Below are 57,671 nucleotides of genomic sequence, written 5' to 3' on the forward strand. Positions count from 1 at the left end.
CGGTGATCGGCCCGAATGAGATTCATTTGCCGGTTAGCAAAGAACACCACGGCAACTGGCTGGAAAGTATCGTCAGCCGCAAGGAGCCCATTGCCCCCGCCGAGGTGGGTCACCGGTCGTGTTCGGCCTGTCTGCTTCACCACGCGGCCATGAAACTGGATCGGAAACTGTATTGGGACCCGAAAAAAGAGCAGTTTAAGAACGATGCGGAGGCCAATAAACTCTTGTCCCGTACGCAGCGGTCGCCCTATGCCATTCAGGTTGTTGCCTCCACCAAATCAAAATAATCAGTGCGTTTAACCGAAATACTTCGAATGAAAGTAGCCCCCGTTGCCGGCAGTCTGTTGATGGCTGCCTTACTCACCGCTTGTCAGTCTGATCAAAAAAAGGATGACATGATTCATCTCATTACCCTCGATCCCGGTCATTTTCATGCGGCCCTGGTGCAGAAAACCATGTTTGATGGCGTCGATTCGACGGTGCATGTCTATGCCCCGGATGGCCCGGATGTGCAGCTTCATCTGGATAAAATAAAGGGTTACAACGCCCGTCCGGAAGACCCCACGAACTGGCATGAAGACGTCTACCTGGGTACGGATTTTCTCGATAAAATGCTAACCGACAAAGCCGGAAATGTGGTGGTCATGGCGGGCAATAACCGCCTGAAAACCGACTACATCCAGAAAACTGTGGGGGCCGGATTCAACGTTCTGGCCGACAAACCGATGGTGATCAGCGCGGCCAACTTCGACCAGTTGAAAGAGGCATTTGCGACCGCCGAAAAGAACAAGGTGCTGTTGTATGACATCATGACCGAACGCTACGAGATCAGCACGATGCTGCAACGGGCCTTCTCACAGCAGGCCGATTTGTTCGGAACGCTGGAAAAAGGAACACCCGAAAATCCGGCGGTTACCAAGGAAAGTGTTCACCATTTTTACAAAAACGTCTCCGGCAGCATCCTGACCCGGCCGTCCTGGTTTATGGATGTGGCCCAGCAGGGCGAAGGCATCGTGGACGTAACCACCCACCTCGTCGATCTGGTGCAGTGGGAATGTTTCCCGGAACAAACGATTGATTACCAAAAGGATATCAGCCTGACGTCGGCCCGTCGCTGGACGACCGACATGACGCTGAGTCAGTTCAAAGCCATCACCAAGCAGGACGCTTTTCCGGACTATCTCAAGAAAGATGTAGTGAAAGACAGCGTGTTGAAGGTGTATAGCAATGGCGAAATCAACTACCAGCTTCGCGGGGTTCACGCCAAGGTATCGGTGATCTGGAAATACAAAGCACCGGAAGGCACGGGCGATACCCACTATTCGATCATGCGGGGAACGAAAGCCAATCTGATCATTCGTCAGGGGGCCGAGCAGCAATACAAACCGACGCTCTACATCGAAGCGGTTGACAAAAACACGGATCTGGAAGCTGCGCTGAAAACGGTTTTGCCGAATATCCAGAAAGAATTCCCGGGCGTCGAGGTGAAGAAAATTGCCAAAGGCTATGAAGTGGTCATCCCGGAAAAATACAAGGAAGGACACGAAGCCCACTTTGGCCGCGTGGCACAGAAATACCTCGATTACCTGAAAGCTGGTGCCTTGCCCGCCTGGGAAGTGCCGAACATGATTTCGAAGTACTACACGACCACGCAGGCACTTGAACTGGCCAAGAAATCCAAAAGTGAACTCGCGACAAAGTGAAACGACCATGAACAAATCACAAGCCAACCGGCGACGGTTTATCAAAGAATCCGTTACCACCGCGGCCGGGCTCGCCGGTCTGACGGCCCTTCCCAAAGAACTTCTGGCCGCTCCCGGAATCCCGTATTCGGTTCCCGTGGTGGGCAGCAGCCGTCCGAAAGGCGCGGCCCGCATCCGGTTTTCGGCCATTGGTCTGAATCACGGCCATATTTACGGGCAGGTCGAAGCCGTCATTCGCGGGGGCGGGCAGCTTGTTTCGTTTTACGCCAAAGAACCGGATCTGGCGGCTGCCTTCACGAAGCGCTACCCTGATGCCAAACTCGCCAAAAGCGAAAAGGAAATTCTGGACGACAGCTCGATTCAACTGGTGGTGAGTGCCGGCATTCCCGACGAACGCGCCCCGCTCGGCATTCGGGTGATGAAGGCGGGCAAGGATTACATGGCCGACAAACCCGGCATCACGACGCTCGAACAACTGGCCGAGGTTCGCAAGGTTCAGCAGGCCACCAAACGGATTTACTCGATCATGTACAGCGAGCGGTTTGAGAACAAGGCGACGGTGAAGGCGGGGGAACTGGTGAAAGCCGGAGCGATCGGCAAAGTCATTCAGACCATCGGTTTGGGTCCCCACCGCATGAATGCCAAAACGCGCCCCGAGTGGTTTTTCGACAAGCAGCGGTTTGGTGGGATCATTTGCGACATTGCCTCTCACCAGTTCGACCAGTTTCTGTTTTTCACGGGTTCCACCCAGGCTGAAGTCGTTGCGTCACAGGTTGGCAATACGAACCATCCGCAATACCCGAAATTTGAAGATTTTGGTGATGCGATGGTGCGCGGCAACGGCGGAACCGGCTACATCCGCGTCGACTGGTTCACGCCCGACGGCCTGAAATCCTGGGGAGACGGGCGGCTGACCATTCTCGGCACCGACGGTTTTATCGAACTGCGGAAGAACGTCGACATTGCCGGACGCGACGGCGGCAACCACCTGATTCTGGTCGATAATAAGGAAACGAAGTACATCGACTGCAGCAAGGAAACGACGCCTTACGGCACCCAGCTTATCGACGATATTCTGAACCGGACCGAAACCGCCATGACCCAGGCGCATTGTTTCCTGGCGACGGAACTGGCGTTGAAAGCCCAGAAACAGGCCCAGCAGGTCAAACTAAAAGTTTAATTTTTTATCGAACTATTCATGAATCGATTGGCTACGGGAATGCGCTTTGGTTTGTTTTTGCTGCTGCTGACTTCGTCCATTGGCTGGAGTCAAAACGACAAGGTGAACTGGAAGAAAGTCAAGGTGTTGGTGTATACCAAAAACGGGAAAGGATACGTCCACGACAACATTCCGTTTGCCGCAAAGAGTATTCAGAAGCTGGGCGAAGAACACGGTTTTAAGGTGGACGTCACGGATCAGCCGTCGGTTTTTACGGAAGACAACCTGAAACAATACACGCTCCTGGTTTTTCCCAGCACCAACAACGATGTCTTCGACACCGACGCCCAGCGGCTTTCGTTCCGGCGGTACATCGAAGCCGGGGGCGGTTTTGTGGGTGTGCATTCGGTGACGGGGACCGAGCGGAACTGGACCTGGTTCAAGCGCATGATTGGCGGCACCTTCGCCTGGCATCCCAAATTTCAGAAGTTCAAAACCGTCGTGATCGACACCAAACATCCGTCGATGCAGGGCATTCCGAAAGTCTGGGAGAAGGAAGATGAATTCTATTTTACCAAGGAAATGTCACCGGGACCCACCGTGGTGATGGCCCACGACCTGACCTCCCTCAACGGCGAGGAACCCGAAAAAGTAAAGATGTTCGGCGGTTCTTTTACGAACCTGTATCCGGCTGCCTGGTACTACCATTTCGACGGCGGTTACACCTGGTGTACGACACTCGGCCACGACAAAAAGGATTATTCGGAACCGCTGTTCATGAAACACATTTTTCAGGGCATTCAGTACGTAGCCAGTCAGGTGAAGAAAATCGATTTCGGTAAAGCCTATGCCGATTCGCGGGACACGCCGATCCGGGATAATTAAAACCGGTCAGTTCTCCAGCAGTTTCACAATGTCCTCATAAATGGCATCGGCTGTGCTGGGGCGTTTGGCATTCAGGTCGGCCATCTGGCCTTTTTTGTCGATCAGGATGTAACGCGGAATGCTCTGAACCCCAAAGTATTGTACAATTCGCGAGCGCCAGCCGCCCCTCGACCAGCCTTGGTCGCCGGGTAGCTGGTGTTTTTGTAAGGCCGTCTTCCAATTCGATTCCGAATCGTCAATGGAGATGTAGAGGAACGCGACTTTTTCCAACTGCTTCTTTGTCAGGCGCTCATAGAGTTTTTTGGAGTGCGGCACCTCGCCGATGCACGGTCCGCACCAACTCGCCCAGATGTCCAGATACACCACCTTGCCCTTAAAATCGTCCAGCGTGACGGGTTCGCCGTTCTGGTTCAGAAACGAAAATACATTCGGATCGACCGGTTTTTTCTTCGCAGCGGCTGCGGCCGGTTTGGGTTCGTCTTTCCGGCTCATCACGTCTCCACAGCGTGTTTTTACCAGTTCCGTATAGGCCGTTGCGTTTGGAGTGGCTGTGAGGGCCGCAAACACTTCGCGCACCGAAGAAGGTGTTGCTTTTTCACAATTATCAAGCAACAGCCGGGCCAGGGAATATTGGTACGGTTTTCCGGTCAGGTGCTGGCGGGCATAACCGGCTTTTTCCGGAAGCATTTTGTGCATATCATCCGGCGTATATTTGGCAAAATTCCGGGACTTTGAATTGAAATACGTCACGTAATAAAACAGAAAATTTCGATAGGGTTCGGCAATCATTGCTGTTTCATCGTTCGTTTTCGACTCATCAAAACCTTCCAGCATGACGGCGGGCAGCGATGGCACAGTTTGCTGCGTAGCCTGCGCGTTGGTCCGGACGATGGGCCAGGCCATGAGCAGATGCCAGTAATTCCAGCGGATGCAGTTCTCGATGTATTTTTTGAATGGTTCGGAAAACTGGCTCATCTGCGGATGCGATTGATAGAACACCAGTTGTGCTTTTCGGGCCGAAAACAGCGCCATTTCCCAGCCGTCGACACCAGTTGTCTGCGCTTTGGTATATTGCGTCGGGGCATCGAAGTCGGTTTTGAATTTCTCATTAAATTCTTTCAGAAAACCCAGTTCGGAGCTTGCGGAAAAGACGGTTTCGGGCCTGGGTCCCTGATACATATCCTGCGAGAACCCGTCTGGTAAAAAGCGGGCGATGAAGAGAAAGAGGAGGAAGATTTTTTTCATGATACTTTATTGATTTTACAAGCAAATATTAGTCCAAACCAGCGTTAAAACGCCGGAGTTGGGTTCTTATTGGTAGAAATATTGATAAATCATACCGGAAACCGTCGCCAGGGACTCGACCACGGCGGCATCACTTTTGATTTCTTTGGAGAACAGCACCAGAACGTACTGTCGGCCATCGGGTAGAAAAACGATGCCTGAATCATGCCGAACGGTGGCAAAGGAGCCGGTTTTATGCGCCACTTTGACGGTTTTTGGTAATTTTGCGGGGATGACGGAGTTAAACCGCTGATCGAGCAGAATCCGGATCATGTCTTGCGAGGCTTCCGGGCTCACGGCTTTTCCGGTGGCAATTTTTTCGAACAGGAGCATTAAATCGTAAGCCGTAGTCGTATTGTTCAGCCCTTTCTGGAACGCTTTGGTGTCTTCCACGCCCCGCCGAACCTGCATGTCCCGGATACCCATGTCGCGCATAGTTTGCGTGACTTTTTTGGCGTCGACCAGGTCGATGATCAGGTTGGTGGCCAGGTTGCTGCTCAGGATAATCATGTCGTACATGACCGCCGAAAGGGGGAGCTTCGTGCCGACTTTGGTATAAATCAGCGTGTCGCTGTCGTCGGTCGCTTTCAGGCTGTACGGACTGCCATCGACGATGCTTTTGAATTCGTTTTTGATCAGAATGGAGTCGGACAGAGAAAACCGCTTTTGGGCGGCTTGTTTGTAGACCTCGATCATCACCGGCGTTTTCATGGTGCTGGCGGCATGAAATTCTTCCCGTTCGTGAATCAAAAGCTCTTGTCCGGTGGTTAAATCCTTGAACGCGACGGCGTATCGGCCCGGCTCTTTAGCCAACTGGGTTTCAATTTGCTGCCGGAATTGTTCCAGCGTAGGTTTCGATTGCCCGAATGAGAAAAGGGAGATGAGTGAAAAAAAGAAAAAAGAAATAACCCGGCGAATCGCCATGTCGAATTGAAAACCCATACCTTAATTCGGTTGTAGTAGCTGGATGATTTAGCGTTCTAAAGTAAGCATTTTCTGTAACAGAAACCGTCTCGATGACCAATCTTGAAATCGTTTTAGTGTTAATGGCCATCCTGGCCGCCCTGGCATCCGTTACCCAAAAACTGAAAATTCCGTATCCCATCCTGCTGGTGATTGCCGGTCTGGTGCTGGGCTTTTTGCCCATTGTGCCGGACATTCACCTGGAGTCGGAGGTGGTTTTTCTGATTTTTCTGCCGCCGTTGTTATACGAAGCCGCCGGCAACATCTCCTGGCACGAATTCAAAGCCTACCGTCGGCCCATCGGTTTGCTGGCGGTCTGGCTGGTTTTCTTCACCACCGTGACCGTCGCCGTGGTCGCCCATTATTTTATCCCCGGTTTTAGCTGGCCGCTGGCGTTTGTGCTGGGGGCCATCACCTCCCCGCCGGATGCGGTGGCGGCCACGAGTGCCACCCGGGGGCTGGGACTTCCCAACCGGCTCATTACCATTCTGGAAGGTGAAAGTCTGGTGAACGATGCGTCGGCGCTGATTGCCTACCGGTATGCGGTGGCGGCTGTCACCAGCGGGAGTTTCATTTTCTGGCAGGCTGGTTTGCAATTTCTTGTGGTGGCCGCCGGGGGCGTCGCCATCGGACTCGCCATCGGCTACCTCTTTCGGCATATTCACAACAAGCTCGAAAACCCGACGGTGGCCACGACCATTACCTTGCTTTTGCCGTTTGTAGCGTATTTGCTGGCCGAACACCTGGGCGTTTCGGGGGTGTTGGCGGTGGTGTCGACGGGCCTGTATCTGGCCTGGAATTCCTACGAAATTTATTCGTTTCAAACCCGGATGCAGATCAACGGTTTTTGGAATATTCTGATTTTTCTGCTGAACGGTTTTGTTTTCATTCTGATCGGGTCGCAGATGCCGGTGATCCTGAAAAACATTGAAGACCATTCCGTGGGACGGCTCATCGGTTTTGGTCTGCTGATTAGTTTTGTGGCCATCGTCACCCGGATTGTCTGGATTTTTCCACTGGCCTACATCAATTCTTTGCTGGATCGGGGGAAGAAAAAGCGTATCCTGTTCAGACCGAACGAGCTGTTCATCACCTCCTGGGCCGGGATGCGCGGGGTGGTGTCGCTGGCCACGGCGCTGGCCTTGCCGTTGACCCTGAGCAATGGAAAGGCTTTTCCGATGCGGAATGAGATTCTGTTCATCTCGTTCATGGTCATTTTTGTTACGCTGGTGCTCCAGGGGCTAACGCTGCCGTTTTTTATCCGCTGGCTCAACGTGCAGGAACCGCCGGGAAAGGCCGTGCAGGAAGAAAAGAAAATCCGCCTGGCCATCACCACCAGTTCGATCACCTACATCGAAGGCGAACTGTCCATGAACCTGCACGACGAGGTGCTGAGTGAATTAAAAACCCGGTTTGAGCAACAGACCAACTACCTGAACGGGGTGTTGCGAATGGACGAAAAACCCAAAAAAGGAGCACCACCCACGGCTGCGAATTTCTTTCGGGAGTTTGTCGAGAGTGAACTCGCCGTCATCAACCACCAGCGGGATCTGATCATTCAATGGCACAAGCAAGGGACCTTCAGCGAAGAGTCCATCCGCCGGATCGAGCAGGAACTGGACATTCGCAGCCTCGGTTTGCAAACCCAGTTGCGCAGGCTGGACCCGGTTTAATGGGAAAATCTACTGGTTTTCGGTCGAAAACGAATAAGGAAATGCATCTGGTTTCGTGCCGCGTTGCTGGTTCGGCGTAGCTTTCATCGTAAAACCGACGGTTCCGCCCTGCATCAGCACCCGGTGGCTCAGCCAGTTGGCCGGATGCGGTTTTCCGTTCAGCGTCACGGCGTCGACGTAGCGGTTTGGGCCGCTGTTGGTGGGGGCGTTGATGACCAGTTTTTTGCCGTTTTCCAGGTGCAGTGTGGCTTTTTTAAACAGCGGAGCGCCCAGAACATACTGATCCGTGGCGGGGCAAACCGGGTAAAAACCGAGCGCGGAGAAAACGTACCAGGCCGAGGTCTGGCCGTTGTCTTCGTCCCCGCAATAGCCGTCGGGCGTGGGCAGATACAGTCGGTTCATGACTTCGCGCACCCAATATTGCGTTTTCCAGGGCGCCCCCGCGTAATTATACAGATAAATCATGTGCTGAATCGGCTGGTTGCCGTGGGCGTACTGACCCATGTCGGCGATCTGCATTTCCCGGATTTCGTGGATCACGCTGCCGTAGTAGCTTTCGTCGTAAACCGGGGGCAGGGTAAACACCGAATCCAGTTTGGCGACGAACTTTTGGGGGCCGCCCATCAATCCAACCAGTCCCTGCACGTCGTGGAAAACCGACCAGGTGTAGTGCCAGCTATTGCCTTCCGTAAACGCATCGCCCCATTTGAACGGATTGAACGGTTTCTGAAACGACCCGTCCTCGTTTTTGCCCCGCATCAAACCCGTCGCCGGATCGAAGAGATTGCGGTAATGCTGGCTGCGTTTGGCAAACCGGTCGATTTCGGCCTGCGGGCGTTTCAGAGCCTTCGCCAGTTGATAGATCGTAAAATCGGCATAGGCGTATTCCAGCGTTCGGGCGGCATTTTCGTTGATTTTAACATCATACGGCACATACCCCAGTTTGTTGTAATACGAAACACCCCGGCGACCGACGGCATCCAGCGGGCCTTCGTTTTCGGAATTTTTCAAAACCGCTTCGTAGAGGGCATTGATGTCGTACCCGCGCAAGCCTTTCAAATAGGCATCGGCCACAATCGATGCTGAGTTCGATCCGATCATCGTGTTCCGCAAACCGGGACTGGCCCACTCGGGAAGCCAGCCGCCTTCCTTGTACGCATTCGCCAGCCCTTCCTGCATCTGTGCGTTGAGCGACGGATACATCAGGTTCAGAAACGGAAACATCGACCGGAACGTGTCCCAGAAACCGGTATCCGTAAACAGATAACCCGGCAAAACCTGGCCGTTGTAGGGGCTGTAATGCACCACTTTTTTACTGGCGTCGATTTCGTAAAACTTCCGGGGAAACAGCAGCGAGCGGTACAGGCAGGAATAAAACGTGCGGGTTTGGTCGACCGAACCACCTTCCACGGCAATCCGGCCCAGCTCTTTGTTCCAGGCAGCTTTGGCTTTCTGCTTGACAGTTTCAAAACCGTCTGAGCCGATTTCTTTCAGGTTCAGTTCCGCCTGTTCGGGGCTGATGAACGACGACGCGACGCGCACGTTGACCGTTTCGCCCTTCCGGGTTTTGAAACCAACGACGGCTCCGACGTGGTCGGCCTGAAATTCGAGGGCCTGCTGGTCGGCTTTTTTGTCGTGAAAAACCGTCCGAAAGGTGAAGGGTTTGTCGAAAATCAGGACGAAATAGTTCTTGAAATTGGCCGGAACACCCCCGCTGTTTTTGGTTGTATAACCGATAATTTTATTCTCTCCGGGAATGATTTTGATGAACGAGCCTTTGTCCAGCGCGTCGATCACGACGGAAGCACTGTCGGTTTGCGGGAAGGTAAACCGAAACCGGGCGGCCCGTTCAGTGGGCGCGATTTCGGTCGTAATGTTGTGATCGGCGAGGTACACCCGGTAATAATACGGTTTGGCCACCTCGGATTTGTGCGAATACCAGCTCGCCCGTTCGTTTTCGTCAAAGCGGACTTTTCCCGTCACCGGCATGATGGTAAACTGGCCGTAGTCGTTCATCCAGGGCGAGGGCTGGTGCGTCTGTTTGAAACCCCGGATTCGGTCGGCTGCGTAGGTATACGCCCAGCCGTCGCCCATTCGGCCGGTTTGCGGCATCCAGAAATTCATGCCCCAGGGCAGCGCGATGGCGGGGTACGTATTGCCGTTCGACAGGCTCGGTTTGGAATCCGTTCCCATCAACACATTGACCAGTTCTACCGGATCGGAAACGGGTTTGGCGGTTTGGGCCGTGGCGGTCTGGAACAGAACAAGGCAGAATACGAGGGAGAAAAGAGCGGTACGCATCCGGTTTGGTTTTACGGGGATTCGGTGAATTCGCGCGCAAAGGTAAAGCAGAATGGCCGGGAATGAATGCAGAATTTTACTTCGCCGTCGCTTTGACCGGATCGCCCTTGGCATCCGTCGTGGTCGACTGGGACGAAAACCGGATGGCAATGGCTTTCAAACTTCCCGAATCGAGAATAATCCCGCCATCCTGCCAGGGCGCGTTCAGGACATCGTTCGGCGAATAAAAACCCTGATTCTGGTGGACGTAGTGGATTTCATAGAAGCCGTTCGGCAGTTTGAAGGGGTTCGTAGACGAGCCAGGTTGCCAGTGGGCACCCCAGACGTAAATCCGGGTGGGTGATTTTTTGGAAACGCTGACCAGACCGCCCAGGTAAGCCTTTCGATCGACCTTGAAATCCGCGTACGAATCGCCCGTGCGCAGATAATCAAGTGCTCCAGAGAAGCTGGTTTTATCCAGTTTATAAAAACCCTCTTTTGCCGAGCTAAACCGCTGGAAGCCCGGAATTTTCCGAACCCGTTCGTTCTCCGCCATTGCTAAAACAGGCGTATCCGACGACTTGCCGTACGACGTATTCGGCTGATTGCCAATGCGTACCTGATAATAGTCTCCATTGGCAGCGATGAGCAAAAACAGGTTGTTACTGACCATCCGGGTTTCCCGAACCTCGCCCACCAGCACCCCGTAATCGCCCGGAATTCCGCGCTGGACGACCGTCGGCTGGGGTTCCTGTTTCACGTCGGCATTGGCGGTGTTGTCGATGGGCGAGACAGCCGCCGGTTCGGGATCAGGCGATGAGGTTGCGGGCCGTTCGTCCGTGGCCGGTTTGGTTTGCGTGGGATAGGGTGTGGATTTCGATGGACTTTTGGTGCGAACCGGCGGGGCTTTCTTTTTCGGAACGGATTTCTTCCGCGGGTTCGTAATTGTTGAAACAGGTGACGTTCGTGTAGCCTCAGGGATGTCACTTGGATAATTTCTAAAATACAAGTTAATCCGGGAGGCATCAATTCGGGCCAGTGAGTCTAGTTTTTGTTCCGAAAGATTCAGTCGGGGTAGCCGTACCCTAAGGACATTTTCTTTGCCAGTGTTTGGCAAATATAAATTGATCCAATTGAATTGAGCAGCCTTTCTGGCCCGAGTGATTTCTCGTTCGAACTGGTCTTTTATTTTCTCGTAATCCGTTGCTGTTTTAATCAGATTAGCTTCGTGTTTTTCAAGTATTTCCACTTGTTTTCGGACTGAATCAATCGGGATATCTCGATTTAATAGTTTGATGTATTGAATTATATGGGTATACTGTGGTATAAAACCGCTGGTTGAATACCAGGACACTGGAGACAAAATTTCATTCACTTCTCCTAAGGGGCTGAGCCAAAGAGACGTATTTGGTGTGGACTTGAGCCAGGATAAGGAATCGACGGCTATCGCGCGATCATACCGCAAAGCGTGTAAATTATAGGTAGCCTCGAATGTGTTTCGTTGACGGAGTGAATGTATTAATAAAGTAAGCTGTAAGCGGTACAATTTAGTATTAAGCTGATACGCTAGTTCATCACGTTTTTCAAGTAAATTATCTCGATTCCTGATTTCGCTTTGATTATATAAATTAGGTCGAATTCCTGCGGAACTGTAAAATTTTGCGACGCTACCCCTATGTTCATTTATCTCTTTTTCCAGATTTAAAATGTAGTCCATGATCGGAATACTGCGATTGGTGGGCGTAACTACAACTAATCCAAAAAGTTCGCATACATCACGTAAGTCGGATAAGATGGCTTGATCGCGAAACTTATCCTGAGAAACCAAAACTGCCAGATTGTTATACATCACGGCACTATCGGCCCGAAGCGAATCGGACGCGGTGTAGAAAAACTGTTTCAAACCCGCCTGGGGTGTGCCGCTGGTTTTGGGGAAAATGAAATACCCGGCGGCTAATCCGAAAACCGCCAGGATCGCCAGCGTCAGGCCATAGGCCACGACTTTCCGGCGTTCGTGAGCGGTCACCTGTCGGTCGACGGCCGGGCTGGTGATGAGTCCGGCTTTCTGAAACGGAGCCAGTTTTCGCAAGGCTTCCGCTCGGTGTTTCTCATCGGTGAGCATCACCTCGTAGGTGTGCCGTTCCCGTTCTTCTTCGGCCAGGCTACCCGGACTGGTCCTGACTGATTTGAGCAACTGCAGGACATCCTGGTGAATGGCCGTTTTCAAGGCAATTGGCAGTTCGTCAAAGCGGGCGAGCAGCTCCTGCCGCAGCGGTTCCGGGATGCTGCTTTGCTGCAACCACGGCAAGGCGGTTATTTTCAGGAGATTCGTAGTGGTGACAAAGGCATCGGTTCCGGCGTAGTGTTCAATGGTTTTGCCGATTGCCAGCGTCATTTCCCAGGTTGGCGTCGGGTAAACGGCGGTGGCGTAGGCCCACTGTTTCAGTCGGCTGGTTTCTTCCTCGGTCGGTTTTTCGGTGTCAAACGGATTTTCGAGAAACTGGTCGATTTCAACGATGGTCAGTTTGCTGGCCGGTTTCCCGAAAAAGCCCCGGTCAGCGGCCGCAGCGGTGTTGACCTGCAACTGGCGACGCAGTTCCTGAAACGTCGGATGCTCCCCCGCCTGAAAATACGTCCGGAGCAGCAACTGCCCGTCGGGCGTGGCCGGTAGTACGATGAAAAACCGGGCGAGAATGGCTTCGATGGACGTCCAGTTTTCGGGATACACCGGCGTCAGAATGGCCCGTTTTTCCCAGCCATCGAACCCGTTCGTAACCCAGGGTGTCACGGTTCCCCGGTCGTAGTCGATCAGGCGAATGCCTTCCGTTATCAGCACCAGGTACGAATGGCGGTGAAGCCGGTAAAGATCGCTAAGGGCAATCCCCTTTGGGTATTTTTCGCTCCGGCAGATCCGCGGGTCACTGTTGAAAAAAAACGTTTCCAGCTCAACCTCGCTTTCGGTCAGCACCGACCCCAGATAAGCATACAGCCGGGCCTGCTGGTGGAACGTCGAGCGCTGATCGATCAGCACCAGATACCGGGGGCGCAGTTTGATTTGCTGGTAATAAATCGAGGGATAACCGCCCCGACTGGCCGTGGCCCGTATGGTGCGCGAAACATCCATCATCCGCCTTTGGCCTTCATCTCGCTGGTTCAATTGACGCGCCCAGACGTCCATCGACTCGGCGACTGTGATCGTTTTCTCCTGATCCGGAAAGGTCAGGAAGTAGGGCGGGCCGTCGCCCGGAATGCGTTTTCGGTTCGGAAAAAAATACCGAAAGAGGACCGCGGCTACTGCGCCCGTGGCCAGCAAAACCGCCAGCAGGAGATACCCGGTCTGTCGCGTGTACATGGTGATTCGTGTGGGATTCGCCTGAATGAGCGGAAAAGAGGGGTACGAAGACGGCCTGACAATGGGACTTGGCTCGATGCTTCTGGTGGTGTCGGCAACCAGCGGCTGGGTCGAGTCGGGTGGTGAATGTGAAGGGTCTTTTTCAGGGATGACAATTTGCTGGGAGTGATAAACCGCCAGGCCGATGAGAATCAGGATAATAACGGACAGGAATGCCACCCAGATCAGTCGGTTGGGCTTCGGCGGTTTTCGCGAATCCGCTGGTTTCTCGGCAGTTTCGGCCTCTTTCACTGCCTGATCGGAGAACCGGACGACCTGATCAAAGATCGCTCCGAACTTTTCCTGCTCAAGGTCCGACCGCACCACCACCGGGCCGAGCAATTCCTTCAATTCCCGGCGTTGCCCGGCGGTGGTCAGTCCGTCCGGAAACCAGGTGTCGGCAATTCGAAAACAGCGGTCGTAGACCTCCGGCGTCACCACAAAGCCTTCCAGCCGAAGTTGCTCGAGTAACTCACCCAGGGGAAGCGGTCGATGGGAAGAAACGGGCGTCATGGCCGTCGGGAAAAACCGTTACAGGGTTTTGAGGAGTGCAAAATCGTCGGCGTGTTTGGCCAGAATGCTGTAGCTCGCCAGCCGTTTGGGTTCATCCACCTCCTGCAGCGGGCGGGGGTGGAGAATGTCGTCACGCAGGAAATACATCCAGCTAATGAGCTCGGCAGTGGCCGGTTTTTTCTTCAGATTGGCATTTTTTACGGTCACGAAATAGGCAATGTAGTCTGCAATCGTCTGTTCAACAGCGTGCCGTTTCGATGCGGTTTCGGTTCGATCCAATTCTTTGTTAAAGATTTGATTCAGAACGATCTCCATGAGCTGATCTTCCTTCGGAAACTCAATGTGGTAAAAGATGCACCGGCGCAGAAAGGCATCGGGCAGGTTTTTTTCCGAATTGCTGGTCAGAATCACGAAGATGTTTTTAGACCCGATTTCGTATTCTGCGTTGCCGTCTTCCCGAACCTGAAACCGGAAACGATCCAGTTCATTCAGCAGGTCGTTCGTAAAATCGCGGGGGGCTTTGTCTACTTCGTCGATCAGCACCACCGAGCTGCGGGGTTTGGAAGCATCTACGTCGTTCATGGGCAGATACGGGCATTTATCGAGCATCACCGGATTGCTCAGCACAATGGCCTGCCCGAGCGCCTGGAGCCGGATGTGCCGGGCCACCTCGGGAACGGGCGGTTTTTCAGGAATCGACAAAACCGTTCCGGCAGCGGCTCCGTTGGCGGAAACCTCCGGTTTTTCCGGTTCAAAATGGGTCGCGTGGAAATGGCCAAGGGCGTCGTACAGGTAAAACAAATCTGTGGATGTCGATACGGTTTTGGTGTTGAAAACCAGCGGTTTGCTCAGGTACTCGTTCGGGTATCGGGCGTGCAGATCGGCGGCTAGTTTTTCGGCCAGCCGGGTTTTTCCGGTTCCCGGTTCCCCGGTCAGTAGCAATGGTTGCTTGAGCAGAATCGCCACCCGAACGGCGTTGTAGAGGGCCGAGTCGAGGATGTAATCCGAAGGGTTTTTCGCCATCCGTGGAACATTCAGTTCCGTTTGCTCGTCAAATTCAAATTTTTCGACCAGGGCCATCTTTCAGGGAGTTTGAGGGGTATTGAAGCGTTCGATCAGCGTCAGGAGTTTGTCTTCCAGCGCCGGGACGTCTATTTTTCCGGGATGATCCGGCTGAAAAATACTGGTAATCACGCGTTCTTTGTCCGCATCCGGCGCGTGCCGGAGGTAGTTCCGGAACCATTCTTCGAGGTATTTCCGCTGATCGGGAACAGCCAGCAGTTCGTCATCCTGATTCAGAATAATGAGCGGACTCCGGGCGGGGTCGTCGGGATCGACCAGGCCGGAGTTTCGGAACGGTTTCAGGATTTTTTTGATGGAATGACCCGGCATAAAAGCTGAAAACCAGCTTTGTTTCGGCGTAAAAATAATGTTCCAGAAAAAGAGCAGATACGGATGGGCGGGCGAATTCGCCCCGGTTTCGGGTGGGCGAAATTCCGTCATGAACTGCCGGATCGACGCCAGCACTTTTTCATTCAGATCGTCGGCATTGATCTGGAGGGCGACAATCGTATACTGGCTGTTTTTGATCGCCGGAATGCCCAGAAACTCATCAAACGACAGGCTGGTGCTGTCGTCCTGGCCTTTGACGATTTTATAAAGTTCGCGCCGGATCTTGAGGGGCGTGTCGTAGGCCCGGTTGAGTTTGACGAGCATGTCGTCGGCGTCGCGTCGGCGGTCGTTGGGATCGAACGGGTAATTATAAATCCGGTTGGGGTTTTTCGTGATTTTCTCGTAGACCAGCTTTCGCGCCAGGCCCAGCGGAGACTGGTAATCTTCGCCCACGATCAGGTAATGCTGCACCGGTCGGTACAACACGTCGAGTCCCTGGCTGAGGTTGAAGCTGGGATCGAACACGTTGCGGTATTGATCCCGGTCACACAAAAACGCCTTCTGCCGGTCGATCAGGGGGACTTTTTCAGACGGTTTTTGTTTGGATACCAGCGTCCATTTCAACACCTCGGGCTGGTTGTAATACAGCCCCCAGGCACAGGGCACCTCGGGGTTTTCGGTCGGGAAACCGCCCCGCGTAAATAAGGTAGATTTTTTTTCGGACAGCAGGGGGGATTTTGAAACGGCTTCGTCAAATGCCTGCTGGAGGGTTTTGTGCGGGCGGGTAAAGGAATAATAAAAGTTTTTAGCCAGTTCGCTGGCCTGACCGTCGGGCACGGCGGTCGATGTGGCGATGATGGCTTCCACGCCGTGGGCGAGGAGCGTATCGACGTACCCGTAGGTGGAGCAGCCGTTCAAAAAAATCAATTTCGGTTTCTTTCCACTCAATAATTTAACGAGCTGGTTCTGGTTGTAAATGCCATCGGACAGCACAAAGTGGGTTTGACTGGCGTGACCACAATAATGAAAAATGGTTAGTTCCTGACCGATTTTTACCAGGGCCCGATGAATACTGTCCGCATCGGTTTTGGTGGAGGGCGTCGGATAGACAATGTCCTGGTTTATTTCCAGATCATACAGCAGTTCGTCGATGTATTTGATTTCGTCGTCAACCGCATTTAAATACTGAAGATCGTTCAGAGTAGACGGGTTGGCGCTGGCGATAAAAATAACGGGCTTGCTCATAGACCTTCCAAATCCGGTAGACGGCGTGACACCGACTTTGGAAAGTAAGATACTTAAAACCTGAGCAGCCAGGGCAGGGTTATTATTTAACGGCAGGGAGCGTCTGTCAACCCGGCAGGTTGAGGTGCCGCAGGATGACTTGCATCAGGCTGGTGGGGTTATAGGGTTTGACCAGAATTTCGTTCAGACCGGCTACCTGGGCGCGGTTGCCGACTTCCTGTGCCAAACTGGCCGTAACGGCAATGATGGGCAGCGTTTCGTTTCGTTCCCGGATGATGCGGGTCGCTTCATACCCATCCATGACCGGCATTTGCAAATCCATCAACACCAGCCGGTGTTTGGCCGAATCCAGTTTATCGACTGCTTCCTGCCCGTTGCCGGCCACGTCGACCGATGCACCGAGCCGCTCCAGCACGCTTTTAGCCAGAAGCACATTCATCGCATTGTCTTCTACGAGCAGGATGCAGACACCTTTCAGGGGTTTGTCGTTCGACAGGGGTTGGTGTTCGGTTTGCCTTTCGGGCGGGGTCGTCATTTTCCGGAAAGACTGCGTGAAGTAAAACCGGGATCCTTTCCCCGGTTCGCTCTGCAGATGAAGCGCCACGTTTTGCAATGCCAGAATCCGTCGGCAAATGGTCAGGCCCAGCCCCGTTCCGCCATAACTGCGCGACATCGACGAATCGGCCTGGGTAAACCGGTTGAAGACGAGTTCCTGTTTTTCGGGGGCAATGCCGATGCCGGTATCTTCGACGGCCATTGTGAGGGTCACCTCCTGCTCCGTTTGTTCCACCACGGACAGGCTCACCTGAACCTGTCCGTGAATGGTAAATTTGATGGCGTTGTGAACCAGATTTGAAATGACCTGGGCCAATCGGGTGGGATCGCCGATGACCTTGCCTTTCCAGGTGGGATCGATCGTCAGCGAAAGGGTCAGTGATTTTTCGTTTGCAGCCGACTGGTAACTGGTAATGACCTTGTGCAGGATGGTGGACGGATCCATCGGTATTTCTTCCAGGGTGGTTTTGCCGGCTTCAATCCGGTTGAAGTCCAGAATGTCATTGACGATGTGCAGCAAATTTTTGGCCGAAAACAGCATCACGTCGAGGTGTTGCTTCTGATCCGGCCGGGGTTTGTCCTGCAGCAGCAAATGCGTCATGCCGATCACGGCGTTCAGGGGCGTCCGGATTTCGTGACTCATCGTACTCAGGAATTCGCTTTTGGCCCGCAGGCCATCTTCAGCTTGTTCTTTGGCTTGTTTGAGCGTGAACGCAAACCGGAACGAGAGCACCAGCGATTGCAGAAAGAAAAAACCGATGTAACCCATGAACAGCACCAGATTTTCGGGAAAGGCGATCTGGAAATATTTAAAAATGATGATGACAAACACCCCCAGCAGCACGGCGGTACTCATCAGGGAATACTCAGCACCGGGGCGTTTTCGTTGGGCGGCTACCCAATAGACGTAAAAAGCGTATGCGATGTAGATCGGCATCAGGCTGAGGAACGGTTTGATCAATTGGGTAAAAATGATGGGCGGACACAGGACCGTAATGCCGGCGAATGCCAGACAAACCCACGCCAGTGCCGTCAAAAAGCGTTCGTTGACGTCGGCGGGGTAGAGAGATCGGGTATAAAGAATAAAAGCCGCAATGCTTAAAAAAAGCGTGAGGTATTCGAGGTGGAGTGTCAGCGACCAGTCGGCCTGGTGAAAGATGGAATGGAGGGCATACTGATCCGTACCGATGATGCGGTAGCTGTAGAGCAGGCAAAACAGGGAGAAATAGAGGATAGAAGTTTCGTGTCGCCCAAAGAGAAAGAGCCCTAAAAAAAACAGTCCACCCATGAAAAGGCAGCCTGTCAGTAGAAAATTGAGGGCCAGTTCCCGGTTTGCTTTTACCGTCAGCGTGTCGGACCGGCCCAGCAGGATGGCCTTATAGGGGCCTCCTTTGGAATGGTGAAAATTGGCAATTTGCAGCAGCAGGTGGAGCGTATCGGCCTTTTCAGGAATGTTTTTTAGCTGCGTCGACCAGTAGGGTGTTGTGGTTTCCCGCGTTGTGCCGGGGGTGCCGCTCCGGGCCAGTTCCCGGCCATTCAGGAGCAGGCGGTATGCGGTGTAGGCATCGGGGAGTTTGAGAGCCAGTGGCAGATGTTGGGGCGGCAGCACAACGGTTAGAGCGTAGGTAGCGTAGCCGTAGGAGGGGAGGGGCTGTCCTTTCCAGGTTTGGGAATTCCAGATTTCAGGAAACGGGCTGTATTCAAACGGGATTTCGGGATCGCCGGGGTTTCGCAATGCGTGCCAGTACCACTTCCAGGTTCCGTTCAACGAAACGATTTTTTGATCGAGGTTTACGCGCCGAAGATCCAGAAGCCCCTGTTTTGCGGCCGGAAGAGGGGAGTCGGTCGGCTGGGCATGGAGGGGTGAGCAGTACAGTACCAAAAAAGACAAAAAACCGCAGAGGTAATAAAAAATAGGAATACTGGTTTTGCCCGAAAAAAACCGGCTTTTCATGTGTTGGACTAACTTCCCGTTGAGTGAATGTACTTACCTGTTACCAGACAAAATATCCGATTTGTCCAGGTACAAAAACACCCTCAAATTTTAGTCCAAAAATGGTTGAAACCGGAATTGCGGATGGAAATCGTGTTTTGGTTATCAAAACCGGGGGGCGGTCGGGTCTGCTATGCCGGGCGTAACCTGACCGGAATCATCGAAAAGACAACGGGTTACGGCCCGGGGTCAGGTGCCGGCCGGAATCCGGGCGGTGTCGAACCAGAACGCCCGGATCTGGCTGATTAGTTTTGTAAGCTGCTGGTAGCCAGGCGGTTTTGTTAAGTACGTATTGGCTCCCAACTGATAGCAGCGGGTAATGTGTTCAGGCAGCGAAGAGGTTGTAAAAATAATTACCGGAATGGAGCGGAAAGCTGGATTGGAGCGCAGTTCGGTCAGGGTCGTAAATCCGTCCATCCGGGGCATGTTCAGGTCCAGGAAGATCAATGACGGCAGTTGACGGGAGGCATTGAGGTGGTCGAGCAGTTCGACACCATCACCCGCGAAGGCAACCTCACAATCCAGCCAACTGGAATCAAACACCGATTTGAACAGGAGCCGGTCATCGTCGTCGTCGTCTGTAATGATAATGCGGTATTTGCGGGTCATCGAATGGTGAACGGAATAGGAATGCCGTAGTTTTGTCAAAGATAGATAATAGATGTCAAATACAATTTTAACCCCCGACAAACTTTTGAAATCGCAGTATGCCCTTTTTTTTGTTATAAACATACGTTTTGGTAAGATTTGAGTTGATCGGGTTGAAATGGCGATTGGATGGTGTCCGCCGGGTGGGATGCCGGGTTTATGATTTATTCCGGTATCCGGCCCCGGCCGGTACCCTTCACCGGAAAAGCCATTGGGGGCGCCCGGAACGAATACGATCGGAATGGCGCGAAAAACCGGATCGGTCCCCAGGGTCAGAAATTGCACTTCACGCGGCAAATACTTTTATTTGTGGCGATTTTTTTGCATATTTGTATGATAGGTGTATCGTAAAACAAGCCTCAAACCGTCTGACAATTTCCAAGCCGGCGGTTCCACTTTTTTAATCATCGCTTCGTTCGTATTATCGGACAGAGAATTGACTTCTTATGGCAGAAGAGACAGAAGAACAGAACAACTCCACCAACATTATTCCCATCAACATTGAAGACGAAATGCGCGGTGCCTACATCGATTATTCGATGTCGGTCATTATCTCCCGCGCCTTGCCCGATGTCCGTGACGGCCTGAAGCCGGTACACCGCCGGGTGCTTTTCGGAATGGCTGAACTGGGAGTCAATTATAACAAACCTCACAAAAAATCGGCCCGGATCGTTGGGGAGGTTTTGGGTAAATATCACCCGCACGGCGATTCTTCCGTGTATGGTACGATGGTGCGGATGGCCCAGGACTGGTCATTGCGGTATCCACTCGTAGACGGTCAGGGGAACTTTGGTTCCATCGATGGTGATTTTCCGGCGGCCATGCGGTATACCGAAGCGCGGCTGAAGCGGATTGCCGAGGAATTGCTCACCGATATTTATAAGGAGACGGTCGACTTTCAGTCGAACTTCGATGACTCGCTGGAAGAGCCGACCGTTATGCCGGCCAAACTGCCGAACCTCTTGCTGAACGGTTCGTCGGGCATTGCCGTCGGGATGGCCACCAACATGGCTCCCCACAACCTGACGGAAGTAGTGAACGGGATCGTGGCCTACATCGATAACCACGAGATTACCATCGATGAGTTGATGGAACACATCACCGCGCCGGATTTTCCGACGGGGGCTACCATTTATGGTATCGAGGGGGTGCGGAACGCATTCCGGACCGGTCAGGGCCGGGTTGTGCTGCGGGCCCATGCCACCATCGAAGAAAACAAGGGCAAGACCCAGATTATCGTATCCGACGTCCCCTACATGGTCAATAAAGCCATGATGCTGGAAAAAACGGCGGAATTGATCAATGATAAAAAGATTGAAGGGATTTCGGCTTTCCGGGATGAGTCGGACCGCGATGGCTTGCGCGTGGTGTATGACCTGAAGCGGGATGCGGTTCCGAACGTCGTTCTCAACAACCTGTATAAACACACGCAGTTGCAGTCGGCTTTCAATATCAACAACGTCGCGCTGGTGAAAGGCCGCCCGGCTTTGCTGAATCTGAAAGACATGATCCGGTATTACGTGGAGCACCGCCAGGAGGTGATCACGCGCCGGACGCAGTATGAACTGCGGGAAGCCGAGAAGCGGGCGCACATTTTGGAAGGTTTGCTGATTGCGCTGGATAACCTGGATGCGGTCATCGAAATCATCCGGAGTTCGCGGGATCCGGAAGTGGCCAAAAATGGCTTGATCGACCGGTTCAAGTTATCGGAAATTCAGGCCAAAGCCATTCTGGAACTCCGTCTCCAACGCCTGACTGGTCTCGAACGCGACAAGATTGTGGCGGAATACGAAGAACTGGCCCGGCTGATTGCCGATTTGCGGAGCATTCTGGCGAGCGAAGAACGGAAACTGCAAATCATTCGCGAGGAACTGCTCGAACTCAAAGCCCGTTACGGCGATGCCCGCCGGACCGAAATCAGTATTCTGGGCGACGGGAACATCAGCGATCTGTCGCTGATTGCCGACGATGAAATGCTGATTACGATTTCGCACGAAGGCTACATCAAACGGACTCCATTGACCGAATACCGGACCCAAAGCCGGGGCGGTGTCGGTTCGCGCGCGGCCAAAACCAAGGAAGACGACTTCACGGAGCATCTGTTCATGGCGACGATGCACAACACCCTGCTGATTTTTACACAGAAAGGGCGGTTGTACTGGTTGCCGGTATATGAACTGCCGGAAGGAGCGCGGGATTCCAAGGGGCGGCCACTGGCCAATTTTATCAACATTGAGTCCGACGACCAGGTGCGGGCGGTGATCAATGTGAAGGATTTGAAAAACGCCGATTACATCAACAACAATTACCTGGTGATGTGTACGGAGCAGGGAACGATCAAGAAAACCCTGCTGGAAGCTTACTCGCGTCCGCGCCAGAACGGAATCATTGCCATTACGATCAACGAAGAGGAGGGAGACCGCCTACTGAACGTCTGTATGACCAATGGGCAGAACGATATTGTGATTTCGTCGAGCCTGGGCAAAGCCGTCCGGTTCAACGAAAGTCGGGTTCGTCCGATGGGCCGTACGGCCGCCGGGGTTCGCGGCATCGATCTGGAGCCGGGGGTGAAGGCCGTTGGTATGGTTTGCATCGGTCGCGACGACGCCCAGTTGCTGGTGGTTTCGGAAAAAGGATTCGGGAAACGGTCGCCGATCGATGAATACCGGGTGACAAACCGGGGAGCGAAGGGCGTTGGTACGCTGAAGGTTACGGATAAAGTCGGTAATCTGGTGGGCATTCTGGAAGTAACCGATTCGGATGATATGATGATCATTACGAAGTCAGGAACGGCCATCCGGATGCACGTCGATGAGGTGCGGGTAATTGGTCGGAACACCCAGGGGGTGCGCCTGATCAACCTGCGCGACGGCGACGAAATTGCGTCGGTAACCCGCATCGCCCGGGAGGAAGATGTTGAAATTGAAGGGAATGGCATCGTGCCGGAAGCGCCGGTCGATGGTTCGGAGGAAGCACCCTCTGATCAAATGGCTTGATATTCCCATAAATTATTCAGTACTTTCCAGAATAAAATCAAAAACAACGTTCAACCACAAAATTTAGTCATATGAAACGATTCTCGTTCTTCCTACTGGCGGGATTTTTATCAGTAGGAGCATCGTATGCTCAAGGGCTCGATGCTCTAACCGAAAAAGCTTTCCAGAGTGAGAAAGAAAAAAGCGACAAGGCAATCACGGATGAGAAAGCCTCAGTCAAGCCCAAAACGTGGATGGATCGCGCTAAAACGTACGAGAACATTGCTACGCAGGCTATTAAACTGGATTCGAATGCGGCAACTGTTGCCTACGATGCCTATAAGAAAGTAGTCGAACTGGATAAAGATAAAAAAACTGGCGGTCCGGGTAAAATGGCCAAAGAAGCAGAGGAAGCCATGAAAGGGCAGACGCTGTTCCAGGCGTTTATGAACTCCGGTATTTACAAGTACCAGGCGAAGAACTTCAAAGATGCGGCTGCTCTGATGTCCAGAGCAGGGGAGATCAATCCGAAAGACACCACGGCGGCTTTGTATGCCGGTATCTTTACCCAGAACACCGAAAAACCGAGTGATGCCAAAGCGCATTTCGAGCGGTATATCGAGAACGGCGGAAAAGATCAGTCGGTCTATACCACGCTGGTGAGTCTGTACTATCAGGACAAGGAAATCGAAAAAGCCCTGGCTACCATCGACAAGGGAATTGCCACCTTGCCGAACAGCAAAGACCTGGCTACCCAGAAAACCAGCATCCTGGTTACGTCGGGTAAAATGGATGATGCGATTACTGAACTGAAAGGGCAGCTTGCCAAAGACCCCAACAACGTAAACCATTTGTTGACGCTTGCCAGCCTTTACGGTGACAAAAATAACAAAGGCACGGAAGAATTGTCGAAGCTGATGAGCAGTGCCAAGAAAGGGCCGAACGCGACCAAGCAGTTGAGCGAAGAAAAAGTGGTTCTGAAAGAATCCCAGAATGAGCTTACCCGTTTGACGGCCCGGGCCAAGAAAGAGCCGAAGAACGCCGATGTGAAAAACCAGATTGCGCGGGTGAACCAGATGATTGCGGATTCCAAATCGAAAATTACCGGTTTGGAAAAAGAAGTTGCGGAGCAGGCACAGGCCAGTGCAGCGGCCGGCAACCAGGAGCAGAAAATAGCGGAGCTGACCAAGCAGGTTGAGGAAAGCCGGGTCGCTTCCAAAGAGTATTACACCAAAGCGCTGGCGGCAGATCCAAATAACTTCGATGCCAACTTCAACCTGGGGGCTGCTTACTTTAATGAAGCCGTTCAGATCCGGAAACAACTGGAGATGATGGACATGAAAGACTACCAGACCAAGGGCAAGGAAATTGAAGGCCAGGTTTGCGGAAAATTCAAACAGGCGCTGCCGTATTTCGAAAAAGCGAAATCGGTAAAAGATACCGATCAGGATTTGAACGACAACCTGACAAACCTTCAGAATATTTTGAAGCAGTTTGAAGAGAAGAAAATTCCCTGCGTCGAAAGCAAATAATAAAAAAGGCAGCTCGCAACGGCTGCCTTTTAATTTCCCCGAAAAGCTCCGATCTTGTGAAAGCGAGGTCGGAGCTTTTTAATGAGGTAGTATGGTAAAGATTACAAAGGTACTCATCACCGTGGCCATGATTGGTGTTTGGGGCTGGCTGGCTTTTATGGCGGTTATGACGGCAAGTTTACGCGGTCGGCTAACATCCGTAGCCATCGGTATTTTACTCAACAGTGCATTGGCGTTTTGGTACACGCATCTTGAGAAACGGTTGAAGCGATTACCGGATGAGGAGAAGCAAGAAACGGAGGAGGTGGAACAGAATACGTAGAGAATTGAAAACGTTAGTTAACATAATATAAATTATACAACAAATATTTTGTGCTAAATTCAGCCTGTAAATAACTCCGTAAGAATCTGGAAGATAATGGATTACAGAAGGTAGTATAGATCAATGATTTATAGATTCACGTGGAACAATATCTCTGATGTTCTCTGATAAACTCTGTGTAATAAAATTTTTTAATCAGGGTTTATCAGGGAGAATGTCCTGAAAGATGAACTGTGTATCCCATTGATCAGGTTCCGCTGACGCAGCATACGAGCGTCGGACTACTTCACCCTTTTGAAATCGTATCGGTGCTTTGAAAATCGGTCCGTCGTAGACAAAGGTATGGTACTCGCCGTTTTCTCCGCATGGATCGACCACTGGTGGCAGATCATTCAAAATCGTAGCGTTCAGTTCGCGACCGACCCAGCTTGCCGGCAATTGATTTTCGTTTACACAAACCAGCACGGCTTTAAAACCGGCCTGGACAAACTTGGCCAGCAACACCGTCGTGTTCTGATTCCACAACGGAAACACGCCCAGCAAACCCACCTCGCTGAGTTGTTGCTCCCGGTACTGCCGGAGGTCTTCCAGAAAAATGTCACCAAAAATGACGTGTGTAATTCCTCGTTCTTTCAGCTCTGTCAATTTTTGTTTAACCAGCATATTGTAGCTTTCCATCGATACGTCGCCGGGAAATTGAACGGTGTGCAAAGGCAGCCCAACAGCCTGCGCCTGCGTTTCAATCAGCCCGGTGCGGACGCCGTGCATGCTGACCCGTCCGAAAGGTGCGTTGATATTCGTGAGCAACCCAACCACATCATAGTGTCCGGATTGCTGACAAAAAAAGAGAGCGAGAGCCGAATCCTTGCCCCCGCTCCAACTGATGATTGCTTTGTTCATTTTTTGGAGAGTAAAGAAGAAAGACAAGAGCGTAAAGAACGGTTCTACTTACTTGAAAAAGTCTTTATTCTCTTGTCTCATTTCTATCATCTATTTAAAATAAAAACCGGCTGGCGCAATCTCTGCTTTCACGGAATCGATCAGGGTTCCGCTGGCCTGGTAGCGGAAGACGTAACCGGCCTGTTTGTAGGATGGCGTAAACCCGCCGTAAATGATGCCGGATTGCGGTTCGACGGCCAGGCCGCTGAATAACCGTTTGATAAAGGGTGTGGTAGCCGGAACACTGGTGTCGTTGATCGAAAAACGATAGGTCTCGCCTTTTTCCTTGTAGTTTTCGGAAGCATCACCGTAGTAACTGTTCACGAAGTAAAAGTATTGTTTGTCTGAACTCAACCGGAATTTTGAAAGCGAGCGGGTTTTGTCGGTTCCAATCTTCAGGCGGTTTTCAATCGCCTTGCTCTGCGGGTTGACCCGAATCATTTCACCGCCACTGTACACCCAGAGTTTGCCGTTGCCGTCGACGGCCACCGGATTGGGATTTGCGCCAATTTCGATACCGGTTTTAAGCTGATCGGTGGTGATGTCGATAACCGTAAGTTTGGTAGAACCACCGGTCGAACCGGCAAACACCTCGCTACCCACCAGCAGAAGCGTCTCCACTCCTTTCACCACCGGTATTTTTTTGATTACGGTATTGGTCGTTAAATCCACGACGGCAATGTATCCCGGATCTTTGTAGAACGTGCCGTTTGAAAAATCACCCGAAAGATCCCAGCAACTCACGTATACTTTGTTGGCACTCACCCGAACCGCTGAGCGGGGGTTTTCAATTTCCGGGGATTTCAGCGTCGCCAGTGACTTGAAGGTGTTGGCATCCACAATTTCAACTTTGTCCTGACCCGCCGTGGTGTTGTCGACCAGAATCAATCCCTTGCCATCGGCTTCTTCGTAGGCCTGCACACTCCCGGTCAGAGAACGCTGATTGACCTGATTGAAAATATCGTAAGAAGCTGTTGAGCCCGTCGGTGGAAAATACGAGATCGTCCCATTGTTGTCGGTGAAATTACCCTGGTTGACAACCAGCACGCCCGAACCAAACGGCAGGGCTTGCGGATCGTCATTGTCATTGTTACAGGACCAGTTCAGGGCGACCAGCAGACCAAGTGCCAGTTTCAATCGGACCGACGGTGCGGTAGTTACTTTTCTCATTGTTTTGGGGTATTCAGATTACAGATTAATTGAATGGTAAAGTTGCGGCCCGGCATCGCGTTTCGCTTGACGTTGAGGTAGACGGTATCAAACACATTGTTGATCTGTCCCTGAATCCGGGTTGCGACGGGGCCGAGCTTGATCTGGGTTTCGAGCAACACGTTCGTCAGCACGTAGCCGCGTAGAAATTGAATGTTGTCGAAGGTGATGTACTGACGGGAATTCACCTGGTTCTGGAGGGTCAGGCGGTTTTTACCTTTTGCCACAAAGGCCGAAAACCGGCCGCTGTGTTTGGGAACATACACCAGTTGTTTGCCGATGATGTCCTGGGCATAGACGTTGTAGACCCGCTCCTGGCTCGACCGCGTCAGGGCGTAAGTCAAGGTTAAGCCCGATTGCCAGTTTGCTGTCGTATAATTCAGCGTTCCCGACCACTCCAATCCACGGGCTACGACGAGTTGCAGATTTTCGACCCGGTAGCCGGACTCTGGATTCCAGTACGACCAGTCGTCGATGCGGTTTCGGAAAACCGTGGCTTCGGATGTCACGGTTAAGTGTTCGGTGGGAATCCATCGGCTTGCTAAACCCGCTTCCAGATTAAACCCGTTTTCGGGCCGAATGTCCGGATTCCCAAGTACTTTCCAATACCGTTCGTTCAGCGTGGGAACCCGGTAACTGCGTCCGGCGGATGCTTTGGCGGTTAGCGTGCTTTGGCCCGTTTTTACGACAGCATACTCAACACCCAGTGAAGGTGTAATCGGCGGATCAAACCGGGTGACGAATGCCTGCCGGAGATTGGCCGAAATTAGCCACCGCGTCCACTGCATCCGGAGCAGCGCATACAGATCGGCACGGTTTTCCTGAATCGGTTGATCGCCGTAGCCGTCGACCTGCGTGCGGTAATGCGACCACTCGCCCCCCAGTCGCAGGGAAACTTCGGCTGATTTATAGGAATGCGTAAACTCCTTCTCAATTCGACTGATTAGTCGATCGGTTTCGGAATGGCTGGGAGTATTGAAATTTCCGCGTGCGTAATCGATGATGTCGCGAATCCAGCCCAGTCGCAGCGTGAGTTTATTCGTTTCGTAGGTTGTTAAAAACCGGTATGATTGTGAGCGGGTTCGTTCCCGAACGGTGGTATCGTAGGGCGTAACGGTCAAATTGTTATCCGTCAGCCAGAGGTTCACCGAAAGCTGCTGGTTTTTCTGGTTTCGGAAATACAAATCCTGAATGAAGCCTTTCTGTTGGGTGATCGAGTGCTCCACGAAGTAATTCCCCCGTTCGCGATACGGGAAATCGTTGTTGGCGTTGGTGGTGTAGAAGAATGATTTCCCGGCAATCTGCCAGCGTTTTCCGGCAACACGCACAAACCGGATTCCAAGCTGCGTTCCGTAATTTCGAAAACTGCCGAGCTGCTGCCCGACGGAAGCCTGAAAACCGGGTTGTTGCCACTTTGGATTGTTCATAAGCAGAATGCTACCTCCCACGGCATCCGACCCCACGCAACTGGCGGAGGAGCCGTATTGAACCGCGAGCTGATCGAAACCGGTGACCGGCAGCGTCGATAAATCGCTTAGCCCGAGCGTTGGCTGATTAATGTTGATCCCGTTCCAGAGTACGGCGGTGTGATTGGCCGAGGTACCCCGAAACGAAGCGGTCGATAATTGCCCCGCACCATATACCTTAAACGCAATGGGTGTGGTGTAGGTCAGGAGGTCCGTGAGCGTTTGAAACCGGAATTGTTCGAGTGTCACGGAGTCGATCCGCTGGGTTTTCTGACCGGCCGAAAACCGCTCGGGCGTGGTTCCCCGAATCGTTACGGCGGGTAACGTTTGGTCAGTACCGTTGGTTTGTCCGTTCACAACCGAAAACGACCCCACCAGTAAGGACAGGAAAATCCCGTCTCTATACCGCATCATAGTTAAATTAAGTAAAAAAGTGGCCGTCAATTCCCTCCTAAAAAGGGTTGGGAGCCGTAAAAACCCGGTTTCCTTTTCACCCGAAAGAAACAGAGTATCGTTGTTTTAGGCAGGTCTCCTGGCTCACCCACTGATTTCGGCCTTCCCATCCGAACAAAACCGGACAGTGGCAAGAAGAGGAAATCAGTTCGTACGGGTTTACAGTTGCGGGGACAGCGTCGGTTTTGCACCGACTTCCCTATTAAGCCAACCCTGTCCAAACCGGCAGGTGGCACCTAATGCGACAAAGGTAGCAGGTTACGGAGGATTCTCCAATTATTTATGACGGCGCGTACTCCCGAAAGGTGCCGTCGGTGTAGAAAACCAGAATTCGTTCTATGATTTTTTCGTCTTTATTTTTCGCTACAGGCGATTGTGACGGGGCTACATAAGGCGGTTTTTCGTCTACAATTTCGGGTTGCGGGCTGGGCTTGCGCGGAATGGCTTGAATTTCAACCGGACGAGGATTTACATTTGTTACGGGTTGATCTTCTTCCAATATCCAATCGTAACCCAACTCAGGAAATCGGCGAATGATCTTTTGAATGATATCGAAGCTGGGGCGGTTGCGTCCCGAGAGGATGTGGGAGATGCTCGACCGTTGAACCCCGATTTCATCGGCGAAATAAGAAGGGGTTAAGTTCTTGTCCTTCAATACCTGTTTAATTTTGTCATTTACATTCATAGCGGCATGTTTTTTACAAAAGTAAATAATTTACAATCTAAAGCAAGTCAAATGTAAATCAGTGTTTGTTAATAATGTAAATAGTACAAATGTTAATTGTTTACAAATAGAAAAAGCCAACGTTACTAATGTAAAATTGGCTTTTGTGAATTGCAAATAGAGAATGTTGTCCGTTTACAAATGTATGGTGTGTTAAACCGTTACATTGTTCGTGCGCAACGCGTCGTTGAGCGACGTTTTCAGATCCGTCGATTCCTTACGCAGACCGATGATGAGCGCACAGGGAACCTGGTACACACCGGCTGCAAATTCTTTAGCAATGGTACCCGGAATGACGACGGAATTGTCGGGTACATAGCCCCGGTGTTCGACTGGTGACGAGCCGGTGACGTCGATAATTTTGGAGCTTCCGGTGATGGTGACACCGGCTCCGAGAACGGCTCTTTTGCCAATGTGTGCGCCCTCTACGACGATGCAGCGGGAGCCAATGAAGGCGCCGTCTTCCACGATAACGGGTGACGCCTGGGGCGGTTCCAATACCCCGCCGATGCCTACTCCCCCACTCAGGTGAACGTCTTTTCCGATCTGCGCACAACTGCCCACGGTAGCCCAGGTATCGACCATGGTTCGCTCATCCACGTACGCACCGACATTTACATAGGACGGCATTAGAATTGCACCTGGAGCAATGTAGGAACCATAGCGGGCGACGGCTGGTGGAACGACCCGCACACCGCGACTTTTGTAGTCGGTCTTCAGCGGAATTTTATCGTGAAATTCAAAAATTCCGACTTCATCCGTTTTCATCGTTTGGGAAACAAAATACAGTAAGATCGCTTTTTTGATCCATTCGTTCACGATCCACTTCCCTCCTTCGCCACCTGGTTCGGCTACGCGCAAACGACCCCCGTCGAGTTCGGCTATCACCTTTCTGATGGTTTCAAGGGTTACTGAATCGGTCAGTAAAGAACGGTCAGACCAACAATCTTCAATTACTTTTGTGTACTCCATAATTCAAAAATTTGTTTATAGAAATTATTCATTTTGATTACTATAACTACTTGATTTTGAGCATACTTATAGATATTTTTCTAAAATCGTTCTTATCGGTTTTTTACTATTTTTATATATGAAGTGTCGTAGTGCAATAACTGATAGAAGTCGTGTTTTTGACCAGCAAGAAAGGGGGGTTAAAAATGATAATTGTTGTGAATGTACCAAGCTGGATCTGTATGTTACTGAATAAATATAATACAATTATATTATACAAACACGTTGTAAAAAAAGGGTGTCGTTGGTTATTTGAAAGGATGATGAAAAGGCCACAATGAATCGATTTTTGACCGTTGTGCTTCAGAAATACGTTGATGAAGAATTGACTTAACCGCAACAAATGATTATTGGTACTGGCTGAGATTACCTCAATCGTGTGCAGGCTAAGGTGGGTGATCTGATTGATTGGCGGTTTGATCCCGTAGGGATCAGACGAATCCATTTTCCGGATTGAGTTTGTCCAATGCAAGCTGCGAGGTCTTAATAAACCGCAATCGATCGGTCTACAGTCAGACAGGCTGGTGTAAAAGTCCGCTATATTGGGGCGGTCAGCATGCTGAGACGTATCGTTTTTTAGGGTTGTCAAGTAAGCTAAAATCGAATAAAAAGAATGGTGCCACTCCTATTTTAAGCCATTGAATGGATGATAGCCTGCTAGAAACAGACTATAAAAATAACCATTTTTAAGCAGGTAATGAATAATTTTACCGAATATTCAGAGTTCATTTTAGCAAGGAAATAACGCTTTCTAGATATACAATAAATTAATAAGAAAGGTGTATGGCAATGACATTCCATTAGTAAAAGTAAGAATGATATACTATTAAAATTAGTAAAATACCAATAAATCGTTAGTAAATTACTAAATATACTATTAATACATGTAATTGATATTAGTAAATGCATATTACGATACTAAACCCTGTAGCTCTCTAATTTGCTAAACAATTCGTTTTACCTCCCTCAAATATGCCGGTCCTCAAGCGATTTTATGACTTCCCCCTTTAAACTTACCTTTACGTTTCGATTTGTAATACTATCTTTGTACCGTTCTTGCTAACTAATTAAAACACACAATGGGCAAAATCAAAGTCGCCATCAATGGGTTCGGCCGCATCGGCCGCCTGTCTTTCAGAAGACTCCTCGAAAAAGAAAATGTTGAAATTGTTGCGATCAATGACTTAACTGATAATGCAACCCTGGCGCATTTACTAAAATACGATTCCATTCACGGTAAATTTCAGGGCACCGTTACCTCCGATAGCGAAAGCCTGACCATTAATGGCGTAAAAATTCATGCGTACGCAGAACGTGATCCCAAAGCATTGCCCTGGGGTACATTGGGCGTTGACGTCGTTCTGGAATCAACTGGTCGTTTTGTCGACGAAGCCGGTGCCGGTCAACATTTGACGGCTGGTGCTAAAAAAGTGGTCATCTCCGCTCCTGCCAAAGGAAATATTCCAACGGTTGTTCTGGGTGTGAACGAAGATACACTGACGGGTACAGAAACCATCCTTTCCAATGCTTCCTGCACGACGAACTGCCTGGCTCCGATGGCCAAGGTTCTGGACGACGTTTTTGGCATTGAAAAAGGCTACATGACGACGATTCACGCGTACACCGCCGATCAGAATCTTCAAGATGCTCCCCACTCCGACCTGCGCCGGGCCCGGGCGGCCGCTTTGTCGATCGTTCCGACCTCGACAGGTGCTGCCAAAGCCGTTGGTCTGGTATTGCCCCAATTGAAAGGAAAACTGGACGGTTATGCACTCCGGGTACCCATCCCCGACGGTTCAGTAACAGACTTAACCGCCATTTTGAAACGCGAAGCCACAAAAGAAGAAATCAACGCAGCCATGAAAGCCGCAGCCGAAGGTCCGCTGAAAGGAATTCTGGAATATTGCGAAGATGAAATCGTTTCAACCGATATCGTTGGAAATCCAAGCTCATGTATCTTCGATTCGAAACTAACTTCCGCTAACGGAACGCTGGTGAAGATCGTCGGCTGGTACGACAACGAATTTGGCTACTCAAGCCGGGTTGCTGACCTGATTGCTAAATTGTAATATAAAAGGATTTGGCACCAAAAAAGGCGGGTTAATAGCCCGCCTTTTTGCATTTTAAGTATTTTATCGAAAATCCCTTTCGGGTAAAAATCTCTTCGTATTTCGTCTTGATCCCGAGGTGCAGGTTGTTCATTTCGGAGGCATACAAGTCGCGGGTCGAGACCAAATCATCAAAACCGTTCTGATTCAAGCTCTCGATACTGAAATCGAAAAAATCATCATGGTCGGTTTTCAAGTGAAGCAGACCGCCGTCGATCAGAATCTCCCGGTACAGCTTTAGAAACCGGGCATCCGTCGAGCGGTTTTTCAATTGGCTCACCCGGGGTTGTGGATCCGGAAACGTAATCCAGATCTCGTTTACCTCATCTTTTGCAAAAAAGTCCTGAATCCGGTAAATATCCGTCCGCAAAAAAGCGACGTTGGTTAATCCGGTTTCCAGTGCCACCAGACTCCCCTGCGCGATCCGGTCGCCTTTCCGATCAATGCCAATGAAATTCAGATGGGGATAATGACGGGCCAGCCCAATCGTGTATTCTCCTCTCCCACAGCCGATTTCAATTACGATCGGATTGGCATTCCGAAAATACCGTTCCCGCCAATGCCCCTTGATGGTGTCAAATAACTCTTTTCCCGGCTCCAGAACATTCACACTGACTCGATTGTGCTCAAAACGGGAAAGCTTCTTTCTACTCACGCGTCCAATTGGTTTAATTCTGCAACAACATACGTGCTTCCGGTCACCAGAATACAATCCGCCGGTTGAGCACAACTTTTAGCGGCTTCCAGCGCCTGATTCACATCCGGGAATACATCACCCGCAAATCCCTCCGCGCGAAACGCTTCCGCCAGAAACTCAACATCCAGCGCCCGGGGAATGTGGGGCTGACAAAAATAGTACCTCGCTCCTTTCGGGAACAACCGAATCACCTTCGACAAATCCTTGTCTCTTACGAAACCAACCACCAGATGCAGTTGCTGGTACGAAACCGTTTGCAAAGACTCCAGCACGTTCAAAATACCGGGTTCATTATGAGCCGTATCACAAATCACGGTGGGATTTTGTTGTAAAACCTGCCAACGGCCTTTCAAACCGGTCAGCTCAACAACTTTCGCAAAACCATTCTGAACCGACGATTGAGAAAGTTCGAACTCGTTTTGCAACACGTCAAGGGTCGCCAGGACACCCGCGGTATTTTTCAGTTGGTAGGTCCCCAGTAAACCCACCGTCAGTCCAGCGATAAACCCCTTCTGATCCGTTACCGATAACAGCCGTCCCTTTTCCCGGACCCCAAAATCAGTTACCGCATAAACGTCAGAAGCGAATACGAGGGGACTTTGACACGCCTTCGCCCGGTCAGCAAAGACAGCCTGGGTTTCAGGATCGCGTTCGCTGATGACCACCGGAATACCGGGTTTGATGATACCGGCTTTTTCGGAGGCAATCTTTTGAAGTGTCTCGCCCAAAATATCGCTGTGATCCCAGCCAATGTTGGTAATGAGCGACACCAGCGGGGTAATGATGTTGGTAGAATCCAGACGTCCCCCCAACCCTACCTCTACAACGGCCAAATCGACGTTCTGACGCGCGAAGTAGTCGAAAGCCATACCAACAGTCACTTCAAAGAAAGAAGGCTTTAAATCCTCGATAAACGCCTTGTGGGTTTCCACGAAGTCTGCCACCTCCGCATCGGGCATGGGAAAACCATCGATGCGAATCCGCTCGGTAAAGGATTTCAGATGGGGAGAAGTGTATAAACCGGTTTTGTAGCCCGCCGATTGCAGCACAGCGGCCAGCAAATGCGACGAACTGCCTTTACCGTTCGTGCCGCCAACGTGAATGGTTCTGAATTTTTCCTGAGGGTTTCCCAGGTATTCGCAGAGTTTAAGAATGTTGTCCAGACCCGGTTTGAGGGCCTTCGCTCCGATCCGGTGAAAAACCGGCAACTGCGCATACAAATAATCAATTGCTTCCGAATACGTCATTCGGTACTAGTTTGAACGGATGTTAATGGTGTAAGTACCCGTAGAGATCGGCGGAGCAGCCGACGCTTTCTGCACCAGTTGCAATTTATACACCTGTTGTTTGTAAAACTCCGTTACGGTTGGACTTAGACGGGTTTCCTTAACCCGCACAAAAGTAACATCACCTTTGTCATCCACCTTGATTTCAAAAACGATTTTTCCACTTTCTCCGGAGTTATCCTGGGCGATGCGGTTACTGGCCAAACGCCAGCCCGCAATGTTCAGCGAAACGCCGGACCCCGTCCCACCCGGTGTACCATAGAACTGCTTGGCGTTGATATTGCCATCCGGATTGCCTTTATCTCCCACACCCGACGCATCGTCACCGTTGTTGTTTCCTCCTGTCCCGGATGCTTTACCCACCGTTCCATTCGACCCGCCGGAAGAACCTTTTTTATACAACGCATTCGCATCCACCTTTTTCGGCTCGGCAACCGGCTCAGCTTTGGGCGGTGCGGGCGTCGGTTTGGGCGTGGTGGCTTCTACTTTCTTGGGTTCAGCTTTTTCCGGAACCGTCACCGGGCTTTCAATCTTGCTGGCGATATCCGGTTTTTCCGTAACGACTTTGCTCGGTTTGGCGTCTACAATCTTGGGAACGGGCGAAACCGGTGTTTTCTCCACCCGCGAGGTGGTCGTCACTTTCGGATTCGGTTTGTCCTCTTCCTTTTTAACGTCCTCCGTATTTTTAGAATCGTTGGCTTTGTTGTACGTCTGGATGTTGCCACTGCCCACCAGATCGGTCCCGAAGTTCACCTCCACATATTCGATCGGCGGAGGATCCGGAACCGACTGCCACAACCGGATGTAGAGCATCAGAAAAAACAACAGGGCACAAACAGCGAATGATCCGGCCAAAGCCGTTACCCGGTATTCATTCTCATTTTCCAGTACGACGCGACTCATGGATGCAGGTGTTTAGCCAATTAACGGAACTACCGGTAGACTCTATTGTTCAACACCGGCAAAATTAAAACGATTTCGTGAATTGTTCGGTTCACCTGAAGCAAAAAGGCAGCCGTGGGCTGCCTTTTTGCTAGTATATTGATTGAATTAAAGTTTCGAGTCTATAGTTTTAGGACTTACGCTTTCTGCCCCTAGATCCCCTAAAGGGGACTTGGACGCGGCTTAATCCGGATGTTAAAAGTCCCCTTTAGGGGATTTAGGGGCAGAAAGCGTAAGTATGATTGAATTATCAGACGTAAGTCCTAAATTTATAACCCACAAACTTTGAACCCAATTCTGTTCACTCAATTTTGCAAACCCAGGCGCTCGCACCGGATAAACGGCTCACTTTGTCGAGCGAAGCCAGCACTTCGGTTTTATCATTCGACCCAATGGCCGCTACTTTGATCAGTTCTTTCTTTTTCGAATGCGGCAGAATATACGCCGTTTCAAAACCCTCCCGACGCAGGCGACGCATCAGCCGTTTCGCATTCTGGACGCTGGCAAAACTGCCGGCGATGGCGAGGTAATAGGTTTCGGATTTCTTCGGTTCCAGCACAACAGGAGCAATCGATTCGGCAACCCCGGCTGGTTTGACAGGTTCAACTACCGGAGTCGGAACCACCACCGGACTCGAAACCGGGATAACAACGGGTTCAGCTTTCTTCGTTTCAACAGGTGCCGTTGGTGTTTCCGCTACTGTTACCAGAGCGTCATCCTCATCGCTCACAAACAACTCGAAGGGGTTCAGACTACTCAGCACCTGAGAGGATGATTTTTTCACGGTCACAATACCGAGCGAACAGATCAACAAAACCGCAGCAGCCCACGCCAAGTATTGTCTGCGGTTTCTCGCTACAGGCATTTCCAGCTCTTTCGTTTCGGCCTGAACTTCTTCTGCTTCTACCGAAATCGGAGCTTCCGGAGCAAATTTAACCAGCGCAAGCGGTTTTTCTTCTTCTTCAATAGCTGTTACCATACGGGCAGCAATGGGCTGAAAACCGTAGGATTCGCCTTGAAAATTATGCCGGATTTCGGGATCGAACTGTAGTTTACCCTCCTCATTTTCCGAGAACAAACCCAGCCCCTCTATCGTAAAAATGCGTTGACGCACTTCCTGCTTCAGTTCATCCACAAACTGCCGGATCGCCTGAAACACTTCATCGCGGGTTAATCCCTCATGAAGCATCATGTAGTTGATCAACAGGCCATCATCCAGCTTCAAGGCTTCGTTGAACGCGATTTTCTTCCGGGGAGGCAAATACGTTCCGGTATTTTCCACAAACGTGGCCGGAATATAGTGCAGAATAAAACCGCCCAGTTCGGGAACAACGAGGCAATCGTACTGAAACAACAGTTTTTTGAGATACTCCGATACAGGTACCATACGCTTTTCGGTTAAGGCGGTGTCAGAAGCTATACGACAATCCTCCGAGAAAGTTAAGGCCTTGTTGCGGATAATACAAATACCGCTGATAATTAGAACCTATAATGTTATTTAACGAAACAAACGCTGAAACCTGTTTTCCCAGGAAATAGTCAATTTTCAGGTTTAAATCCCAGATCGGTTTAAGGGTAACAATCTGATTGGTAACGAAGTTTTTGCCCTTCATTCCCTGATAATGGTACAAATCGGTCGTGATAAACAATTTTTTATTCACGATAAACGAATTAGACCACGACCCCGAAATCGTCGGCCGGTGCCAGGCGGCTTCCATCCGGCTCAGGCTGTAGTCATAGAAGTCGGCCCGCAGCGTGGACCGGAATATTTCTTTGTAGGTATACCCCACCTGACCCGAAACCGTCAGGACGTGGGACCGGTCGCCGTCATACACGACAAAAAACTGTGAGGTGTCAGGCCAGGTGTTGTTGAAACCGTAGAAATTCTTGTAGCGGGCATACGATACTTTTCCTTCATAGGAAATACCGCTTCCCAGTTCACCCTTGCTTCCACCATACAGATCCCAGGTTTTCTCCGTGTTTGCCAACACCGTCTGCGGAGCCAGCCAGCGGTTTTCGTTCAGGAAAGTCCGCAGGGTATTCCGGTTAATATCGCCGTCGACGCCCGCAAAAAAGTGAATATTCCCAGCCGGAACCACATCGAGGTCTAAAACCGGAAAAGCCCGCGTTCGGTTGATACTCTGGCGTTTATCCGATTCGTTAACAGCGTTAACCCCGAACGTAACCGTCAACAACGAATTAGAATATTTGAAGGTAGGCTTCACCCGGAACAAATTCCGGTTATCGACCGGCCCGTCGCTCCGTTGGGTGACGTAGGCATCGGCCGCAAAGAGGGCCACGAAATTATCCGAGATCCCCACCGAGCCTTTGAGATTGGTTCCCCAGTCGAGCTCGGTCGCTTCATAATTATCGGCCAGGTTTACGATCCCGGTTTTCAGCGAGTAGTCGATGTTCCGATCCGGGTCAACGTTTTCGATGCCAATCCTGAACTGCGTTGTGGTCAATTTCTGCCGAATGGTTTGCCGGTCGATTTCCTGCGGGCGACGGTACCCGTAGAAATAAAACGCTTCCCGGTCATAGCCCAGGTTGGCCGAAATCTTGAACGCATCCGTCTGGTAGTTTCCGTTCAGCTTCAGGCGGTTTTCCGAGGTAGCCGAGTTTTTGCCGTCCACCGGGCCAATGCCCGACGATAAATGCTTGAACGACCCATCGACGGCGATGTTTTCCATCACCTGACCGCTGCCGAACGCTTCACCGTAAAACGAGCTGTAGTTCCCCGCACCCAGTTTCACGTAATTGTTGAAGAGTTCCTGCTGCTCGGATTGGGCCGCCGGAATGGGCAAGGCCGAAGGCGAGAGTTTCGGATCTCCCACCGACAGCGACCGGTCGTTGAATTCGTAGGTCAGTTTGCGCTGCTCGGTGGACGGTTTAATGGACGGTATTTTATTGAAAAGGCGGTTTGCCGCCGGCATTTCAATCTTGCGGTTTTTCTCAATGGTAATCTCCTGATCATCCACCTCGCCTTCCCGGGCGGGTGGCGTGGTGGGGCGCGGGGTCTGTTGCGCCAATGCATCGACCGAAGTGAGCAGCAAACTGCCCGTAACGATCAAAAGCAATCTAAGATGGTCGATGGATGATTTTGGTAAGAACATGCAGGTATGCTGTTTGAATCGCTGTGATTCGGATGTCTGTTAGTTGAATGAATAAAGCCGGTCCGGTTTCGAAAGCCGATCAGTTTTTGCTATCGATGGCGGCCAGTTTTTGCTTAGCCTCCGCAACAATCTCCTGATTTTCAGCATTTTCGATAATGGAATTCAGCACGGCTTTGGCCTGAGCGATCTCGTTTTGCGCCACGTTGTTGTCGGCAACCAGAATGAATCCTTTGCCCTTCCAGTAGTCGTACTGCGCAAAATCGGAGTTGAACCGCAGCAAAGCGTCGATGGATTCCTTGTGCTTTTTGGTCCGGTACAGAATATCGGCGATCCAATAATTGGCTTCGGCTCCCTGTTCATCTTTGGCCAGGGCGATGGTTTTGTCGAACTCGGTGGTCGCCTGTTTGAAATCCCCTTTGGCGTAGGCCACTTTCCCGAGCATCAACTGCGCCCGGTTTTGGGCACCCGGCACCACGTTCCCCATCGACAACACTTCTCGGGCCGATACCTGCGTCGAGTCATAATTGCCCGTTTCGTAATAGGTATCCATCAAACCCAAAACCGCCTGCGACTGTTCGTTCTTGCTTTTCGACTGCGCCAGCACCGTGCGGTAGTTCCGAATGGCGCGCGGGTAATTCTTCTGCTGGCGTTCGACTTCAGCCGCCCGGGCAGCCGCGCGGGTCACAAAATCCGATTTGTTGTCGCTAATGACCAGGTAATAATACCGCAGGGCATTCGGTAAATCGCCGGACCGGAAGTAGGAATCAGCCAGGTAATACCGGGCTTCATACACCAGCGGACTTCCCGGATTGTCGTCGATAAAGCCGAGCAAAGTCGTCACCGCCTGTGCATATTTCTCATTGAAATATAGACTCTTAGCATTTTCATACTCAACCTTTTGTACATCCGTGCTGCCGGGATTATTCTTCTTGTAACTGGACAGGGTACTGCTGAATTCTTCCGATCTACCGGCATCACTCAGGGCGTTCTGCAAACCGAGCAACGCACCCGGTGCCGATGGGCTTCCGCCAAACTGATCCAGAATCCGTTTATAATCCTGAATCGCCGGTTCGTAGACCTGGAGGTTGGTGTTCGCCGTCGCCCGTTTCAACAAGGCCGCCGGAATCAGGTAGCTTTTCGGTTTGTCATTGATCAGCCGGCTAAACCCGCGGATAGACTGCTGGTAAGCGCCTTTCTCAAAGTCCACATTCGCCATTTGAAACAACGCATCATCCGCATACCGCGAATTGGGGAATTGGGTCAGTACTTTTTCAAACTGGGCTTTGGCTTCCACGTCGCGCTCCATGAAGGCCAGAATCAAACCCTTCTGAAAGGTGGCATAATCGCGGTCGATGCGACCCTGCGCGATGGCATTGTCGTAAAACCGCATCGCTTCGTTGTAATTCTTGGTCGCAAAATAGCTGTCCGCCACCCGAACCGTCGCATCTTCCAGCGCCTGTTTGTCGGAACTCCCGGATTTGGAAATGAAATCCCGGAAATACGTAATAGCCTGCGGATAGTTCTTTTTATTGTAGGAAGCATAACCGAGGGCGTACAAACTCTTGCCCTGCAAATCACCCGAGACATTCCCGGAACGCATGGCCTGCTGGTACAACGGAATGGCCTCATCGTATTTCCGCATAGCCGAGAAGGTTTCCGCTTTCCAGAACAGGGCGTTGTTGCGAAGATCGGAATCGACCGGATATTTCAGAGATTTATCGAAATTGGCAATCGCCTGGTCGTAGCGTTCCGCGTTGAAATCCGTCACGGCCTGGTTGTAGGTGATGCGTTGGTATGACGCGTTGATCCGCGGAGTCCGCCGTTTCAGTCCTTCGATGTACGAAATGGCGGCCGCATTGTTATTAGACGAGAAATACGCTTCGCTAAGCAGTTCGTTCGACTCGTTTTCGAACTTGCTGTCGGGATAGCGTTTCAGGAAATCCGTAAATTCTTTTACAGCATCACCGCCATTGTTCAGATCGAGCTGGAGTTTGGCGTGATTAAAGGCCGATTCCTCCTGAATGGGCTTGTTGAAATTCAGCCGGGCCGACTGATCGAAGGCGTTCAGCGCAAACGTCGGGTTGGCGGTTTGCAGGTAACTGATCCCCAATCGGTAGGCCGAATACTGGGCAATCGTATCTTTTCCCGCCGAGACATTTTTCAAAGCCGCGATGGCCCCGGTATAATCCCCGGTTTTGAACAACGCGTCGCCGTACCGGAACTGAACCGCCGGGGGAACGCTTCGACCCTTGATGTTACTATATTGTTTGTAATACGGAATGGCTTTGGCAAAATCGCCTTTTTTGTAGAGAACCTCAGCGGTAAACAGCGCCACCTCGGCCAGTTGGGCCGCATTGCCCCGGTTCCGTTGCAGCAACGGCTGGGAATAGGCCAGCAAGTCGTCATACCGACCGGCTTTGTACATCGACTGCACAATCCAGTTTGGAATTTCGTTCTGATAGGTCGGGTCCTTTTCAATCCGCTTGAAATCGGCAATGGCTGCGGTATAATTGCCCTGCCGGAAATTGATGACACCGGCATAATACGAGGCCGATGCTGCCTGTGCCAGACCAGGATCCTGTTTGATCTGGTTCAGCAAGGGCAAAGCCGCCCGCAAATCCTGCTTCGAATAGTAGGCCATCGCCAGGAGATACTTGCTTTCGGCCTGGCCGTTTGCGTTCTGGCTTTGCTTGATGGCTTTTTCCAGAAACGTGATCGCCCGGTCGTAGTCGCCTTTGTCGAAGTAGTATTTTCCCAGATCGCCATACAAAAGCCCGGCTTTCGGGTGTTCGCGGTGGGTTTTCACAAACCGGTCCACCTGAACCTCCGCTTCCGGAATGTCGAGATACAGACCCGTCAGCGCAATGTAGTATTCCGCCGAAACCGCATTCTGATCACTGATGTTGGTAATGGGCTTTTTGCGGTCCAGGTATTGCAGGAATTCCTGGCGCGCTGCCGCATAGTTATTTTTTTCAAACCACTCCAGCCCGTTCCTGAACAGGACGTCGGGTTCGGTGTAACTGAGGGTTCGTTGGGCGGTTGCCGGCATTGCCAGCACCGAGCAGGTTAATAAAACCGATAAGTGGAATGCCTTTCCAAACTGGGTCGGACGCATACGTTGGGGTTAAACAGATTTTCTTTATCGTAGTTACGTTATTACTTTTGTCAGTCGTAAGAACGGGTTTCTACCATCTGAAAACGAAAGTACACGCATTTCCGTATGAAAAAAAATCATTGGCTTTTCTTTTTACTCTGCCTGCCGGCTTTCGTCCGCGCGGCTTTTCCGGCACCGGAATCCACTTTGGTCCCCCCTTTCGCAACGACTCCCTCCATTATCTATACCCTGTCGATGCCCGAACCCCAAACCCATTATTTCGAAGTGGAAATGCGGGTGAGCGGAGCCTCTACCGATTCCAAAACGGGCTCTAATGATTATATCGACGTTAAAATGCCGGTTTGGACACCGGGCTCGTACCTGATTCGGGAGTATGCTAAAAATGTGGAAGGGTTTCGGGCCTCGGCGGGCGACAAACCGGTGCGTTCCGAGAAAATCCGGAAAAACACCTGGCGGGTTTATTCCACGGCCAGCCCGCTGACGATTCGCTACAAAGTCTACGCCTATGAACTTAGCGTACGGACCAGTTTTATCGACGAATCCCACGGGTATCTGAACGGTGCGAGCATTTTTCTGTACATTGATCACCTGCGAAACCAGCCCCACCAGCTCCGGATTCAGCCGTACAAAGACTGGAAAAAAATCAACACCGGTCTGGCGGCTGTCGCCGGACAACCCAATACGTACGAAGCCGCCGATTATGACGTGCTGGTCGACAGCCCCATTGAAATTGGAAACCAGCATACATTTACCTTCACGGCAGCCGGTGTTCCGCACACGGTGGCGGTATACGGCGAGAAACTGTACGACGAAACCCGGCTGGCCGACGACATGAAACGGGTTTGTGAGGAAGCCTTCAAGGTCATTGGTGAGCATCCCTGTAAAGATTATACCTTTATCATCCACCAGACGCCCACCGGCGGGGGCGGTTTGGAACACGCCAACTCCACGACCCTGCAAATTACCCGAAACGCGTTTTTGAACGGTCAGCTTTATCAGAATCTGTTGAGTCTGGTCGCCCACGAATACTTTCACCTCTGGAACGTCAAGCGTATTCGGCCCAAAGCCCTCGGCCCGTTTGATTACGAAAATGAAAATTACACCCATCTGCTGTGGGTTTCAGAAGGCATCACGACCTTTTACCAGTCCATGATTCTGAAACGGAGCGGTTTTCTGACGTCAGAAGCCTACCTGCGTTCCGTGGGCAATGAAATCTCCGGCATCGAGAATTTACCCGGAAACGAGGTGCAATCGGTGACCGAAGCCAGTCTTGACGCGTGGATCAAGCTGTATCGGCCCAATGAGAATTCGATAAACAGCACGATTTCGTATTACAGCAAAGGCAGTGTCCTCGGCGGTTTGCTGAATCTGGCGATTCTGTCGAACACCAATGGCCAGAAAAACCTCGATGATGTGATGCGGCTCCTCTACACGACGTATTATAAAAAGCTGAAACGCGGGTTTACGGATGACGAATTCCAGCAGGCCGTGGAACAGGTTGCGGGCCGGAACCTGGATGATTTCTTTCAGAAATACGTGTTCGGAACCGACAAAATTGATTACAATGCGTTTCTGAATCCGGTCGGACTGAATCTGGTGGACGCCAGCGCCAGCAAACAGGACGCCTACCTGGGGGCGATGACGAAATACGCCGATGGCAAACTCACGGTTTCCGCCGTTCGGCGCGATTCCCCCGCCTGGATCAGCGGATTGAATGTCAACGACGAAATTCTGTCGATCGACAACCGGCGGGTGAATAACGATCTGGACAAAATACTGGACACCCATCACCCCGACCAAACCATTCAGGTGCTCGTGAATCGGGGTGGTGAACTAAAAACCGTATCCGCCAAACTGACGGGAAATCCGCTGGCCGCTTTTCGAATCGAGCCGGTTGCGAATCCGACGGACGGGCAAAGGGCGTTGTATAAAAAATGGCTCTCGGTGACGAGCAGTTAGTCTAGTATTCGTGCCGTTGAATGGTTTCCATAAAATCCGCGTGCATCTGGCCGAATCGTTCGTTCACCCGTTGCATGAACGGTTCATCCAGTAACTGGATCACTTCTTCATCGGAACTGACGTCCATTTCACTGATCTTGTAGGTTTGCTCATACAGCCCGGCTTCGATCTTGATCAGGTATTTGTTGTTCCAGAAGTAGAGACCAATCCGAAACGCCGGATGCGAAATTTCTTTAATATACCGCATTTTGTTACCATTTAACAGTGTTAGGTTACTTATTTAATGCCAAATTACCAAATCATGGCTCCCATCACTTCCCATACACCCTTTCGTAATTCAACATTCGTTATTCAATATTCGCTATTTATTATTCATTGTTCTTTATTATTCGCCTGTTCGAACTCGGATAAGGACGAATCCGCGCTTTTTTTTCAACGGGGAAACGTTTCGTTTAAAACTGGCGAATACCGGCAGGCCATCCGGTTTTACAACGAAGCGATCGAAAAAAATCCTGATTTTGCCGATGCCTACAACAATCGCGGGTTGGCGCAGTACCGGCTCGGCGATCTCCAGGCGGCTCTGGCCGACTACGACCGGGCGGTTGACAAAGACGCCGAATTCTGGCAGGCCTATTTCAACCGCGCCGAAGTTCGGTCGGATCTGAACGATCTCCAAGGAAGTAGCGACGATTTGACCAAAATTCAGCCGGTTTACCGGGATTCGACCTATTATTACGTACGGCTGGGCAATCTGCAGGTCAAACAAAACCGCCTTTCAGCGGCTCAGTCTGCCTACGAAAAAGCCCTGGCGCTGAACCCCAAAAACGCCGAAGCCCTGACCAACCGGGGCGTGTTATATTTCAACCAGAAACAATACGACCTCGCCAAAACCGACTTTCAGCAGGCAACTCAGGTCGATCCGAAACAACATTTTGCGTTCAACAACCTGGGGCAGATTTTAAGCCGGGAAACGAAATACGCCGAAGCCCTGCAACTGACCGACAAGGCGTTAGCGCTGCAACCCACCCAGCCTTATTACCTCAACAACAAAGGCTATCTGCTGCTCCAAACCAATCGTCCGGATGATGCGCTGAAACTCATTCAGCAATCCATCAAACTGGATGACCAGAACGGCTGGGCACACCGGAATCTGGGTCTTTATTATATGGCCAAAAGTCAGCCCGCTCAGGCCATTACAGCCCTGAAAGAAGCCGAGCGGCTCGATGCCTCGGTGGAAAATGTATATGCCTATCTCGGTCAGGCGTATCAGCAGGCGGGTGATGTGACACAGGCGTGTCAAACCTGGAAAATTGGCGTCAATGCGGGCGATGAACTGGCGAAAGAGCAAATCACCCGGTTTTGCCATTAGTTTATTTCGAACCTGAAAACGGGGACTCTAATCGTTTTTTTAACAGCCCACGGTTTCCAACCGTGGGTTTAGAGAAAATCGGAATATAGATTTAAGAAACCGTTTTAACGGTTTTGTCGATCTAAAAAGGTTTCCTGAACCAGTTGTTTATACCGCTGAAATTGTTCAGCATTTACACGCCGGTCCGTTTCAATTTCCAGCAATTTACCCCGATCACCCTTTGAAAAAAAATCCGCCAGGACGGTTTTTAAATCGCCATACGAGGCCACTTTCGTATATGACAGACCGGCATCTTTTGCCGTATTTTCGGCCGAGAGCGGTTGGCTCGTTTCAAAATACGCACTGAGTTCCGGCTGTTTGGACGGCCCGTCGATGATCCGGAAAATGTTGCCGCCGTGGTTGTTGAGCACAATGACGCGCAAATTGGCCGGAATCAGGTTGTTCCACAGGCCATTCCGGTCATAAAAGAAGGCGACATCGCCAATCAAGGCCGTCACGAGTTGATCCGTCGTCAAAGCCGCGCCCACTGCCGTACTCAAACAACCGTCGATGCCGCTGGTTCCGCGATTGGCAAATACCTCCACCCGCTGATTTTCAGGCAGTCCGCAGAAATTGACGTAGCGCACCGGCATGCTGTTGGCCACATGAAGCTGACTCTCCACCGGCATCGCGTCCAGAATCCGCTGAATAACCGCCCACTCGTGAAAAACCGTCTCGTCATTCAGAAATTGACTCAGCAGTCGCGTCGCTTTCCGATCCAGGGTTTGCCACTGTTCCTGAAAATTGTCGTCCGAATCCTCATCGTCATTGCTCACAAACCGCTGGTAATCAATATCCGAAAACAGTTTTTCAAAAAAAGCCGTCGGTTCATACGGGATCAGGCGCGTCAGGGACTGAAACGGATCGGCCAGGCGGTGGTGCGGCTGAATCTGCCAGTGTGCCCTGGGCTGATGATTCCGCAGGAATACTTTGAGCTGTTTCGAAATGAACGACTGTCCACAGGTAATGAGCAAATCCGGTACGAGGTTGTTTTTCAATTCTTCATTGGCAGAACTCAGAAAAATATCCTGCTGCGTAATGAACCCTCCATTGCGAGGCAGATTCGAAATCACATCGCCCAACACCGGAATCCGCCATTCTTCGCTGATCTTTTTCAGAATCGCCAGCAAGGCCGGATCGTGCGGCCCCTGTCCAATGGCAATCAGTTTCCGCTCGGCGGTTTCCCACTCCTCCTGCAGCCGGTGCCAGGTTTCTGCTGGCAAAGCCGGAACCGCCGTCAATTGTTCAATCACCCGAACCGGTTCATACTGGAAAATTTCGTCCCCAACCGGATACAGCGGTTCGCGCAACGGAATGTTGATGTGTACCGGACCGCGCGGTTCCGCCCACGCCAGATCGACGGCTTCGTTCGTCGCCCGTTCGGCAAACCAGCGGGCATCGGGGTGGACAAAATCGGCGGGCAGTTCGAAGGCCTGTTTGACGTGTTTCCCAAAAATGTCGGTCTGGTAAATTGTTTGACCGTCCTGTTGGTGCGTCCATTCTTTGGGCCGGTCGGCGGTCAGGATCAACAGCGGTATTTCCTGAAAGTAGGCTTCGGCCACGGCGGGGGCCAGGTTATAGACCGCACTGCCGGATGTACAGACCAGAATCACCGGCTGACGAAGTTGCTGCGCCAGGCCCAGGGCAATAAAACCGGCGGAACGTTCGTCGGCCACGGCGCGGGTGGTCATTTCCGGATGACGCGCCAGGGCCAGGGTGATGGGTGCGCTGCGGGAACCGGGCGAAATGATGGCCTGCCGGATGCCCTTGCGGACACACAATTCAACGAGATTCAGTACATGCTGATGAATAGCCACAACAATCGGGGGTTGATAAAAACGAAATCGCAAAAAAAAGCCGAGTCCGCAAAGTATCTCTGCATTCCCGGCTTTTTCTTTACGATCTCGGCGTATTCTTATAATTCGTCTACCCCAAATACGTTTTCAACGCTTTGGAACGGGACGTATGCCGCAGACGGCGGATGGCTTTTTCCTTGATTTGCCGAACGCGCTCCCGGGTCAGGTTAAATTTCTCCCCGATTTCTTCGAGCGTCATGGCGTGTTCACCATTCAGACCGAAATAGAGCGTGATGACATCGGCTTCCCGTTGGGTCAGCGTCGACAGGGCGCGTTGTACTTCTTTCCGCAAGGAGTCGTTGATCAGGCCCGAATCCGGTTTGTCTTCGCCATCGTTTTCGAGAACGTCGAGCAAACTGTTTTCTTCGCCCTGCACAAACGGCGCATCCATAGACACATGCCGACCCGAAATTTTCAGCGTATCGACCACTTCAGCCGCCGAAATCTCCAGCACGGCGGCCAGTTCTTCCGGTGACGGTTCGCGTTCGAATTTCTGCTCCAGGTCGGAGAACGTCTTGGAAATCTTGTTCAGGGAACCTACCCGGTTCAGCGGCAGACGAACAATCCGGGACTGTTCGGCCAATGCCTGCAGAATCGACTGACGAATCCACCAAACGGCGTACGAGATAAATTTGAACCCCCGGGTTTCGTCAAAACGCTGGGCGGCTTTGATCAACCCGAGGTTTCCCTCGTTGATCAGGTCACCCAATGACAAACCCTGGTTTTGATACTGTTTTGCTACGGATACAACGAACCGGAGGTTGGCTTTGGTCAGCCGTTCCAGCGACAACTGGTCGCCTTCCCGGATTTTCTGGGCCAACTGAACCTCTTCGTCGGGCGTTAATAAATCCACTTTACCAATCTCCTGCAAATACTTATCAAGCGATTGGCTCTCGCGGTTGGTAATCTGTTTTGAAATCTTTAGCTGTCTCATGTACGGAATACTGCCTTCCGGCAGTCCGGTTTTAATACTACTTCATCGGCTGACCGCCTACGCAAGTCCAATTGGTAACGAAATCATAAACTGATTCTGTACACTGAAATGTAACAAATCAGGCTGGATTTTTGTTCACGGGCCTGGGCAGTAGTATTTTCCGCGAGAGACGGTATTTTCCGGTTTTTTTGTCGACTTCAATCAACTTCACCCGTACCTCTTCACCCACTTCGAGTACGCCATCCATGGTTTCCAGACGATCCCACTTGATCTCGGAAATGTGCAATAACCCATCTTTGCCCGGCAGGAACTCAACGAACGCTCCGAACGGCATGATGGTTTTTACTTTTCCATCGTAAATCTCGCCCACTTCCGGAACGGTGACGATGCCCCGAATCCGGGAAACCGCTTTGTCCATGCCGACCTGGTTGGTCGAGAAGATGTTAACATACCCGGCATTGTCTTTTTCTTCGATGACAATTGTCGTACCGGATTCTTTCTGAATTTCCTGGACCACTTTACCGCCTGGCCCGATTACGGCGCCAATAAACTCGCGGTCGATCTTGATGGTAATCGCGCGCGGGGCATGCGGTTTCAGTTCCGGACGGGGCGCCGTCAACGACTTGTTCATTTCGCCCAGAATGTGCAAACGACCGGCTTTGGCCTGATGCAGAGCCTCAGTCAGCACCTCGTACGACAAACCATCGACTTTAATGTCCATCTGGCAGGCGGTAATACCGGCTTCGGTACCCGTTACCTTGAAGTCCATATCGCCCAGGTGGTCTTCGTCGCCCAGGATATCGGACAGAACGGCGTATTTACCGGCATTGTCCGTGATCAATCCCATCGCAATCCCGGCCACCGGTGCTTTGATTTTCACCCCGGCATCCATCAGCGCCAGTGTTCCGGCGCAAACCGTGGCCATCGATGACGAACCGTTGGATTCCAGAATGTCAGAAACGATCCGGATCGTATACGGATTGTCGGCTTCGGGAGGCAGTACTTTCTTCAACGCGCGGTGCGCCAGGTTTCCGTGACCGATTTCCCGGCGACCGGCACCCCGGTTCGGTTTCACTTCACCCGTCGAAAAGCCCGGGAAGTTGTAATGCAGCAGGAATTTGGAATAACCTTGCAGCATGGCCTGATCGACGATCTGCTCATCCATTTTCGTACCGAGCGTCACCGTGGTCAGCGACTGGGTTTCACCGCGAGTGAACACCGCTGAACCGTGGGCCGAAGGCAGGTAATCGACTTCGGTCGTGATCTGGCGGATTTCGTCCAGCTTCCGGCCGTCCAGGCGATAGCGCTCATCGAGCACCAATCGGCGGGAGGCTTCCCACTGGACATCGTGAAAATAGGTTTTCGCCAATGACAATTTAAAGCCATCGACGTCGCCATCCGGGAAAAGAATATTCTTGAATTCGTCGAAAACCGCTTTGAACGATTCGCTGCGAACTTTCTTATTTTTATTCGCCTGCAGGGCCACCGCGTAAACTTTGTCGTAACACTGCTGGTGAACCAACTGACGGAGTTCTTCGTCGTGCGTTTCGTGGCTGTAGACCCGCTTCTCCTGTTTGCCAACGGCGGCTTCCAGTTCTTTCTGAGCGGCACACTGCAATTTGATGACTTCGTGAGCGGCTTTAATGGCCTCGACCACTTCTTCTTCCGAACACTCGTTCATCTGGCCTTCGACCATACAAACGTCTTTCGCCGTAGCGGCCACGATCAGGTCGAGCGTTGCCCGTTCCAGATCGGAGGTTTTGGGGTTAATCTGATAAGCGCCGTCGATTTTAGCAACCCGTACTTCGGAAATCGGCCCGTTGAAGGGAATGTCCGAAACCGCCAGGGCGGACGATGCCGCCAAAGCCGCCAGGGCATCCGGCAGAACTTCGGCATCCGCCGAAATCAACGTGATCATGACCTGGGTGTCGGCATGATAATCTTCGGGGAAGATGGGGCGCAGGGCGCGGTCAACCAGGCGACTGATCAATACTTCGTGATCGCCCAACCGGCCTTCCCGGCGCTGAAAGCTACCCGGAATGCGACCGGAAGCCGCGAATTTTTCCTGATAATCAACGGAAAGGGGCAGAAAATCTGCGCCTTCTTTTCCTTCTTTATTCGAGACCACTGTTGCCAGCAACATGGTATCGCCCAACCGAACAACTACGGCACCATCGGCCTGACGGGCCAGTTTGCCCGTTTCGATGGTGATGGTACGTCCGTCTGGAAGGTTAATGGATTGCGTGATGATTTGTGACATACTTTAGAGAATAATACACGACTGCCGCTTTATAAACCGATTGTTTCTACTGAAAGACCGCAACTATACTAAACTTACTCGCAGACCGCTTCGTCGGACCATCCGAACGTAAAAAAATCTAAAAAACAGCGTAAATAGGAAACGTAAAACATGAAATCAGGGAACCGGTTTGAGGGGTTCCCTGATGCAAAGAAGGAATTACTTCCGGAGACCTAATTCGACAATGATGGCCCGGTAACGACTAATATCTTTTTTAATCAGATAATCCAGCAACCGACGGCGCTTTCCTACCAGTTTCAGCAGGCCAAGCCGGGTGCCATAATCGTGTTTGTGCTTTTTCAGATGCTCTGTCAGGTGGTTAATCCGGAATGTGAACAGTGCAATCTGAGATTCAGCCGACCCAGAGTCTTCCGCAGTTCTGTTGAACCCCTGAGCAGCAAAGATTTCTTGCTTTTTCTCGGTATTTAAATACATCGTCAGATAGCTAATAGTAATGAAAAAATGAATGAAATGCAAAAGTACGATTTTATTTCTTATATGCTGAAAAACCGGCGCAGAATATTTCAGGCCACCCGGGTTTCCCGGCGGCTCGTGCGCCAGTTGATATACCGCTTTTTCAGCCGCTCGAAGGCGATGACGTAGACATCCTTGTCAAACAGCCGGGAATCGTTTCGGGCCTGTTTCATGAGGTACAGCCCAACCGGCAGTAAAATCGCATTCGCCATCCAGGCCCCGGCCGGCACCCAAATCAACCCGTCTTTGGCGTATTTGTCGCCCGTCAGGGTCAACACATACAGCAGAATGAAGAAGATAATCGACACCAGCACCGGAATCCCAAACCCGCCTTTCTTGATAATTGCCCCCAGCGGTGCGCCAATCAAAAACATGATGAAACACGAAATGGCCTGGGTGAACTTATGGTGGCTCTCAAGTTCATACCGGTTGACGGTTTTGCCTTTCTCTTTCAGATAGGTCTGGTTGGATTCGGCGTAGGAAAGCATGTTGCGGGCCTGCGACAAGGCCATTTCATTGGTTTCGCCCTGGATTCGGGCCTCCACGGGTCGCGCCAGCAGCGAATCGATCCACTTGCCGGCCTTCACCACGGGCGGCACCGGCGTGTTGGGGTTGGTAACGATGACGGGCTGCGGCTGTTTGAACTGGTAACTGTAGTATTGCCGGGAAGTCGTTGCCGTTCCGGCCAGACTGGCCTTCAGTTCTTTCTTCAACGAATCAGTCAGCGTGGCCAGCTCCGTCAGATTTTTCATGTACTCGTGGTATTCAAACTGCTGTTCGTCCGTCCGTTTCAAACCGTACGAATCCAGGCTGATTCGCAGTTTATAATGCTGAAACCCATTCCGCAGAAACTTGGCCAGTTGATTGGGCGAACCGTTGCTGGCGTAAGACACGCTGCTCGTATTATCGGTGTATTCAGTGTAATCGTTGCCGTTATACAGCTCAAAAATCAGGTATTGCTTGTCGGGCGTGGTGAACATGCGCCCCGAATCCGCCAGAATAATTTCGCGGTTTCCGGTTTCCATGCCGTTTTCCTGATGCTTGTAAATCACCATGCCGCGCAGGGTTTCGCCATCCTTCTTATCCGCTTTAATGCTGTAACCGGGCAGATCGTTGTAAAAAATCCCTTCTTTGATGCTCAATGTGGCCTTCGACGATTTAATATCCCACAACAGACTGTAGCCTTTGAGATTGGCCCAGGGCGCGACTTTGTTGTTGAACCAGAAGGAGAAAATGGCAATACCGGTGGCGACGATCAGCAGGGGACGCATGGCCCGGGTCAGGGAAATCCCGGCGCTTTTCAGGGCCGTCAGTTCAAAGAATTCACCGAGGTTCCCGTAGGTCATCAGCGACGACAGCAGCACCGCCAGCGGCAGGGCAATGGGAATGGTGATGAGGCTGAAATAGAAGAGAATTTTGGCAAAAACCTGCAATTCAACGTCTTTCGATACAAACTGGTCGATGTAAAACATCATCAGACGCATCAGAAAGATAAACACGACTACACAAAGCGTCAATACGAACGGCCCCCAAAACGACTTCAGTATGAGCTTGTCAATTTTTTTCATTGGCAATCAACTTCCCACGATTTCTTTTAACTTATCGATTAAACTGTTCCAGAGCGATTTAAGTTCGTCGGGATCGGTATTGGAAGAGTAGTCGGTGATGCGTAGAAACGTTGACTGGGTCAGTTCACTGACATCCACCCGGAAGTCGATGTAGGTATGTTCACCGGTTGGGGTGTCATTGCCATTCAAAAACTCGAACCGAACGCTTTTATTCTGACGCATGGAAACCTGTTTGGCGGGGTGACTCTCGTTGTCCCAGTAAAAATCAAACTGATGATCCGGCCGGACATTTACTTTCGATGCAAACCACTGAGAGAGGCCCGAAGCCGTGCTGATATAGGGAAAAAGGACCTTTGGAGATGCCCGCAGCTCGTATTCCGCAATAAATTTATAGTTTTCCATATCAGTGATTTTTAATAGGTAATGTGGCAAAGTTAGCAGAATTTTAACACGAGACTTAAAAAGGTTTGTTGGAGTAGATGTTTTTTTTCTTACTTTTGTGGCACGAAAAATCTGGCGGGGTAGCTCAGTTGGTTAGAGCACAGGATTCATAACCCTGAGGTCACGAGTTCAACTCTCGTCCCCGCTACGAAAAGCAAAACCGCCCCCTCAGGCGGTTTTTTGCGTTTTTGCTCTCTCGGTTTTGCCCCCCACCCCCTGAAGGGGGCTAAGGCATCCGTTTTTTTAAGCCCCCTTCAGGGGGTGGGGGCGAAACGTCAATGCAGAATCTCGTACACCAATTGCTTCAAAATAGCGCCTTCGTTCAGGGATGGTGCATCGATGCCTTTCGACAAGGCATCGGCCTGGCGAATGGAGTGAATGATGCCGGCCACTTTCCACAGCGGGTAGGCCCGGGCAGTTTGCAGATAGTCCTTCACAAAAAAAGTGTGAACACCCAATAAGGTCGACAAGTTTTTTTCGGATTGGTCGCGGGAGGCCTGTACCATCAACACTTTTGTAAAAAACTGGTACAGAATGATCAGCATCGGCGGCAACGGATTGTCTTTCGGATTCCGGCCGAAATAATCGGCAATCCGGTTGGCTTTCAACACATCCCGCAGCGTAAGGGCTTTTTGCAGTTCAAACACATTGTATTCCTTGCTGATGCCGACGAGCCGCTCCACCGTGTCGGCGCTGATTTCTTCGCCGACTTTCAGGTTGATCATGATTTTATCGATCTCACTGGCCAGCCGTTTCAGGTCGTTGCCGATGTAGTCGAACAGCATCTGGATGGCCTTTAGGCTGATTTTTACGTTCTGCTGGCGGCAATAGTCCCCGATCCAGTCCGGAACTTTGTTGTCGTATAGTTTTTTGGAATTCAGCAACACGCCTTTTTGGCCGATGGCTTTGGCGAGGGCTTTGCGTTCGTCGTAGGGGCCGGTATGGCAAAAAACCAGAATTGTGGAAGCCAGCGGTGATTTGGCGTAGTCTTCCAGCAACGACTGGCTGGCTTTTTCATTCAAACCGCCCATCTGCTGGGCTTCTTTCACCAGCACCAACTGCCGGTCGGCCATGAACGGATAGCGCCGGGCCAGGTTAATCACCGCTCCTACCTGGGTGTCTTTGCCGAAAACCGTAAACTGATTAAAGCCCTTTTCGTGCTCGGGAACCGCTACTTTTTCAATTTCATCCGCAATCAGATCCACGAAATACGTTTCGTCACCGTGCAGCAAATACAGGGGAGCAAAGTTCTTCTTCCGAACGTCTTTCAGAATCTGGTCAATAGCAGGGGTCATAACGGTGTACTATATACGTAATAAAACAAGAAAGGAAACGATCACAAAACCGGCGGGTTCATCCCCTGAAAATCACGCACATGTTGCTGCAATTCAGGAAAAAACCGGTGGAAGTACTCCTCAAAACTATCGTAATTATCGTTCAAATCCGCGATGGCGGTGTCCAGATTCGACGGAAAAGCCGTGCGTCGGGCCATTCCTTTCAGACTGCGGTCGATGCCTTCCAAAAACTGGTAATTCGTCAGCCAGTCGTGCTGCATCATGTAACCAGCCATGCGCCAGGCGGCATCGGGCAGTTGAGTCCGGTGGTTTTTCAGAAACTGGTAGAAGGCCGGGACAAATTCGGTTAACGAGCGGCCGGAGATTTGCGTGAAGTGAACCGCCAGAAAATGATCCAGATACACATCGATAGCCGCTCCGGCGTATTTATGACAGCGGGGCCGAACCAGAATCCGCATTTCCTCCACCAGGGGATGATGATCCGTAAACTGATCGATCTGGCGGTGGAGCCAGATGCCGCGCTGCACCGCCACCGATAACCCATGCCGGGGATGACCGGGATTCCCTTTGATGAAATCTGCGATAAAATTGCCGATCAACAGCCCCTCATCATCGCCCGAAAGGTACGCATGTGCTAATATATTCATCGATCAGACCGCCTACAGATGCGGGTCGCCCTGCGCAAGCACAGTTTCAAACCCCGCCGTGGGCTGGTATTGGACGGTTTCTACACCGAATTTACGCAAAAACTCGACACCCTCGTCGGTCGGAATGCCTTTGTACTGCGCGTAGGAATGCAGAAAAACCACCTTGGCAATTTTCATACTGAAGATAATCCGCGCACAGGAGATGCAGGGCGACAACGTAACGTAGATGGTTGCGCCTTCGATCACCGCACCGTTTTTGGCCGCGTACAGAATTGCATTTTGCTCGGCGTGAAGCGCCAGCGAGCAACTTCCTTTCGAATCGCGCGGACAGCCCACGTCCGGAAATTCTTCGTCGCAATTGTGCGTTCCCGACGGTGGGCCGTTGTAACCAATGGAAATAATCCGGGTTTCTTTCGTCAACACCGCGCCCACCTGCGCTTTGATGCAGTGCGACCGCTTCGAAAGATTGACGGCCAGTTCCATGAAAATATCGTCAAACCGGGGCTTGCTCATCCATCTCAGGTTATGGTCAATGGTCAATCGACGATGGTCAATTGACCATTGCCAATGGTTTCAGCCATAAACTTAAAACTATTTACCCGCTTGTCAAGCCGCATTTTCCATTTCCAGTCGCAGTTTTTTGGAAACCAGCCAATCCGGCTTGTGCGTAATGACTCTGGCTTTCAACTCATTGAGCATCGAATACAACCCAAAATACGTTCGATTGATATACAAACCGTGTTGCGAACCACGGGCCACTTTCGAGTTTTTCAGTTCTTCCACCTGGGCCAGTTCTTCAGCAAAAGCATACACGGTGTCGAAATAGGAATTATCCCCAAAATCGAAGGTCTGTTTCTCAAACGGTTTTCCGAGTAAAACGATCATTTTCTTGAACAGATCGACAAAAAAGGCCTGCTCTTTCGGCGAATCTTCGGGAACGATAAACTCCAGGTTGCGGAACGTTTCCAGGGTGGCTTCCTCGTCGTCGAGCATGTCGAAGTTGATCAGCCGGAAGTAATTGTCGTAAAAGAACTCGGAGATCACTTTCACACAGCCGAAGTCGATGACGCCCATCGTGCCGTCGGCCCGCATCAGGAAGTTACCAGGGTGCGGATCGGCGTGGACCTGCTTGAGGTCATGAATCTGGAAATTGTAAAAATCCCACAACGCCTGCCCGATGCGGTCCCGGATTTCCTGCGACGGATTCGTTTTCAAAAAATCCTTCATGTGAAAACCGTCCAGCCAGTCCATCGTCAGAATGCGCTTGCTCGACAGATCGGGGTAATAACGCGGAAAAACCAGGTTCGGAATCGATGCACACTGCTCCGAAATGTACATCGAGCGTTTCAGTTCGAGTTCGTAGTCGGTTTCTTCCAGCAATTTGGACTCTACCTCGCCCATGTACCGGTTGATGTCCTTTTCGTTCAGGTTCAGCAGCCGGATCGCCAGCGGTTTGGCAATCCGCAAATCGGAACTGACGCTGTCGGCTACGCCCGGATACTGCACCTTCACCGCCAGTTTCTTGCCGTCTTTCCAGGCCAGATGCACTTGACCAATGGATGCCGCATTGACCGCTTCCATCTCGAACCGGTCGTAAATCTGCTGGGGTGATTTCCCAAAATAGGTCCGGAACATCTTGACCACCAGCGGCCCCGACAAGGGCGGTGCCGAATACTGCGACATGGCAAACTGATCGACGTAGGCCCGCGGCAGGATGTTGCGGTCCATGCTCAGCATCTGCGCCATTTTCAGCGCACTGCCTTTCAGTTCACTCAGGGCATTGTAAATATCCGTCGCATTGTCCTGATGCAGTTCCTCCTTCGTCAGGCTGGGGTCGAGCAGCTTTTTCCCGTAATGCTTCAAATAATTCCCGCCGACTTTCACACCCGCTTTCACAAACTGGCTGGCCCGGGCAACTTTGGTGGTCGGGATATGGTTTTGCGTTTTCATGTTGGGAATGATGGATTATGAATGATGAACGATGAATGGTTTGCCATATTCAATCATCGTTCATCATCCATCATTCATCATTTATTTTGATAGATGAACTTCGCCAGGTCGAACAACGAATCCAGCGGGGAGCGGCCGATCAGATCGAAGGCGGTATTGACCGATTTTTCGATGGCGGTATCGGTTTTTTCAAAATTCTTGCTGACGTCGTTGACCCAGAAATGCAGGATGAACAGGGTTTGGGTCCACAACCCATCGGCGTAGCGGTCGGACAGGAATGGCCGGGGTTCGACCTCCTTGCTTTCGCGGCCTTCCGCCAGCAGATCCCGGACGTAATCGTAGTAGGCTTCTTTAAAGCGTTGCAGGACGCGGGCCGACGGTTTTCCCATCCGGGCTTTGGCCATGGGCGACAGATTGGTGGTAGACGGGCGCAGTTGGTGGTAGCTGAACACCACAAAACTGCGCTGGGCTTTCAACACCTCCACCCAGGTATAATAGAACGCGAGGAGCTTTTCGCGGACCGAATACGTCTGATAAATCGGGTCGCCTTCGACGGTTTGCTGGGCCTGTTTGAAAAAAGCCAGCCAGACATCCGCTTCAATCGACTCGAACGAAGTGTACTCCTCATAGAAGTCCGCTTCTGAAATTTTCAGCTTCTTCGCAAATTGAAAAACGCTCGGTGGTGGGGTTCCGTTTTCAAGCACAAAGTCGGTATAGGCTTTACGGATTTTTTCCAGTTTTTCCATACCTGACGAACGCAGTGTGCAGCAAAAAAGTTTAGCTTTTCATGTTCACAAATTGCAAAGATATTTCCAGCTCTGCCCGACGCAACATGCCGATGACGGCCTGCAGATCGTCGATTTTTTTGCTGGTCACCCGCACCTGATCATCCATAGCCTGCGCGGTCAGTTTCGGAAAGCTTTCCTTGATCAGTTTCAGGATTTTGCGTTGCTGGTCTTTGTCGAGTCCCTGCCGGACTTTGAGCTCATGCCGCAGGCGGTTTCCCGACTGGTGGGGCTCGGCCGTAAAGTCCAGACTCCGCCCATCGACCCCTTGTTTGATCACGCGGGTCAGCAAAATATCCTCCACCGATTTCAGGCTCATGTCGTTGTCGGTATCGATCTTCACCGTGAAATCCTTCTTATTGAGTTCCACGCTGGTTTTGCTGTTCCGCAAGTCATACCGGTTCGCTATCTCTTTGATAGCGACATTGATAGCATTATCTAACGTTTGCAAATCAACTTTACTGACAATATCGAAGGAG

The 57,671-nt window shown here is 51.3% G+C and carries 43 protein-coding genes, 1 tRNA gene and 1 riboswitch (2 of these 45 running past the window's edge); of the genes, 12 read left to right on the forward strand and 32 right to left on the reverse strand.

Features of this window, described 5'->3' with window-relative positions; translation table 11 throughout:
- The 4 genes in view from ACS5NO_RS26280 to ACS5NO_RS26295 are tightly spaced (at most 27 nt apart) and all read left to right on the forward strand, a layout consistent with a single transcriptional unit that may run on beyond the window.
- Nucleotides 1–287 carry the end of a Gfo/Idh/MocA family protein gene (locus ACS5NO_RS26280; protein ID WP_439417891.1) on the forward strand. Its footprint begins 1,135 nt before the window's first position, so only the last 287 of its 1,422 coding nucleotides appear in the window; its start codon lies off the left edge, out of view; the stop codon is at nucleotides 285–287.
- Between the two features lie 27 nt (nucleotides 288–314).
- Nucleotides 315–1,703: a putative oxidoreductase C-terminal domain-containing protein gene (locus ACS5NO_RS26285; RefSeq protein WP_439417892.1), complete on the forward strand. Its 1,389-nt coding sequence runs from the start codon at nucleotides 315–317 to the stop codon at nucleotides 1,701–1,703.
- A gap of 7 nt (nucleotides 1,704–1,710) precedes the next feature.
- Entirely contained in the window at nucleotides 1,711–2,883 is a 1,173-nt protein-coding gene (locus ACS5NO_RS26290) for a Gfo/Idh/MocA family protein (RefSeq protein ID WP_439417893.1), read from the forward strand.
- Between the two features lie 18 nt (nucleotides 2,884–2,901).
- The gene (locus tag ACS5NO_RS26295; RefSeq protein WP_439417894.1) at nucleotides 2,902–3,747 is read left to right on the forward strand and encodes a ThuA domain-containing protein; all 846 of its coding nucleotides are present in this window, start codon (nucleotides 2,902–2,904) and stop codon (nucleotides 3,745–3,747) included.
- A 6-nt stretch (nucleotides 3,748–3,753) separates the two neighbouring features.
- Here ACS5NO_RS26295 and ACS5NO_RS26300 read toward each other — a convergent pair whose 3' ends face one another.
- Together ACS5NO_RS26300 and ACS5NO_RS26305 are read right to left on the reverse strand one after the other, a co-directional pair.
- Entirely contained in the window at nucleotides 3,754–4,992 is a 1,239-nt protein-coding gene (locus tag ACS5NO_RS26300; protein WP_439417895.1) for a TlpA family protein disulfide reductase, read from the reverse strand.
- 66 nt (nucleotides 4,993–5,058) lie between these two features.
- Nucleotides 5,059–5,973 (reverse strand): serine hydrolase, encoded by a 915-nt coding sequence (locus ACS5NO_RS26305; protein WP_439417896.1) that lies wholly within the window; start codon nucleotides 5,971–5,973, stop codon nucleotides 5,059–5,061.
- 74 nt (nucleotides 5,974–6,047) lie between these two features.
- On the opposite strand from ACS5NO_RS26305, the gene ACS5NO_RS26310 reads away from it, so the two are divergent.
- Complete coding sequence (locus ACS5NO_RS26310; protein WP_439417897.1) at nucleotides 6,048–7,667, forward strand: Na+/H+ antiporter; 1,620 nt, start codon at nucleotides 6,048–6,050, stop codon at nucleotides 7,665–7,667.
- A gap of 9 nt (nucleotides 7,668–7,676) precedes the next feature.
- Here ACS5NO_RS26310 and ACS5NO_RS26315 read toward each other — a convergent pair whose 3' ends face one another.
- The 6 genes from ACS5NO_RS26315 to ACS5NO_RS26340 form a co-directional block, all read right to left on the reverse strand.
- Complete coding sequence (locus ACS5NO_RS26315) at nucleotides 7,677–9,968, reverse strand: GH92 family glycosyl hydrolase (protein ID WP_439417898.1); 2,292 nt, start codon at nucleotides 9,966–9,968, stop codon at nucleotides 7,677–7,679.
- 76 nt (nucleotides 9,969–10,044) lie between these two features.
- Complete coding sequence (locus tag ACS5NO_RS26320) at nucleotides 10,045–13,851, reverse strand: DUF2278 family protein (RefSeq protein ID WP_439417899.1); 3,807 nt, start codon at nucleotides 13,849–13,851, stop codon at nucleotides 10,045–10,047.
- An 18-nt stretch (nucleotides 13,852–13,869) separates the two neighbouring features.
- Nucleotides 13,870–14,931 carry an AAA family ATPase gene (locus ACS5NO_RS26325; RefSeq protein WP_439417900.1) on the reverse strand — a complete coding sequence of 354 codons (1,062 nt, stop codon included), beginning with the start codon at nucleotides 14,929–14,931 and terminating at the stop codon, nucleotides 13,870–13,872.
- Between the two features lie 3 nt (nucleotides 14,932–14,934).
- Nucleotides 14,935–16,488 (reverse strand): CHAT domain-containing protein, encoded by a 1,554-nt coding sequence (locus ACS5NO_RS26330; protein ID WP_439417901.1) that lies wholly within the window; start codon nucleotides 16,486–16,488, stop codon nucleotides 14,935–14,937.
- 106 nt (nucleotides 16,489–16,594) lie between these two features.
- Complete coding sequence (locus ACS5NO_RS26335) at nucleotides 16,595–18,997, reverse strand: ATP-binding protein (protein ID WP_439417902.1); 2,403 nt, start codon at nucleotides 18,995–18,997, stop codon at nucleotides 16,595–16,597.
- Nucleotides 18,998–19,225: 228 nt separating this feature from the next.
- Complete coding sequence (locus ACS5NO_RS26340; RefSeq protein WP_439417903.1) at nucleotides 19,226–19,684, reverse strand: response regulator; 459 nt, start codon at nucleotides 19,682–19,684, stop codon at nucleotides 19,226–19,228.
- Nucleotides 19,685–20,130: 446 nt separating this feature from the next.
- Here ACS5NO_RS26340 and gyrA point away from each other — a divergent pair, with 446 nt between their 5' ends.
- The 3 genes from gyrA to ACS5NO_RS26355 all read left to right on the forward strand — a co-directional run bounded on the left by gyrA (nucleotide 20,131) and on the right by ACS5NO_RS26355 (nucleotide 24,513).
- The gene (gyrA, locus tag ACS5NO_RS26345) at nucleotides 20,131–22,680 is read left to right on the forward strand and encodes a DNA gyrase subunit A (protein WP_439417904.1); all 2,550 of its coding nucleotides are present in this window, start codon (nucleotides 20,131–20,133) and stop codon (nucleotides 22,678–22,680) included.
- Nucleotides 22,681–22,751: 71 nt separating this feature from the next.
- Nucleotides 22,752–24,191: a tetratricopeptide repeat protein gene (locus ACS5NO_RS26350; protein ID WP_439417905.1), complete on the forward strand. Its 1,440-nt coding sequence runs from the start codon at nucleotides 22,752–22,754 to the stop codon at nucleotides 24,189–24,191.
- A 91-nt stretch (nucleotides 24,192–24,282) separates the two neighbouring features.
- Nucleotides 24,283–24,513 carry a hypothetical protein gene (locus ACS5NO_RS26355; protein ID WP_138991816.1) on the forward strand — a complete coding sequence of 77 codons (231 nt, stop codon included), beginning with the start codon at nucleotides 24,283–24,285 and terminating at the stop codon, nucleotides 24,511–24,513.
- Between the two features lie 195 nt (nucleotides 24,514–24,708).
- On the opposite strand, the gene ACS5NO_RS26360 is transcribed toward ACS5NO_RS26355, so the two are convergent.
- From ACS5NO_RS26360 to ACS5NO_RS26380, 5 genes are all read right to left on the reverse strand, one after another.
- Entirely contained in the window at nucleotides 24,709–25,413 is a 705-nt protein-coding gene (locus tag ACS5NO_RS26360; RefSeq protein WP_439417906.1) for a Dph6-related ATP pyrophosphatase, read from the reverse strand.
- Between the two features lie 90 nt (nucleotides 25,414–25,503).
- On the reverse strand, nucleotides 25,504–26,622 hold the full coding sequence (locus ACS5NO_RS26365; RefSeq protein WP_439417907.1) for a YncE family protein: 1,119 nt from the start codon (nucleotides 26,620–26,622) through the stop codon (nucleotides 25,504–25,506).
- Nucleotides 26,619–28,541: a TonB-dependent receptor plug domain-containing protein gene (locus tag ACS5NO_RS26370; protein WP_439417908.1), complete on the reverse strand. Its 1,923-nt coding sequence runs from the start codon at nucleotides 28,539–28,541 to the stop codon at nucleotides 26,619–26,621. Before ACS5NO_RS26370 ends, ACS5NO_RS26365 begins: the two co-directional genes overlap by 4 nt.
- A gap of 91 nt (nucleotides 28,542–28,632) precedes the next feature.
- A riboswitch (cobalamin riboswitch) is annotated at nucleotides 28,633–28,835 on the reverse strand.
- Nucleotides 28,836–28,860: 25 nt separating this feature from the next.
- Entirely contained in the window at nucleotides 28,861–29,265 is a 405-nt protein-coding gene (locus ACS5NO_RS26375; protein WP_439417909.1) for a helix-turn-helix transcriptional regulator, read from the reverse strand.
- Between the two features lie 192 nt (nucleotides 29,266–29,457).
- Nucleotides 29,458–30,276, reverse strand: coding sequence for a 2,3,4,5-tetrahydropyridine-2,6-dicarboxylate N-succinyltransferase (locus ACS5NO_RS26380; RefSeq protein ID WP_439417910.1), 819 nt, complete (start codon nucleotides 30,274–30,276; stop codon nucleotides 29,458–29,460).
- 1,118 nt (nucleotides 30,277–31,394) lie between these two features.
- Here ACS5NO_RS26380 and gap point away from each other — a divergent pair.
- Complete coding sequence (gene gap, locus ACS5NO_RS26385) at nucleotides 31,395–32,384, forward strand: type I glyceraldehyde-3-phosphate dehydrogenase (RefSeq protein ID WP_150874735.1); 990 nt, start codon at nucleotides 31,395–31,397, stop codon at nucleotides 32,382–32,384.
- 31 nt (nucleotides 32,385–32,415) lie between these two features.
- On the opposite strand, the gene trmB is transcribed toward gap, so the two are convergent.
- The 6 genes from trmB to ACS5NO_RS26415 all read right to left on the reverse strand — a co-directional run bounded on the left by trmB (nucleotide 32,416) and on the right by ACS5NO_RS26415 (nucleotide 41,576).
- Entirely contained in the window at nucleotides 32,416–33,078 is a 663-nt protein-coding gene (gene trmB / locus ACS5NO_RS26390; protein WP_439417911.1) for a tRNA (guanosine(46)-N7)-methyltransferase TrmB, read from the reverse strand.
- The gene (locus tag ACS5NO_RS26395) at nucleotides 33,075–34,367 is read right to left on the reverse strand and encodes a bifunctional folylpolyglutamate synthase/dihydrofolate synthase (protein WP_439417912.1); all 1,293 of its coding nucleotides are present in this window, start codon (nucleotides 34,365–34,367) and stop codon (nucleotides 33,075–33,077) included. Before ACS5NO_RS26395 ends, trmB begins: the two co-directional genes overlap by 4 nt.
- Nucleotides 34,368–34,373: 6 nt before the next feature.
- Complete coding sequence (locus ACS5NO_RS26400; RefSeq protein WP_439417913.1) at nucleotides 34,374–35,309, reverse strand: hypothetical protein; 936 nt, start codon at nucleotides 35,307–35,309, stop codon at nucleotides 34,374–34,376.
- A 340-nt stretch (nucleotides 35,310–35,649) separates the two neighbouring features.
- Nucleotides 35,650–36,735, reverse strand: a complete 1,086-nt coding sequence (locus ACS5NO_RS26405; RefSeq protein WP_439417914.1) for an HU domain-containing protein — start codon at nucleotides 36,733–36,735, stop codon at nucleotides 35,650–35,652.
- 22 nt (nucleotides 36,736–36,757) lie between these two features.
- Entirely contained in the window at nucleotides 36,758–38,461 is a 1,704-nt protein-coding gene (locus ACS5NO_RS26410) for a TonB-dependent receptor (protein WP_439417915.1), read from the reverse strand.
- A 79-nt stretch (nucleotides 38,462–38,540) separates the two neighbouring features.
- On the reverse strand, nucleotides 38,541–41,576 hold the full coding sequence (locus ACS5NO_RS26415) for a tetratricopeptide repeat protein (protein ID WP_439417916.1): 3,036 nt from the start codon (nucleotides 41,574–41,576) through the stop codon (nucleotides 38,541–38,543).
- A gap of 105 nt (nucleotides 41,577–41,681) precedes the next feature.
- Here ACS5NO_RS26415 and ACS5NO_RS26420 point away from each other — a divergent pair, with 105 nt between their 5' ends.
- Complete coding sequence (locus tag ACS5NO_RS26420) at nucleotides 41,682–43,535, forward strand: M61 family metallopeptidase (RefSeq protein ID WP_439417917.1); 1,854 nt, start codon at nucleotides 41,682–41,684, stop codon at nucleotides 43,533–43,535.
- Between the two features lies 1 nt (nucleotide 43,536).
- Here the strand turns inward: ACS5NO_RS26420 and ACS5NO_RS26425 are convergent, their stop codons facing one another.
- A complete protein-coding gene (locus ACS5NO_RS26425; protein WP_439417918.1) occupies nucleotides 43,537–43,782 on the reverse strand; it encodes a hypothetical protein in 246 nt (81 codons plus the stop codon).
- A gap of 54 nt (nucleotides 43,783–43,836) precedes the next feature.
- Here ACS5NO_RS26425 and ACS5NO_RS26430 point away from each other — a divergent pair, with 54 nt between their 5' ends.
- Nucleotides 43,837–44,904, forward strand: coding sequence for a tetratricopeptide repeat protein (locus ACS5NO_RS26430; RefSeq protein WP_439417919.1), 1,068 nt, complete (start codon nucleotides 43,837–43,839; stop codon nucleotides 44,902–44,904).
- 104 nt (nucleotides 44,905–45,008) lie between these two features.
- On the opposite strand, the gene menD is transcribed toward ACS5NO_RS26430, so the two are convergent.
- The 6 genes from menD to ACS5NO_RS26460 all read right to left on the reverse strand — a co-directional run bounded on the left by menD (nucleotide 45,009) and on the right by ACS5NO_RS26460 (nucleotide 52,476).
- A complete protein-coding gene (menD, locus tag ACS5NO_RS26435; RefSeq protein ID WP_439417920.1) occupies nucleotides 45,009–46,760 on the reverse strand; it encodes a 2-succinyl-5-enolpyruvyl-6-hydroxy-3-cyclohexene-1-carboxylic-acid synthase in 1,752 nt (583 codons plus the stop codon).
- A gap of 109 nt (nucleotides 46,761–46,869) precedes the next feature.
- Nucleotides 46,870–47,733 (reverse strand): sigma-70 family RNA polymerase sigma factor, encoded by an 864-nt coding sequence (locus ACS5NO_RS26440; RefSeq protein ID WP_038118528.1) that lies wholly within the window; start codon nucleotides 47,731–47,733, stop codon nucleotides 46,870–46,872.
- Between the two features lie 118 nt (nucleotides 47,734–47,851).
- The gene (gene pnp, locus ACS5NO_RS26445; protein WP_114406603.1) at nucleotides 47,852–49,993 is read right to left on the reverse strand and encodes a polyribonucleotide nucleotidyltransferase; all 2,142 of its coding nucleotides are present in this window, start codon (nucleotides 49,991–49,993) and stop codon (nucleotides 47,852–47,854) included.
- Between the two features lie 198 nt (nucleotides 49,994–50,191).
- Nucleotides 50,192–50,467, reverse strand: coding sequence for a 30S ribosomal protein S15 (rpsO, locus tag ACS5NO_RS26450; RefSeq protein WP_114406728.1), 276 nt, complete (start codon nucleotides 50,465–50,467; stop codon nucleotides 50,192–50,194).
- Nucleotides 50,468–50,556: 89 nt separating this feature from the next.
- Nucleotides 50,557–52,074, reverse strand: a complete 1,518-nt coding sequence (locus ACS5NO_RS26455) for an LptF/LptG family permease (RefSeq protein WP_439417921.1) — start codon at nucleotides 52,072–52,074, stop codon at nucleotides 50,557–50,559.
- A gap of 6 nt (nucleotides 52,075–52,080) precedes the next feature.
- Nucleotides 52,081–52,476 (reverse strand): START-like domain-containing protein, encoded by a 396-nt coding sequence (locus tag ACS5NO_RS26460; protein ID WP_114406601.1) that lies wholly within the window; start codon nucleotides 52,474–52,476, stop codon nucleotides 52,081–52,083.
- A 113-nt stretch (nucleotides 52,477–52,589) separates the two neighbouring features.
- On the opposite strand from ACS5NO_RS26460, the gene ACS5NO_RS26465 reads away from it, so the two are divergent.
- Nucleotides 52,590–52,663, forward strand: a tRNA-Met gene (locus ACS5NO_RS26465).
- 127 nt (nucleotides 52,664–52,790) lie between these two features.
- Here ACS5NO_RS26465 and holA read toward each other — a convergent pair.
- From holA to ACS5NO_RS26495, 6 genes are all read right to left on the reverse strand, one after another.
- A complete protein-coding gene (holA, locus tag ACS5NO_RS26470; protein WP_439417922.1) occupies nucleotides 52,791–53,810 on the reverse strand; it encodes a DNA polymerase III subunit delta in 1,020 nt (339 codons plus the stop codon).
- 41 nt (nucleotides 53,811–53,851) lie between these two features.
- Nucleotides 53,852–54,457, reverse strand: coding sequence for an acyl carrier protein phosphodiesterase (locus tag ACS5NO_RS26475; protein ID WP_439417923.1), 606 nt, complete (start codon nucleotides 54,455–54,457; stop codon nucleotides 53,852–53,854).
- A 12-nt stretch (nucleotides 54,458–54,469) separates the two neighbouring features.
- A complete protein-coding gene (locus ACS5NO_RS26480) occupies nucleotides 54,470–54,970 on the reverse strand; it encodes a deoxycytidylate deaminase (protein WP_439417995.1) in 501 nt (166 codons plus the stop codon).
- Nucleotides 54,971–55,063: 93 nt separating this feature from the next.
- Complete coding sequence (locus tag ACS5NO_RS26485) at nucleotides 55,064–56,407, reverse strand: ABC1 kinase family protein (protein WP_439417924.1); 1,344 nt, start codon at nucleotides 56,405–56,407, stop codon at nucleotides 55,064–55,066.
- Nucleotides 56,408–56,484: 77 nt separating this feature from the next.
- On the reverse strand, nucleotides 56,485–57,153 hold the full coding sequence (locus ACS5NO_RS26490) for a TetR family transcriptional regulator C-terminal domain-containing protein (RefSeq protein WP_439417925.1): 669 nt from the start codon (nucleotides 57,151–57,153) through the stop codon (nucleotides 56,485–56,487).
- A gap of 31 nt (nucleotides 57,154–57,184) precedes the next feature.
- Nucleotides 57,185–57,671, reverse strand: the 3' portion of a protein-coding gene (locus ACS5NO_RS26495; protein ID WP_138991838.1) for a YajQ family cyclic di-GMP-binding protein. 5 nt of this gene lie beyond the right edge of the window; 487 of the gene's 492 nt are visible here — the last part of the coding sequence; its start codon lies beyond the right edge, outside the window; it ends in the stop codon at nucleotides 57,185–57,187.

It is taken from the genome of Larkinella fluvii, from assembly GCF_051857545.1.
Classification (GTDB): Bacteria; Bacteroidota; Bacteroidia; order Cytophagales; family Spirosomataceae; genus Larkinella.

What these genes read in the sequence shown, in the direction of transcription:
- ACS5NO_RS26285 (WP_439417892.1), top strand. Translation starts at nt 315, where the DNA reads ATGAAAGTAGCCCCCGTTGCCGGCAGTCTGTTGATGGCTGCCTTACTC.
- ACS5NO_RS26290 (WP_439417893.1), top strand. Translation starts at nt 1,711, where the DNA reads ATGAACAAATCACAAGCCAACCGGCGACGGTTTATCAAAGAATCCGTT.
- ACS5NO_RS26295 (WP_439417894.1), top strand. Translation starts at nt 2,902, where the DNA reads ATGAATCGATTGGCTACGGGAATGCGCTTTGGTTTGTTTTTGCTGCTG.
- ACS5NO_RS26300 (WP_439417895.1), bottom strand. Translation starts at nt 4,992, where the DNA reads ATGAAAAAAATCTTCCTCCTCTTTCTCTTCATCGCCCGCTTTTTACCA.
- ACS5NO_RS26305 (WP_439417896.1), bottom strand. Translation starts at nt 5,973, where the DNA reads ATGGGTTTTCAATTCGACATGGCGATTCGCCGGGTTATTTCTTTTTTC.
- ACS5NO_RS26310 (WP_439417897.1), top strand. Translation starts at nt 6,048, where the DNA reads ATGACCAATCTTGAAATCGTTTTAGTGTTAATGGCCATCCTGGCCGCC.
- ACS5NO_RS26315 (WP_439417898.1), bottom strand. Translation starts at nt 9,968, where the DNA reads ATGCGTACCGCTCTTTTCTCCCTCGTATTCTGCCTTGTTCTGTTCCAG.
- ACS5NO_RS26320 (WP_439417899.1), bottom strand. Translation starts at nt 13,851, where the DNA reads ATGACGCCCGTTTCTTCCCATCGACCGCTTCCCCTGGGTGAGTTACTC.
- ACS5NO_RS26325 (WP_439417900.1), bottom strand. Translation starts at nt 14,931, where the DNA reads ATGGCCCTGGTCGAAAAATTTGAATTTGACGAGCAAACGGAACTGAAT.
- ACS5NO_RS26330 (WP_439417901.1), bottom strand. Translation starts at nt 16,488, where the DNA reads ATGAGCAAGCCCGTTATTTTTATCGCCAGCGCCAACCCGTCTACTCTG.
- ACS5NO_RS26335 (WP_439417902.1), bottom strand. Translation starts at nt 18,997, where the DNA reads ATGAAAAGCCGGTTTTTTTCGGGCAAAACCAGTATTCCTATTTTTTAT.
- gyrA (WP_439417904.1), top strand. Translation starts at nt 20,131, where the DNA reads ATGGCAGAAGAGACAGAAGAACAGAACAACTCCACCAACATTATTCCC.
- ACS5NO_RS26350 (WP_439417905.1), top strand. Translation starts at nt 22,752, where the DNA reads ATGAAACGATTCTCGTTCTTCCTACTGGCGGGATTTTTATCAGTAGGA.
- ACS5NO_RS26355 (WP_138991816.1), top strand. Translation starts at nt 24,283, where the DNA reads ATGGTAAAGATTACAAAGGTACTCATCACCGTGGCCATGATTGGTGTT.
- ACS5NO_RS26360 (WP_439417906.1), bottom strand. Translation starts at nt 25,413, where the DNA reads ATGAACAAAGCAATCATCAGTTGGAGCGGGGGCAAGGATTCGGCTCTC.
- ACS5NO_RS26365 (WP_439417907.1), bottom strand. Translation starts at nt 26,622, where the DNA reads ATGAGAAAAGTAACTACCGCACCGTCGGTCCGATTGAAACTGGCACTT.
- ACS5NO_RS26370 (WP_439417908.1), bottom strand. Translation starts at nt 28,541, where the DNA reads ATGATGCGGTATAGAGACGGGATTTTCCTGTCCTTACTGGTGGGGTCG.
- ACS5NO_RS26375 (WP_439417909.1), bottom strand. Translation starts at nt 29,265, where the DNA reads ATGAATGTAAATGACAAAATTAAACAGGTATTGAAGGACAAGAACTTA.
- ACS5NO_RS26380 (WP_439417910.1), bottom strand. Translation starts at nt 30,276, where the DNA reads ATGGAGTACACAAAAGTAATTGAAGATTGTTGGTCTGACCGTTCTTTA.
- gap (WP_150874735.1), top strand. Translation starts at nt 31,395, where the DNA reads ATGGGCAAAATCAAAGTCGCCATCAATGGGTTCGGCCGCATCGGCCGC.
- ACS5NO_RS26395 (WP_439417912.1), bottom strand. Translation starts at nt 34,367, where the DNA reads ATGACGTATTCGGAAGCAATTGATTATTTGTATGCGCAGTTGCCGGTT.
- ACS5NO_RS26400 (WP_439417913.1), bottom strand. Translation starts at nt 35,309, where the DNA reads ATGAGTCGCGTCGTACTGGAAAATGAGAATGAATACCGGGTAACGGCT.
- ACS5NO_RS26405 (WP_439417914.1), bottom strand. Translation starts at nt 36,735, where the DNA reads ATGGTACCTGTATCGGAGTATCTCAAAAAACTGTTGTTTCAGTACGAT.
- ACS5NO_RS26410 (WP_439417915.1), bottom strand. Translation starts at nt 38,461, where the DNA reads ATGTTCTTACCAAAATCATCCATCGACCATCTTAGATTGCTTTTGATC.
- ACS5NO_RS26415 (WP_439417916.1), bottom strand. Translation starts at nt 41,576, where the DNA reads ATGCGTCCGACCCAGTTTGGAAAGGCATTCCACTTATCGGTTTTATTA.
- ACS5NO_RS26420 (WP_439417917.1), top strand. Translation starts at nt 41,682, where the DNA reads ATGAAAAAAAATCATTGGCTTTTCTTTTTACTCTGCCTGCCGGCTTTC.
- ACS5NO_RS26425 (WP_439417918.1), bottom strand. Translation starts at nt 43,782, where the DNA reads ATGCGGTATATTAAAGAAATTTCGCATCCGGCGTTTCGGATTGGTCTC.
- ACS5NO_RS26430 (WP_439417919.1), top strand. Translation starts at nt 43,837, where the DNA reads ATGGCTCCCATCACTTCCCATACACCCTTTCGTAATTCAACATTCGTT.
- ACS5NO_RS26440 (WP_038118528.1), bottom strand. Translation starts at nt 47,733, where the DNA reads ATGAGACAGCTAAAGATTTCAAAACAGATTACCAACCGCGAGAGCCAA.
- pnp (WP_114406603.1), bottom strand. Translation starts at nt 49,993, where the DNA reads ATGTCACAAATCATCACGCAATCCATTAACCTTCCAGACGGACGTACC.
- rpsO (WP_114406728.1), bottom strand. Translation starts at nt 50,467, where the DNA reads ATGTATTTAAATACCGAGAAAAAGCAAGAAATCTTTGCTGCTCAGGGG.
- ACS5NO_RS26455 (WP_439417921.1), bottom strand. Translation starts at nt 52,074, where the DNA reads ATGAAAAAAATTGACAAGCTCATACTGAAGTCGTTTTGGGGGCCGTTC.
- ACS5NO_RS26460 (WP_114406601.1), bottom strand. Translation starts at nt 52,476, where the DNA reads ATGGAAAACTATAAATTTATTGCGGAATACGAGCTGCGGGCATCTCCA.
- holA (WP_439417922.1), bottom strand. Translation starts at nt 53,810, where the DNA reads ATGACCCCTGCTATTGACCAGATTCTGAAAGACGTTCGGAAGAAGAAC.
- ACS5NO_RS26475 (WP_439417923.1), bottom strand. Translation starts at nt 54,457, where the DNA reads ATGAATATATTAGCACATGCGTACCTTTCGGGCGATGATGAGGGGCTG.
- ACS5NO_RS26480 (WP_439417995.1), bottom strand. Translation starts at nt 54,970, where the DNA reads ATGAGCAAGCCCCGGTTTGACGATATTTTCATGGAACTGGCCGTCAAT.
- ACS5NO_RS26485 (WP_439417924.1), bottom strand. Translation starts at nt 56,407, where the DNA reads ATGAAAACGCAAAACCATATCCCGACCACCAAAGTTGCCCGGGCCAGC.
- ACS5NO_RS26490 (WP_439417925.1), bottom strand. Translation starts at nt 57,153, where the DNA reads ATGGAAAAACTGGAAAAAATCCGTAAAGCCTATACCGACTTTGTGCTT.